This is a genomic window from Marisediminitalea sp. (assembly GCF_984433645.1).
In genome coordinates, this window is sequence record NZ_CFIDRX010000006.1 from 1 (window position 1) to 57,671 (window position 57,671).

Annotated in this window: 52 protein-coding genes (1 of these 52 running past the window's edge); 23 read left to right on the forward strand and 29 right to left on the reverse strand. The window is 51.5% G+C overall.

Going from position 1 to position 57,671, the window contains the following annotated elements; translation table 11 throughout:
* From AC4MRN_RS01710 to recG, 5 genes are all read right to left on the reverse strand, one after another.
* The coding region (locus tag AC4MRN_RS01710) for a BaiN/RdsA family NAD(P)/FAD-dependent oxidoreductase (RefSeq protein ID WP_491202322.1) at positions 1–860 on the reverse strand (860 nt) is incomplete at its 3' end.
* 62 nt (positions 861–922) lie between these two features.
* Complete coding sequence (locus AC4MRN_RS01715) at positions 923–2,521, reverse strand: carboxylesterase/lipase family protein (RefSeq protein WP_491202323.1); 1,599 nt, start codon at positions 2,519–2,521, stop codon at positions 923–925.
* A gap of 233 nt (positions 2,522–2,754) precedes the next feature.
* Positions 2,755–3,228: a peroxiredoxin gene (locus tag AC4MRN_RS01720; protein ID WP_073324167.1), complete on the reverse strand. Its 474-nt coding sequence runs from the start codon at positions 3,226–3,228 to the stop codon at positions 2,755–2,757.
* An 81-nt stretch (positions 3,229–3,309) separates the two neighbouring features.
* Positions 3,310–4,074 (reverse strand): class I SAM-dependent methyltransferase, encoded by a 765-nt coding sequence (locus AC4MRN_RS01725; protein WP_491202324.1) that lies wholly within the window; start codon positions 4,072–4,074, stop codon positions 3,310–3,312.
* Positions 4,067–6,148, reverse strand: a complete 2,082-nt coding sequence (gene recG / locus AC4MRN_RS01730; protein WP_491202325.1) for an ATP-dependent DNA helicase RecG — start codon at positions 6,146–6,148, stop codon at positions 4,067–4,069. Before recG ends, AC4MRN_RS01725 begins: the two co-directional genes overlap by 8 nt.
* Before the next feature lie 225 nt (positions 6,149–6,373).
* Between recG and AC4MRN_RS01735 the strand changes: the two genes are divergently transcribed.
* Together AC4MRN_RS01735 and AC4MRN_RS01740 are read left to right on the forward strand one after the other, a co-directional pair.
* Positions 6,374–6,952, forward strand: a complete 579-nt coding sequence (locus AC4MRN_RS01735; protein WP_491202326.1) for a hypothetical protein — start codon at positions 6,374–6,376, stop codon at positions 6,950–6,952.
* A gap of 57 nt (positions 6,953–7,009) precedes the next feature.
* Entirely contained in the window at positions 7,010–7,627 is a 618-nt protein-coding gene (locus AC4MRN_RS01740; RefSeq protein WP_491202327.1) for an FMN-binding negative transcriptional regulator, read from the forward strand.
* Between the two features lie 29 nt (positions 7,628–7,656).
* Here the strand turns inward: AC4MRN_RS01740 and AC4MRN_RS01745 are convergent, their stop codons facing one another.
* From AC4MRN_RS01745 to gmk, 6 genes are all read right to left on the reverse strand, one after another.
* Positions 7,657–8,283, reverse strand: a complete 627-nt coding sequence (locus AC4MRN_RS01745) for a peroxiredoxin-like family protein (RefSeq protein WP_155013355.1) — start codon at positions 8,281–8,283, stop codon at positions 7,657–7,659.
* 93 nt (positions 8,284–8,376) lie between these two features.
* On the reverse strand, positions 8,377–9,081 hold the full coding sequence (gene trmH, locus AC4MRN_RS01750; RefSeq protein WP_255053070.1) for a tRNA (guanosine(18)-2'-O)-methyltransferase TrmH: 705 nt from the start codon (positions 9,079–9,081) through the stop codon (positions 8,377–8,379).
* A gap of 3 nt (positions 9,082–9,084) precedes the next feature.
* Positions 9,085–9,471 (reverse strand): RidA family protein, encoded by a 387-nt coding sequence (locus tag AC4MRN_RS01755; protein ID WP_073324161.1) that lies wholly within the window; start codon positions 9,469–9,471, stop codon positions 9,085–9,087.
* A 23-nt stretch (positions 9,472–9,494) separates the two neighbouring features.
* A complete protein-coding gene (gene spoT, locus AC4MRN_RS01760; protein WP_370239977.1) occupies positions 9,495–11,600 on the reverse strand; it encodes a bifunctional GTP diphosphokinase/guanosine-3',5'-bis pyrophosphate 3'-pyrophosphohydrolase in 2,106 nt (701 codons plus the stop codon).
* Between the two features lie 135 nt (positions 11,601–11,735).
* Positions 11,736–12,008 carry a DNA-directed RNA polymerase subunit omega gene (rpoZ, locus tag AC4MRN_RS01765; protein WP_073324159.1) on the reverse strand — a complete coding sequence of 91 codons (273 nt, stop codon included), beginning with the start codon at positions 12,006–12,008 and terminating at the stop codon, positions 11,736–11,738.
* A 90-nt stretch (positions 12,009–12,098) separates the two neighbouring features.
* Positions 12,099–12,734 carry a guanylate kinase gene (gmk, locus tag AC4MRN_RS01770; protein ID WP_073324158.1) on the reverse strand — a complete coding sequence of 212 codons (636 nt, stop codon included), beginning with the start codon at positions 12,732–12,734 and terminating at the stop codon, positions 12,099–12,101.
* 215 nt (positions 12,735–12,949) lie between these two features.
* On the opposite strand from gmk, the gene AC4MRN_RS01775 reads away from it, so the two are divergent.
* The 5 genes from AC4MRN_RS01775 (at position 12,950) to AC4MRN_RS01795 (ending at position 17,755) form a co-directional block, all read left to right on the forward strand.
* Positions 12,950–13,618 (forward strand): alpha/beta hydrolase, encoded by a 669-nt coding sequence (locus AC4MRN_RS01775; RefSeq protein ID WP_491202328.1) that lies wholly within the window; start codon positions 12,950–12,952, stop codon positions 13,616–13,618.
* Positions 13,619–13,723: 105 nt separating this feature from the next.
* Positions 13,724–14,671 (forward strand): hydroxymethylbilane synthase, encoded by a 948-nt coding sequence (hemC, locus tag AC4MRN_RS01780; protein WP_155013350.1) that lies wholly within the window; start codon positions 13,724–13,726, stop codon positions 14,669–14,671.
* 13 nt (positions 14,672–14,684) lie between these two features.
* The gene (locus AC4MRN_RS01785) at positions 14,685–15,410 is read left to right on the forward strand and encodes a uroporphyrinogen-III synthase (RefSeq protein ID WP_491202329.1); all 726 of its coding nucleotides are present in this window, start codon (positions 14,685–14,687) and stop codon (positions 15,408–15,410) included.
* Positions 15,411–15,413: 3 nt separating this feature from the next.
* The gene (locus AC4MRN_RS01790; protein ID WP_491202330.1) at positions 15,414–16,583 is read left to right on the forward strand and encodes a uroporphyrinogen-III C-methyltransferase; all 1,170 of its coding nucleotides are present in this window, start codon (positions 15,414–15,416) and stop codon (positions 16,581–16,583) included.
* Positions 16,580–17,755 (forward strand): heme biosynthesis HemY N-terminal domain-containing protein, encoded by a 1,176-nt coding sequence (locus tag AC4MRN_RS01795; RefSeq protein ID WP_491202331.1) that lies wholly within the window; start codon positions 16,580–16,582, stop codon positions 17,753–17,755. Before AC4MRN_RS01790 ends, AC4MRN_RS01795 begins: the two co-directional genes overlap by 4 nt.
* 72 nt (positions 17,756–17,827) lie before the next feature.
* Here AC4MRN_RS01795 and feoB read toward each other — a convergent pair whose 3' ends face one another.
* From feoB to AC4MRN_RS01825, 6 genes are all read right to left on the reverse strand, one after another.
* On the reverse strand, positions 17,828–19,660 hold the full coding sequence (feoB, locus tag AC4MRN_RS01800; protein WP_491202332.1) for a ferrous iron transporter B: 1,833 nt from the start codon (positions 19,658–19,660) through the stop codon (positions 17,828–17,830).
* A 27-nt stretch (positions 19,661–19,687) separates the two neighbouring features.
* Positions 19,688–19,960: a FeoA family protein gene (locus AC4MRN_RS01805; protein WP_084526615.1), complete on the reverse strand. Its 273-nt coding sequence runs from the start codon at positions 19,958–19,960 to the stop codon at positions 19,688–19,690.
* Positions 19,961–20,150: 190 nt separating this feature from the next.
* Entirely contained in the window at positions 20,151–21,173 is a 1,023-nt protein-coding gene (locus AC4MRN_RS01810) for an ABC transporter ATP-binding protein (protein WP_491202333.1), read from the reverse strand.
* A 5-nt stretch (positions 21,174–21,178) separates the two neighbouring features.
* Positions 21,179–22,693 carry an ABC transporter permease gene (locus AC4MRN_RS01815; protein ID WP_491202334.1) on the reverse strand — a complete coding sequence of 505 codons (1,515 nt, stop codon included), beginning with the start codon at positions 22,691–22,693 and terminating at the stop codon, positions 21,179–21,181.
* On the reverse strand, positions 22,690–23,730 hold the full coding sequence (locus tag AC4MRN_RS01820) for an extracellular solute-binding protein (protein ID WP_487966784.1): 1,041 nt from the start codon (positions 23,728–23,730) through the stop codon (positions 22,690–22,692). The genes AC4MRN_RS01815 and AC4MRN_RS01820 overlap by 4 nt, the downstream gene beginning before the upstream one ends.
* 8 nt (positions 23,731–23,738) lie before the next feature.
* On the reverse strand, positions 23,739–24,536 hold the full coding sequence (locus AC4MRN_RS01825) for a hypothetical protein (protein WP_491055694.1): 798 nt from the start codon (positions 24,534–24,536) through the stop codon (positions 23,739–23,741).
* 135 nt (positions 24,537–24,671) lie between these two features.
* Here AC4MRN_RS01825 and AC4MRN_RS01830 point away from each other — a divergent pair, with 135 nt between their 5' ends.
* On the forward strand, positions 24,672–25,040 hold the full coding sequence (locus AC4MRN_RS01830) for a VOC family protein (RefSeq protein WP_255053873.1): 369 nt from the start codon (positions 24,672–24,674) through the stop codon (positions 25,038–25,040).
* A 78-nt stretch (positions 25,041–25,118) separates the two neighbouring features.
* On the opposite strand, the gene AC4MRN_RS01835 is transcribed toward AC4MRN_RS01830, so the two are convergent.
* The 5 genes from AC4MRN_RS01835 to AC4MRN_RS01855 all read right to left on the reverse strand — a co-directional run bounded on the left by AC4MRN_RS01835 (position 25,119) and on the right by AC4MRN_RS01855 (position 33,129).
* Positions 25,119–28,202, reverse strand: a complete 3,084-nt coding sequence (locus AC4MRN_RS01835) for a TonB-dependent receptor (RefSeq protein ID WP_491202335.1) — start codon at positions 28,200–28,202, stop codon at positions 25,119–25,121.
* 512 nt (positions 28,203–28,714) lie between these two features.
* The gene (locus AC4MRN_RS01840) at positions 28,715–30,091 is read right to left on the reverse strand and encodes an alkaline phosphatase PhoX (protein WP_073324145.1); all 1,377 of its coding nucleotides are present in this window, start codon (positions 30,089–30,091) and stop codon (positions 28,715–28,717) included.
* A gap of 137 nt (positions 30,092–30,228) precedes the next feature.
* Positions 30,229–31,167, reverse strand: coding sequence for a YcjF family protein (locus tag AC4MRN_RS01845; protein WP_073324144.1), 939 nt, complete (start codon positions 31,165–31,167; stop codon positions 30,229–30,231).
* Positions 31,168–31,169: 2 nt separating this feature from the next.
* The gene (locus AC4MRN_RS01850; protein WP_073324143.1) at positions 31,170–32,549 is read right to left on the reverse strand and encodes a YcjX family protein; all 1,380 of its coding nucleotides are present in this window, start codon (positions 32,547–32,549) and stop codon (positions 31,170–31,172) included.
* A gap of 94 nt (positions 32,550–32,643) precedes the next feature.
* A complete protein-coding gene (locus AC4MRN_RS01855) occupies positions 32,644–33,129 on the reverse strand; it encodes a DUF6491 family protein (RefSeq protein ID WP_073324142.1) in 486 nt (161 codons plus the stop codon).
* A 130-nt stretch (positions 33,130–33,259) separates the two neighbouring features.
* Here AC4MRN_RS01855 and AC4MRN_RS01860 point away from each other — a divergent pair, with 130 nt between their 5' ends.
* Positions 33,260–34,486, forward strand: coding sequence for a threonine/serine exporter family protein (locus AC4MRN_RS01860; RefSeq protein WP_073324141.1), 1,227 nt, complete (start codon positions 33,260–33,262; stop codon positions 34,484–34,486).
* A 31-nt stretch (positions 34,487–34,517) separates the two neighbouring features.
* Here the strand turns inward: AC4MRN_RS01860 and AC4MRN_RS01865 are convergent, their stop codons facing one another.
* From AC4MRN_RS01865 to AC4MRN_RS01885, 5 genes are all read right to left on the reverse strand, one after another.
* On the reverse strand, positions 34,518–35,258 hold the full coding sequence (locus AC4MRN_RS01865) for a CPBP family intramembrane glutamic endopeptidase (protein ID WP_073324140.1): 741 nt from the start codon (positions 35,256–35,258) through the stop codon (positions 34,518–34,520).
* Positions 35,259–35,534: 276 nt separating this feature from the next.
* On the reverse strand, positions 35,535–37,313 hold the full coding sequence (locus AC4MRN_RS01870; RefSeq protein ID WP_491202336.1) for a DUF885 domain-containing protein: 1,779 nt from the start codon (positions 37,311–37,313) through the stop codon (positions 35,535–35,537).
* A 131-nt stretch (positions 37,314–37,444) separates the two neighbouring features.
* Positions 37,445–38,560 carry a hypothetical protein gene (locus AC4MRN_RS01875; RefSeq protein WP_370239987.1) on the reverse strand — a complete coding sequence of 372 codons (1,116 nt, stop codon included), beginning with the start codon at positions 38,558–38,560 and terminating at the stop codon, positions 37,445–37,447.
* Positions 38,561–38,646: 86 nt separating this feature from the next.
* Complete coding sequence (locus tag AC4MRN_RS01880; protein ID WP_491202337.1) at positions 38,647–41,349, reverse strand: cation-translocating P-type ATPase; 2,703 nt, start codon at positions 41,347–41,349, stop codon at positions 38,647–38,649.
* A 166-nt stretch (positions 41,350–41,515) separates the two neighbouring features.
* Positions 41,516–42,073 carry a recombinase family protein gene (locus AC4MRN_RS01885; protein WP_073324137.1) on the reverse strand — a complete coding sequence of 186 codons (558 nt, stop codon included), beginning with the start codon at positions 42,071–42,073 and terminating at the stop codon, positions 41,516–41,518.
* Between the two features lie 210 nt (positions 42,074–42,283).
* Here AC4MRN_RS01885 and AC4MRN_RS01890 point away from each other — a divergent pair, with 210 nt between their 5' ends.
* On the forward strand, positions 42,284–42,979 hold the full coding sequence (locus AC4MRN_RS01890) for a response regulator transcription factor (protein ID WP_155013334.1): 696 nt from the start codon (positions 42,284–42,286) through the stop codon (positions 42,977–42,979).
* The gene (locus tag AC4MRN_RS01895) at positions 42,969–44,186 is read left to right on the forward strand and encodes a sensor histidine kinase (RefSeq protein ID WP_491202338.1); all 1,218 of its coding nucleotides are present in this window, start codon (positions 42,969–42,971) and stop codon (positions 44,184–44,186) included. The genes AC4MRN_RS01890 and AC4MRN_RS01895 overlap by 11 nt, the downstream gene beginning before the upstream one ends.
* Here the strand turns inward: AC4MRN_RS01895 and AC4MRN_RS01900 are convergent.
* Positions 44,138–44,848, reverse strand: coding sequence for a hypothetical protein (locus AC4MRN_RS01900; protein WP_491202339.1), 711 nt, complete (start codon positions 44,846–44,848; stop codon positions 44,138–44,140). The genes AC4MRN_RS01895 and AC4MRN_RS01900 overlap by 49 nt on opposite strands.
* Before the next feature lie 100 nt (positions 44,849–44,948).
* Here AC4MRN_RS01900 and AC4MRN_RS01905 point away from each other — a divergent pair, with 100 nt between their 5' ends.
* The gene (locus tag AC4MRN_RS01905; protein WP_491202340.1) at positions 44,949–45,662 is read left to right on the forward strand and encodes a hypothetical protein; all 714 of its coding nucleotides are present in this window, start codon (positions 44,949–44,951) and stop codon (positions 45,660–45,662) included.
* Between the two features lie 58 nt (positions 45,663–45,720).
* On the opposite strand, the gene AC4MRN_RS01910 is transcribed toward AC4MRN_RS01905, so the two are convergent.
* Positions 45,721–47,037: a family 1 glycosylhydrolase gene (locus tag AC4MRN_RS01910; RefSeq protein WP_491202341.1), complete on the reverse strand. Its 1,317-nt coding sequence runs from the start codon at positions 47,035–47,037 to the stop codon at positions 45,721–45,723.
* Positions 47,038–47,160: 123 nt separating this feature from the next.
* On the opposite strand from AC4MRN_RS01910, the gene AC4MRN_RS01915 reads away from it, so the two are divergent.
* The 11 genes from AC4MRN_RS01915 to AC4MRN_RS01965 all read left to right on the forward strand — a co-directional run.
* Positions 47,161–48,060 (forward strand): LysR family transcriptional regulator, encoded by a 900-nt coding sequence (locus AC4MRN_RS01915; protein ID WP_370167214.1) that lies wholly within the window; start codon positions 47,161–47,163, stop codon positions 48,058–48,060.
* A gap of 94 nt (positions 48,061–48,154) precedes the next feature.
* A complete protein-coding gene (locus AC4MRN_RS01920) occupies positions 48,155–49,396 on the forward strand; it encodes an amidohydrolase family protein (protein ID WP_155013328.1) in 1,242 nt (413 codons plus the stop codon).
* 11 nt (positions 49,397–49,407) lie between these two features.
* Positions 49,408–50,985 (forward strand): bifunctional 3-(3-hydroxy-phenyl)propionate/3-hydroxycinnamic acid hydroxylase MhpA, encoded by a 1,578-nt coding sequence (mhpA, locus tag AC4MRN_RS01925; RefSeq protein WP_491202342.1) that lies wholly within the window; start codon positions 49,408–49,410, stop codon positions 50,983–50,985.
* Positions 50,982–51,407, forward strand: coding sequence for a GlcG/HbpS family heme-binding protein (locus tag AC4MRN_RS01930; RefSeq protein ID WP_073324128.1), 426 nt, complete (start codon positions 50,982–50,984; stop codon positions 51,405–51,407). Before mhpA ends, AC4MRN_RS01930 begins: the two co-directional genes overlap by 4 nt.
* 2 nt (positions 51,408–51,409) lie before the next feature.
* Positions 51,410–52,312: a VOC family protein gene (locus AC4MRN_RS01935; RefSeq protein WP_491202343.1), complete on the forward strand. Its 903-nt coding sequence runs from the start codon at positions 51,410–51,412 to the stop codon at positions 52,310–52,312.
* A gap of 20 nt (positions 52,313–52,332) precedes the next feature.
* A complete protein-coding gene (locus tag AC4MRN_RS01940) occupies positions 52,333–53,157 on the forward strand; it encodes a fumarylacetoacetate hydrolase family protein (RefSeq protein ID WP_491055711.1) in 825 nt (274 codons plus the stop codon).
* A gap of 4 nt (positions 53,158–53,161) precedes the next feature.
* Positions 53,162–54,058, forward strand: a complete 897-nt coding sequence (locus AC4MRN_RS01945) for an alpha/beta hydrolase (RefSeq protein ID WP_491202344.1) — start codon at positions 53,162–53,164, stop codon at positions 54,056–54,058.
* A gap of 123 nt (positions 54,059–54,181) precedes the next feature.
* On the forward strand, positions 54,182–54,655 hold the full coding sequence (locus AC4MRN_RS01950; RefSeq protein ID WP_491055713.1) for a hypothetical protein: 474 nt from the start codon (positions 54,182–54,184) through the stop codon (positions 54,653–54,655).
* Positions 54,656–54,765: 110 nt separating this feature from the next.
* Positions 54,766–55,704, forward strand: coding sequence for a DUF4350 domain-containing protein (locus AC4MRN_RS01955; RefSeq protein WP_491055714.1), 939 nt, complete (start codon positions 54,766–54,768; stop codon positions 55,702–55,704).
* Positions 55,705–55,942: 238 nt separating this feature from the next.
* On the forward strand, positions 55,943–57,082 hold the full coding sequence (locus AC4MRN_RS01960; RefSeq protein ID WP_491202345.1) for a hypothetical protein: 1,140 nt from the start codon (positions 55,943–55,945) through the stop codon (positions 57,080–57,082).
* Positions 57,083–57,483: 401 nt separating this feature from the next.
* Positions 57,484–57,671 carry the 5' portion of a hypothetical protein gene (locus tag AC4MRN_RS01965; protein WP_491202345.1) on the forward strand. The gene runs 952 nt beyond the window's last position, so 188 of the gene's 1,140 nt are visible here — the first part of the coding sequence; the start codon lies at positions 57,484–57,486; its stop codon lies beyond the right edge, outside the window.

Below are 57,671 nucleotides of genomic sequence, written 5' to 3' on the forward strand. Positions count from 1 at the left end.
GGGTAGTGTTTGGCCAGCCAGGTTGTTAATAAAGAATCAGGGTTCTTTAATTGTGACTCCGATAAATCCTCGTTCACGTCTAAACTTGGCGCTGCATTCAAATGCAAGGTATCGCCCGGATGCCAATAGCTGGATATCTGCAGCATTGCAGGGCCGCTCAACCCCCGATGGGTAAATAAGGTAGCCTCTTTAAATGTGGTGTCGTTGCAGCTGGCGTAGGTATCTATAGCGATGCCGCTTAACTGAGCAAGCAGTGTTTTCTCCTGCTCGTGCAGGGTAAAAGGCACCAATCCGGCACGGGTGGGCAACACGTTTAAACCGAACTGTTCAGCAATTTGATAGCCGAATGGTGTTGCGCCCAGCTTGGGTAGACTCAGGCCGCCTGTTGCTATTACCAGCGACTCACACTGGTAATCACCTTGTGACGTGGCTAGCGCAAATCCCTCATCGGTTTTTGTTACGCCGCCAATTTCGCATCGCGTGGTAATGGTTACGCCAGATTTGCTGCATTCTTTCATCAGCATATCTACGATGTCCGACGCGGAGTTGTCGCAGAACAGCTGGCCTAAAGTCTTTTCGTGATAGGGAATGCCGTATTCGGCCACCAGTCCGATGAAGTCCCACTGGGTATAGCGGCTCAACGCAGACTTACAGAAATGCGGGTTTTCGCACAGATAGTTTTCGGCACTGGCGTACATGTTGGTGAAGTTACAGCGACCGCCGCCAGACATCAGAATTTTACGGCCAATCTTTTTGGCGTGATCCAGTACCAGTACCTTCCGGCCCCGTTTACCCGCCTCTGCCGCACAGAATAAGCCTGCTGCACCGGCGCCAATCACTACCACGTCGAACTGTTTCACTACACGCTCCTCTTTCAAGGAGCGTAGTATAAGTCAGTTCAGGTAAATTAGGTATGCCTCCGCTATCGGCTTGCTGCCTTAGCCACCACATCCAGACGCGCTTTCCATGGGTCGACAGCATGACTGCCCTCACCGGCCCGATTAAAGTCCATCATGTTAGACGTGGCCGGGTCAAACGCTTCCCAGGTTGCGAGCCCTTCGCCATTCGGGTTACCGGTTTTGGCGAAGTTTGCTACGTACTGATGGATCATAGCCGACGTCTCGGCGTCTTTTGGCGTTAACGCAGCGCCGTATTTCGCATCCACCGTTTTGAAGAAAAACGGAATATCCGATGCATGTGCCGCACCGGGTTCGTTACTCAGTGAGTCCGCCACATACCCGAATCGGTAATAGTAGGCTTGCTGGCCTGATTGGGTCATTTGTGTTGCAACAAATCTTGCCGGTTCCTGCATCATCCGATCCTGACCGGCCATGTAGCCCACTAGCTGCAGCGGTGCATCACCGGTTGGATCGTAAGCGGCTTCTGCGGCCTCAGCAAACTCGCCGTAAGAAGCAAACAAACTGGCTTTGTCAGGAAAAGCATTAAAACCAATATCCAAGCTGGTTGCACCAACCATGACATCAACGTCGGCTACCGTGTCATTCTCCAGTGCAGACTGAATGCTACCGGTGATTAGCTCACCGTCCTGCACCGGTCCGCCTACATAGGTAGTCTTGCCGCCTGCTGGCGGTGCAAACATGGTTGCCAGGTTATAACCGTCAACCACACTCTCACCACTTAACTCGCGCAGCGCTGCCAGTGCCTCAGCACCAGATGCACTGATCCCTTTGGCCTCGGCAAAGTTCTCACCAATTGCCTCAGCCGATTGCTCTCCCGCTTCTGCTTTACTGAGCACTCGGCGCTGGGTAAGCGAGCGACCGCCGCCCGACATAATAACGGCGCGTTGAAACAGCCCATTGGCCGGTGCGGTTTGCATCATGGTTAGAACAGAATCTCCACCAGCTGACTCACCGATAATTGTGACTTGCGACGGGTCACCGCCAAATGCAGCGATGTTGTTTTTTACCCAGTGCAGTGCGGTTACCTGGTCCATTACCGCAAAGTTAGCCGTCGGCTCATTGTTCGCTTTCGCTTCTTCAGTGAGTGCAGGGTGCGCAAAGAAGCCAAAACGTCCCAAACGGTAATTAAAGCTCACAAAAATGACGCCGCTCTCGGCGAAGTGTTCGCCATTGTAGACTGCAGGTGACGCGCCGCCATTCACATAACCGCCGCCGTAAAACCACACTAAGACCGGCGTATTTTCATTGGCATCAGCGGGTTTCCAAACGTTAACGTAGAGACAGTCTTCTGCGGGTGTTTTGCCTAATGGCGCGGCGTCGCTGGGAAACGGAAGCTGCATGCAGTCATTGCCATAGTCGTTGGCGTCCAGTACGCCTTCCCAGGGCTGCACAGCCTGAGGGGCCCGCCAACGCAAGTCACCAACCGGCGGCGCTGCAAACGGAATGCCTTTGAATGCGATAACGTTATTGTTTTTTACGCCTTGTACGACACCGCCCGTTACGGCTACCTGGGTGGGATCGGTGCTTTCGCCACACCCCGTTAGAGACAGTGCCATGACACACCCCAACACGAGTTTTCGCCCTGATACCTTAAGCTTCATACTGATTCCTTTTTTATGGCAACGTTTTTTATTTGTTATGTGAGTTAACTTTTTAAACTGACACAATTTTGCGCAAAACGGAATACACAAAACGCTTAAGATAAATTGCAATTTAGCGGCACGGCGCTAATCAGGTAGAGCGTTGCCTGTTTAAAGCAAGCACAGGAATTGGAAATGGTGAAACAGGAAGGGAATGCTAAGAAGACTGATGCCTTCTTAGCAACGGCAGACTATTACAGGTTTTTCAGCATGGTTTCGGCATCGCTCACTTCAAAGCGGCCTGGATCTTCTACGAAAATCTTAACAACTTCGCCATCTTCCACCAGCATAGAGTAACGAACAGAACGGGTACCACCAAAATCACTGGTGTTCATGTCCATGCCAATACTTTTGGTAAAGAACCCGTTGCCATCAGCCAGCATCATAATTTCTTCTGCGTTCGAGGCTTTACCCCAGGCATCCATTACGTAGGCGTCATTCACGCTCAGGCACACAATAGTGTCCACGCCTTTGGCTTTAATTTTATCGGCCAATGCAACGTAGCCAGGCAGATGAGCCTGTGAACAAGTTGGTGTAAATGCACCCGGAACGGCAAACACAACAACGCGTTTATCGCCAAAAATTTCGTTAGTGCGCGGATCGGTCATTTTGCCATCTTTGATATAGCCAAACGATACTTCAGGTAAGGTACTACCAACTTCTAACATGCTCGTCTCCCAAGTGTAAAAGTGTATAACGCGGCGCGTTCTTAACCGCTTTAGATTGTTTTAAATACTATAACAGCATAGTTAAACATTGATATATACATCAAATCGATGTTTTTTGCTGCTGATTGCCATGGAAGGTTTAGTTTGCGCCAAAAACGGCGCACTGTTCGGGCGCTTAACAACAACACGTTTTAAAGCAATAGCTTGCGCGGCAGGTAGTAACGCATCGGCATCAGCATCCGGGCCCAGCAAAGCCTGAAATACACGCATTTCTTTTTTTACCAAGGCGGACTTTTTCTTATGCGGAAACATGGGGTCCAGATAAACGGCATCCACGCTACCAGCCGGCTGAGTTTGCATGTAGTCGGCACTATTAGCGTGCACCAGACTAAAACGGGATGCTAATTCGGGCTCTTGCAGTGCCAGCCTGCGCAAACCATCCGCCAACAATGCATACACAACCGGTGAGCGCTCAACCATAGTAACCTGTGCACCCAGTGCTGCTAATACAAATGCATCGCGACCTAGCCCCGGCGTGGCATCCACAACCGACATATGGTTGCCTTGTTTTAATCCAATGGCTTTTGCGATGGGCTCTTTGTTGCCTCCGCCATGGGCCCGTCGGTACTGACTCTGGCCGGATAAAAAATCTACTTTCACGCCCTGACTTTTCGCGTCGCTGGCGTCGTTTAACACCAGGCAGTCGTCCACAATGTGCAACTGTAAAATTGCGTCGCTTTCCGCGGCTATTGCCAGGCCAGCTTGCTGTGCAATATCAAGCACAGCTTGTTGAGCGGCGGTGGGCGCAATTTGATTGTCGAAAATAACGGGCACCGAATCAGGCATGACCATATTGCTCCTTGTGACCAATCCAGCGGTTAATGATGGCCTGAGCATGGGATGGATACTCCTGCCAGAGCTTTACTGCAATATGCTGTACCTGTGGAATGAGCTGCGCGTCACGCACTAAGTCGGCAATTTTAAGTTCAGCCATACCGGTCTGGCGGGTGCCCATCAACTCGCCTGGCCCACGAATTTCTAAGTCTCGCTGAGCGATATAAAAACCGTCATTAGACTCGCGTAGCACCGCCAAACGCTTGGTCGCGGTTTTCGACAGCGGGCTTTGATACATCAGCACGCAGTGGCTCTCGACAGCGCCCCGCCCAACACGGCCGCGCAGCTGGTGTAGCTGGGCTAACCCGAGGCGTTCAGGGTTTTCGATGATCATAAGGCTGGCATTGGGCACGTCCACACCAACTTCAATTACCGTGGTGGCTACCAGCAAATCCAGTTCACCGGCTTTAAACGCATCCATTACCGCCAGTTTTTCAGCGGCTTTTAAACGGCCATGAACCAAACCCACATTTAAGTCGGGCAGGGCGGTTTTGAGTATTACAGCTGTGTCTTCCGCTGCCTGACACTGCAGCACTTCGGATTCGTCAATCAATGTACACACCCAATACGCCTGACGGCCCTGCTCGCCACAAGCTTCGCGCACCCGTTCAATTACATCACCACGTCGGGTATCGGGCAGAGCCACGGTTTTCACAGGCGTACGCCCCGGCGGTAATTCATCAATCACCGAGGTATCCAAATCAGCGTAGGCAGTCATAGCCAGTGTGCGGGGGATGGGGGTGGCGGTCATAATTAACTGATGCGGGAAGCGCCCTTGGGCTTCGCCTTTTTCACGCAGCGCCAGTCGCTGATGCACACCAAAACGGTGCTGTTCATCAACAATCACCAGCGCTAGTTGACTGTAAGTTACCTGCTCCTGAAAAATCGCATGGGTTCCCACCAGCATTTGAATGGTGCCATTAGCGAGGTTTTCCAGTACCTGCTCACGGGCCTTGCCTTTTAGCTTACCGGCCAGCCAGCCTACCTGAATCCCTAATGGCTCCAGCCACTGGCTGAAGTTGTTAGCATGTTGCTCTGCCAACAGCTCCGTAGGCGCCATCAACGCAACCTGATACCCCGCCCCAATTGCTGACAACGCAGCCAGCGCGGCTACCAGGGTTTTACCTGAGCCTACATCGCCCTGCACCAGACGCATCATTGGTCGTGGCTGCCGCATATCCTGCTGAATATCAGCGACCACGCGCTGCTGAGCGCCGGTAGGTGAAAAGGGCAAATTCCCCAGCAGCTTATCAATTAAACCGTTGTCTACCTCGATGGCGATACCCGGCTGCGCATCGCTTTGCTGCCTGATTTTCAGCACGCTTAAATGCTGAGCCAGCAGCTCTTCCAGAATTAAACGCATTTGCGCCGGATGCTTACCGTCTTCCAACTGCTCTACGGCTACGCTGGGTGGCGGACGATGAACCAGCTTTAACGCATCAGCCAGACTCACCTGCTGGCTGTACATGCCGTCGGGTAACAAGTCATTCAGTGCGCCTTTATCCAGCATGGCTAGCGCCTGTTCGGTAAGGTTGCGCAGGGTAAGTTGTTTAACACCTTCGGTGGTGGGATACACCGGAGTCAGGGTTTCTTCCAGTTCTTCGGTATCGGCCTCAATGAGTTTGAATTCGGGGTGCATCATTTCCAGCCCCCACTTACCCGTGCGAATCTCACCGAAACAACGCAGTTCATTGCCCGGAGTCATCATATTGCGTTGCAGTGTGCCGAAGTGAAAAAAGCGCAGGGTAATGGTGCCGGTGCCGTCACTGAGTTTCACCACCAGCATGCGCTTTTTACCGTACTGAATATCTGCCGACATCACCTCACCCAAAATGCTGACGTGGGTAAACGGCCGGCAGTCACCAATGGCGTAGATGCGCGTGCGATCTTCGTAGCGGGATGGCAAATGAAACAGCACATCCTGCACGGTGTTTAAGCCTATTTTCGCGAGTTTTTCTGCGACTTTTGCGCCCACGCCTTTAAGTTGTGTAATAGGTAGCGTGGCAAGCGACTCTTCCGCTCGCATAATAATGAATATTCCTTCCTGTATTTATACACAGCAGTGTAATTCAAGCCTTGGAGCATTGCGAGCCTGAATGCGCGGTTAAGCCACCCCATACAACGCCAAGCTACTCATCACCTCTTTATGGCAATCACCAGGGAGGAGATAAAACCTACTAAAGTACCCTTTCGATAACGCCGCAAACACCTATAGTTTTTAAAACGAATAAAAGAACATGTTGTTGTGCTCATGTACCAGATTTCACGATTCACACTAACAGCCTGTATTTGCCTGCTGCTATTGGCCTGTGTAACTACCGCCGAACAACCTACAGGCCCACTTGCCGGTAAAAAATCCATTGTATTGATGGGCAACAAAGGGGAACAGCTGGCCATCGGCACAGTTTTATTTACGCCGACTGATAACAGCGACAGGGTCAGTTACACCATCGATATCGACTACGCGCTTTTTACCGATTACTTTCTGTCGATGAAAGAAATGAAGTGTCTGGAAGGGCCAGAGCTATGGTGTCATCTGCGTTACCCTTACGAGCAACCCCGTACAGTGACCGCCACTGACCTAAGCTGGTTGTCACACGACTTGTTGTTTATGTTTAAAAAGAAAGGCGAATTCGGCGCAAACTTCTGGAATGGTATTTACTACGAATTCGACGTGCGCGATGACGCAATTTACGGCAAGGCACAGGCTGTTAACCTGAATCTGTTAGCAGCGCCACCGGATGATTTAGCTATCCCGCCATTTAATGCGTTTGAACGCAGCGAAACCGAGTCAGCCCCGCGATTCCTGCCATTTGTAGAAATTCGTTAGTACCGCCACGCAATTTATGGTCAACTGTGGTTTTCGTGTTGGCTTTTGAGAATTGGTATGTTTGTCCCCGCTCCCTTTGCATTTAAAGAGAAAACTGAACAGCTTGCGTTTATCGATGAATACGCCTTTGCCGTGCTGGTAAGCCAGAATCTGCAGGCGACGCATATTCCTTTGCTTGCTAGGCAAGACGGCGACGAGCTGGTTCTGGAAGGACACGTGGCACGTGGGAACCCGCATTGGAAAAAACTGGATAATACCGAATCGCTAGCGGTCTTTGCCGGGCCACACGCGTATATTTCGCCTGGCTGGTACGCAAGTTCGCCCAATGTTCCCACCTGGAACTATGTTGCTGTGCACGCCAAGGGGCAATTGAACGCACTGGACGATGCTGCCACCCTGGAGGTCGTTGACCGCATCATGGACAAGTTCGAGCCTGACATGGCACGTCCTGCATCTGGCAGTGCACAAGCCGACTACCAACAAAAATTACTCAAGGGTATTGTGGGCATTCAACTGCGCGTTACCTCTCTGGAAGGGGTCAGGAAGTTGGGTCAGCACAAGTCAGTTGCCGACAAAGCCGGCGTCTACAATGGCCTGGTCAATACCGGCAGACACGATGCCCTTGACCTGATTGATTACATGCAACGCCACCAGATTGCATGCCCGGAGGACTAGTCGGGCACGCTGGCCCGACTCGATAGCGATTATTTCGCCAGTACTTTTGCGACGTTTAAAATTAGCTCTGCCGAAGGGCGCACTTTAAAGTCCGGGTTTACATAGCTGAATTCCACCTGACCTTTCTGATTCACGATAAAGACACCAGGTGCTGGCAATACCGCTTTGCCGTCAGCGTCTTTAGCCAGATTAATGTTATTGGCGGCGTATCGCATCTGCGTGACCTTGTCGACGTGAAAGCCCAATCCAAACTCGCGAATAGCGTTCAGGTCGGTATCCGACAACTGCGTTACTTTCATTTCTGTTTTCAGTGCCTGCTTTTGCAGGTTTTCTGGTGTTTCCGGCGAGATAGCCAGAATTTGAAAACCGAGGTCGATAATATCCTGCTCAACGGTTTGCAGTTCAGCAAACTGGCGATTGCAATACGGGCACCAGCCACCGCGATAAAACAGGATCACCGTTGGCTTTTGCATCGTCAGTGCAGCCAGACTTACTGGTGAACCGTCGGCCAGCTTTACCGTAACATTGGGAATGGTCATGCCATTAAGTAATGGACGAACAGCGGATGCTTCTGGTGCAATCTCGCGCGGTTGTGCCATGGAAAGTGGTGCAACAAGAACACTTACAAACAGTGCTAATACTAAAATAGAACGCATAGGGTTTCTCACAGTCATTCAGGAATAAAAAAAGACCTGCTAAGCGGTCTTTTTCTTTCCTGTATTACTGCGTTTAGCGCAAAAAAACGGGATTTATGCGTTGAGTGACGCCAATGCGCGGGTAGATAACTGCATTTGCTGCCACCAACTGTCGTCAGCAGCGATTTGCCCCTGTTCGTCAATGGGCGGGTATGGGATGCCTTTGCGCTTACACACCTTAGTGAGAACCGGGTAGCCCCCCTCGAACAGCATACGCTGACACTCTTCCTCTGAAAGATGCTGCACATCATACATACCGGCTATCTGGCGCTGTCGTTGTGCTTCATACAGCACCAGTGCGGCTGCTACCGATACATTGAGCGACTGCACCATGCCTACCATGGGGATTACGATATCCTGATCGCACATAGCGATGGCTTCGTCAGTCACACCGTACTTCTCCTGCCCAAACAAAATAGCCGTGGGCTTGGTGTAATCGATGTCGCGAAAATCTACCGCTTTGTCGGATAAGTGAGTAACCAGCACCTGCATATTTTGTGCTTTAAGCGCACCAATGGCGTCGGTCACATTTTCATGTGTATCCACGTTTACCCATTGCTGACTGCCCATTGCTGTGCCGGAGCGCACGCGGTACTGGTTTTCCCACACCGCGTGTACCTTGTGAATACCAATGGCATCACAGGTGCGTACCACAGCCGACACGTTGTGCGGCTTGTGGACGTTCTCCAGACATACTGTCAAATCCGTCTGACGTTTGGCCAGCATCTCTCGAATACGCTGGTAACGTTCAGGGGTCATGACTTACTCCGGCAGTTCCATCACGCCGTCGATCTCGATCAGCGCGTCTTTGGGCAGCGCTTTAATACCAATCGCAGCACGAGCCGGGTAGGGCTTGGTAAAGTACTTCGCCATGATTTCATTCACGGTAGCAAAGTTACCCAGATCCAGTAAGTAAATATTTACTTTCACCAAATCGTTAGTAGTACCACCAGCCGCTTCACACACTGCTTTGATGTTTTCGAACACCTGAGTGGCTTGTTCTGCAAAATCATCAGATACCAGCTGCATGGTTTCCGGTACCAAAGGGATCTGACCCGACAAATACACTGTCGTGCCGGCTTTCACAGCCTGACTGTAAGTACCAATCGCTGCAGGCGCGTTATCGGTTTGAATGATTGACTTAGACATAATGAGTCCTGTGGGTAATAAAGTTATTGATGACGCGACTGGCTGTGTCGCGACACTTTTTGTACTTCGGGCATGGTGCGAATTTTACGCATGACATTGGCCAAATGCACCCGATTATAAGTGGTCAGCTCAATGTCCACGAAGTAAACATTGCTCTCTTTTTCTTCTGTTTGCAGGCCAATAATATTGGAATCGCAGGAGGCGATATTATTAGTCAGGTTCGCCAGCGTGCCCTGGTGATTATACAGTTCAATGCGCAGCGAGGCTTTAAATTCACCCTGTGGCTCTTCGTCCCATTGCATGCGCAATACGCGCTGCGGCTCTTCTTTCGCCAGCTTGCGAATATTCGGACAGCCGTTTTGGTGAATGGTCATGCCTTTACCCGGGCTCAGTACCGATACGATTTCGTCGTCCGGAATAGGATGACAACAACGGGCATACGTCACCAACAAGCCTTCGGTGCCGCGAATGGCCACATTGCCTTTCTTCTCGATATCTTCGCTTTCGCCCAGTAAACGGCGCGCAACAATGGCGCTAAGCTCGTTACCCAGCCCAATGTCTACCAGCAAATCATCAAACGTTTCATGTTTGGTTTCTGCCACCACGCGGTCAATGTCGGCCTGAGCAATGTCGTCCAGCTTCACCGCGCCCAATGCATGGCGCAACAAGCGGTTACCCATGTTAATGGCTTCCTGGGACTGTTGCTTTTTAAGGTACTGACGAATGCGGGTACGCGCTCGGGCACTCACCACAAAGTTCAGCCAGTTCGCATTCGGCTTCGCTTTGGGCGACGTAATAATTTCTACCGTCTGGCCATTTTCCAACGGCTTGCTCAGGCTGAAGTTGCGACGCTCAACCCGCACACCTACGCAGGTATTACCGATATCGGAGTGCACCGCATAGGCGAAGTCCACCGCCGTTGCGCCCGCCGGTAACTCAATGATTCTGCCATCCGGTGTGAATACGTAAATTTCATCCGGGAATAAATCGGTTTTTACGCTTTCAATAAATTCAAATGACGAGCTGGCGCTTTGCTGTAATTCCAGCAGCGACTGCATCCATTTGCGTGCGCGCAGCTGTGCAGTCGTGCCGTCGCCAGACTCTTTATACAGCCAGTGCGCTGCGACGCCTTTGTCGGCCATTTGGTCCATGGCTACGGTACGAATTTGTACTTCAACCGGAATACCGTGCGGACCCACTAACGACGTGTGCAATGACTGGTAACCGTTAGTGCGCGGTATCGCAATGTAATCTTTAAAACGGGTTTCAATTGGCTTGTACAACCCGTGCATCGCGCCCAGCGAGCGATAACAATCGTCTACTGAATGCACCACAATACGAAACGCGTAGATGTCCATGACTTCATTAAACATCTTTTCTTTGTTTTTCATTTTGCGGTAAATGGAATACAGGTGCTTTTCGCGCCCCAGTACGGTGGCGTCGATTTTGTATTCCGCTAAACGGGTAGACAATTCCTGACGAATATTTTCGATAATTTCTTTGCGATTGCCCCGGGCCTGTTTAACGGCAGACTTTAATGCGCGGTGGCGCATGGGGTACATCGCCTGAAAGCCGAGGTCTTCCAGTTCGTTTTTAATATCGTGAATACCCAGGCGGTGTGCGATAGGCGAGTAGATTTCCAGCGTTTCCAGTGCAATGCGGCGGCGCTTGTCCGGGCGTAAGGAACCCAGTGTACGCATGTTGTGCGTGCGGTCGGCCAGCTTGATCAGGATTACCCGAATATCCTGCACCATGGCCATCATCATCTTACGGAAGTTTTCAGCCTGGGCTTCTTGTTTGCTGCTAAACGCAATTTTGTCCAGCTTACTCACCCCTTCCACCAGATCTGCAACGGTATCGCCAAAGGCGTCCGCTAAATCTTCCTGGCTGTAATGGGTGTCTTCGATAACGTCGTGCAGCAGGGCAGCCATGAGGGTTTCATGGTCCATGTGCATATCGGCCAGAATACTGGCAACGGCGACCGGGTGCGTGATATAGGGATCGCCACTGGAGCGCATCTGCCCATCGTGCGCTTCGTGAGCCAATACAAACGAGTCCTGTACGAGTTTCACTCGTTCAGGCGGCAAGTATTCGGCGATTTTTTGCTTTAACCCTTCAAACAGATACACGTTTGTTACGCATTTCCAATAATATCAAGCGTTAAGAATACGGTGAAATGAGCTTCTTTCCAACGAAAAACGCCAGTGTTTCTTCAACAAGAATCACTGGCGCTGTCAAAAAGTGCTTCCAGAGGCCGATCTGGCTTACTGGTCAGACAGAATATTTGCTACTGAAGCAAACTCTACGTGGTCCTGACTTTGTTGGTCACGCAGCTCATCCTGTTCGATGGTTTCTGCTGTTACCAGACCTTCTTCGATTTCGCGCAATGCAGTAACGGTAGGTTTGTCGTTACTAACATCAACCATAGGCTCTTTGCCTTCTGTGGCGATTTGGCGAGCACGACGCGCAGCAACCAGCACCAGGTCAAAACGGTTACCAACTTTATCTACTGCATCTTCGACTGTAACGCGAGCCATGTATATCTCCGAACTGAACAATACTATTACTAAAAATGGCCGCGTAGTATACAACAACACGGCGTAAAAAGGGTAGTACTAAATTTGTGCTTAGGCCAATAACGCCTTGACCAGCGCATCGTGCCGTAGCTGCTGTTTATGCGTTCTGAGTCGCTGTGCCTGCACAATGTTGTTTAATTCGGCCAGCGTGGTATCAAAATCGTCGTTGATCAGCACGTAATCGAACTCATTATAGTGCGACATTTCAGACACCGCCTCCGCCATGCGTTTGGCAATCACACTCTCGTCATCCTGACCACGGCCTTCAAGGCGTTGGCGCAGCGTCTCAACAGACGGTGGCAAAATAAATACGCCGCAGGTGTCGGGCATCAGCTTTTTAACCTGGCGCGCGCCCTGCCAGTCGATATCCAGAAACACATCGATACCCTGATGCAGGGTTTCCTCAATGGTAATCCGCGAGGTGCCATAGTAATTACCGAACACTTCGGCGTACTCAAAAAACGCGTTTTGCGCAATCAACGCTTCAAATTCAGCGTGCGACACAAAATGATAGTGCTCACCATTCACTTCGCCCGGACGCGGCTTACGGGTAGTATGTGATACCGACACCTGCAGCGGATTCGCGCCCGTTGGCGGCGTTTTCGCCAGCAACGCTTTAATCAAGCTCGATTTGCCCGCACCCGACGGCGCCGCCAAAATAAACAAGTTGCCCAGTAATGTACTCATAACACCTAATATTTATCGCAAAGGGAAGTAAAACCCAGAGTGTAGCACAGCCCAACACAGTGATTCACAAGCTTTGTTACAAATTACCGTTTCACGCGGGTATTGTAGACAAAGTTGGCGATTGCTCACCTTCAGTCTAGATGATAGGTTTGCATAGCAATATTCCAGAATAATAATTCCGGCGTGAAAACAACAAAACCAAGGACATTGTTACAATGAGTCAGCCGCTACCTTTTGTCGACATTAATCCCGCTACTGAAGTAAAAGCGACCGTGATTTGGTTGCATGGCCTCGGAGACTCAGGCCATGGATTCGCGCCAATTGTACCTGAATTAAGACTGCCAGAGTCGCTTGCCATTCGCTTTGTATTTCCCCATGCACCGGAGCGCCCGGTTACCATTAACGGCGGCATGAAAATGCGTGCCTGGTATGACATTAAGTCCATGGATTTCGACAAACGCGCCGATTTAGGTGGAGTCAAAGAATCCGCCGCACTGGTTGAACAACTCATTGAGGATGAAATTGCCAAAGGCGTGCCCGCTAACCGCATTATTCTGGCAGGTTTTTCTCAGGGCGGCGTTATTGCCCTGCACCTGGGTACACGCTACAGCAAAACCCTGGCAGGCATTCTGGCGTTATCGACCTACATGTGCGAACCCGGCCTGTTGGCAGAAGAAGCGCACGACGCCAACAAACAAACGCCGATCCAGTTCGGACACGGCACCCACGATGACGTAGTGCCTGTCGCCATGGGGCAAGCCGCCTACCAAACACTGAAAGACGCGGGGTATCAAGCCAAATGGAAGACCTACGCCATGCAACACAATGTGTGTATGGACGAAATAAATGACATCAGCGCGTGGATTCAGGCACGCCTGACTTAGTCGTGCTCAGATAGAGGCAGATCAAGCTAATTTCGTCGCGCGTTCAGGCAATTTCAGTTACACTGTGATGATTGAAATAGTTTCTGAAATACAAGAATTTTCCCTATGGCGAATAACGCAGTGAAGCCTCAACGCACCATCAGAATTGCCACGCGTAAAAGCGCACTGGCAATGTGGCAAGCCGAGTACGTGCAAGCCCAGCTCTTGCACCATCACCCCCATGTTGATGTTGAATTAGTCCCCATGTCCACGCAGGGTGACCGCATTCTGGATACCCCTTTGGCAAAAATTGGCGGCAAAGGCCTGTTCATTAAAGAACTGGAAGTGGCCATGCTGGAAGGGCGTGCCGATATCGCCGTGCACTCCATGAAAGACGTACCGGTCGACTTTCCTGACGGCTTTGGTTTGCATGCCATTTGCCCACGCGAAAATCCCTTCGATGCGTTTGTGTCGAACCGCTACGACTCACTGCAAGCGCTACCTGAGGGCGCGGTAGTGGGCACCAGCAGCCTGCGTCGTCAATGCCAGTTAAGACACCACCGTCCGGATTTGGTCATCAAGGATTTACGCGGCAATGTGAATACCCGCCTGGCAAAACTCGACGCCAATGAATATGACGCCATTATTTTAGCCTGTGCCGGACTTATTCGTCTGGGCATGGAAGATCGCATCACGCAACCTATCGCACACACAGACTCGCTGCCCGCCGTTGGGCAAGGCGCAGTGGGCATCGAATGTCGCAATGACGATAGCGAGTTAATCGAATTACTTGCCGCCTTAAACCATGCAGACACCGCCAGTCGCGTTACCGCAGAACGTGCGATGAATGCGCGCCTGGAAGGCGGCTGTCAGGTACCTATCGGCAGCTACGCTACGCTTCAGGATGACACCATCCACCTTACCGGGCTGGTAGGCACCGCCGATGGCGCAACCATTTTGTACGCCAATGCCCAGGGACATCGCGACAATGCTGAGCAAATTGGTATTGAAGTAGCAGAGTCATTGCTGGCGCAGGGCGCGGGCGATATTCTGGCTGCACTTCACAACGACTAACGAGTCACTTGTCGTGTATTTAGTTACCCGACCTGAGCCAAAGCAGGCAGCAAGTGCAAACGCATTTGCCCAGGCCGGACTCAATGCGTCTGTTGTTGCCTTACAGCGTATACAGCATGATCCCCATGCTGCGGTGAACGTGACGGAGTGGGTAAACCAACACAGCGACGGCATATTGATCGTAACGAGCACCGCAGCGGTAGACGCATTACGTAGTGCAGGTGAACACACCAATATACAGCTTCCCGCATCCCTATACGTGGTCGCAGTAGGCAAAAGTACAGCAAAGGCACTTGGCGTATTTACCAACGCGGTGATAACGCCTGAACAGGAAAATTCAGACGGCGTATTGTCATTACCACGCTTGCGTGATTGCGCCGACCAGCGCATTTTGCTATTAAAAGGCAAGGGTGGTCGGACCCGTATTCAGGACGAGCTGTTATCTCGCGGTGCCCGGCTGACTATTTTTGATGTTTACGAACGTAAACCACTGGCAGCACCGGTGCTCAGTCAGCCAATTGACTGGGAAGCCATAAGCGGCATTGTTGCAACCAGTGGCGAACAGGCTCAGTGCCTGATTAACGAATATAAAGCGCAACCGTTAAGTCAGTTTCGATGGCTAACGGTAAGCGAAAGAATTGCAGAGCAATTGCGTCAGCAGGGCATACAACAGGTAGGTATCTGTCCGCAGGCCAACGACCCGTCGCTCATTGCATGGATAAAGGACAACTGGGAGTAACCTATGGCTGATAATCAGCAACCACAAGACAATGCCAAAGCCAGCATGCCTAAAACCATCGAGGCCAGGGCGTCCGGCAAGACCGAGCCAACGGCGAATGCCAAACCGGCCGGGAAAGCATCGTCGGGCAATGGGTTGTTGTGGTTTTTCGTGCTGCTTAACCTGATTTTGCTGGCAGCTGCGGCTTATGGTGGTTACTGGTTCATCAATGAACGTACCGTCACCCAAACCAAGCTGGACGCGCTGCAGACATCGGTCTCTCAAACCCTTACCGAACAGCGCAGCCGCGTTGCCGCTGACAGCAACATCATTAAAACAGACCTGACCAAACAGGAAGCCACCGACAAAGCCCTGGCAGAAAACCAGCAGGCCATGGAAGCCAAAGTCAATGAACTGGCCATGGCATTAGAGGCGGCGGAAGCGCAGTTGCAAGAAATGAACGGTCGCCGCCCAACAGACTGGTTAGTTGCAGAAGCCGACTACTTGGTACGTATGGCTGGCCGCAAGATGTGGCTGGAGCAGGACGTGCGCACAGCCATCATGTTACTGGGCAATGCCGACAAGCGCTTACAATCTTTGTCAGATTCTTCTGTGCTGCCAGTAAGAGCGCTGATTGCCCAGGACATTCAGGCACTGCAACAGGTTAATCCTACATCTCAAGTCTCGGTTGCGCTGGCATTGGACGGTATGTTCAAACAGATTAATAAATTGCCACTCGATGCGCCGGAAGAAAACTACTCGGCACCAGAGACAGCAGTAACCGACTCTGCCGCTGACTGGAAGCAAAACCTGCTTAATGTCTGGCATTCACTGGTCGACGATTTCATTAGCGTTGATTTTCGCGATGAACCCGTTGAGCCACTGATGACAGCCAAGCAAAAATGGCTGGCCCAGGAACAGCTGAAACTGGCGCTACAACAGGCGCAAGCCGCAGCGCTGGCCAGTGAACAAGCGCTCTTTGTGGCCTCCCTCGAACAGGCCATGGCTATCCTCAGCGATAACTTTTTAACCGACAGCCCGGAAGTTGCTGGTTTTGAGACCGCGCTGAACCATTTAAAAGCCACGGATATCAGTAAAGCCATTCCAACTGAACTGAGCTCACAAGCGGCGCTGGAAGCCCTGTTAGACAGCCGCGTAAAACGCGTGTTCGGTGAAGGAGTCAGCGCCTTATGAAAAAGCTGATATTCAAGCTGCTGTTCATTGTTGTCGTTCTGATTGCACTGATAGCCGCCCCGGCGATGGTAGACAATAAAGGCTACGTGCTGATTTCCATGGGCAACCTGGTTGTAGAAACCAGTGTGGTTGCCCTTGGCATTATGTTGCTGGGTGCCATTGTGATATGGATGCTGGCAAGCATGCTGTTTGGCAGAGTTATTCGCTTTACCCGTTTTTCGGGCAGCTGGTTTGGCGGTCGTGCAGAGCGCAAAAAACAGCGTGCGTTTTACCGCAGTATTCAGGCATTGGCAGAAGGTGAGTGGGATGCCGCCACCAAAGCCGCAGAGATCGCTGAGCAAGGCGAGTTTGAGGGAGTAAACTATCTGGTTTCCGCTCAGGCTGCTGTCGCCCGGGGCAGGCAGGACACTGCTACGCGCAAGCTTAACGAGGCCGCTGAGTACCCGTCGTCTGCGCTGGCAGCACGTGTGACGCTGGCCCGTATGGCACTGGCTGCGCATCAGCCCAAAGAGGCACTGGCCGAACTGGACAAACTGGACGACAAACAAAAAGCAACCCGCCCGGCTATTACGCTGCGAGTACAAGCCTTGGCTGAGAGCAACCAGTGGGCCACACTGGAAAGCGAGCTCGACGGCTACAAGAAGGTGCTTGGCGAGCAGTACACCGTGTGGTCCAAACAAATTGCTAAAGGCCGTTTGGCCGAAGTAGCCAGCAAACAAGGTGCTATCCAGTTAAAAACCTTCTGGGAGTCACTGCCGCGAAAACAGCGCAACGATGTGGGCTACCAGGCTGCCTATGCCGAACAATTGCTTGCTCAGGGTATGCATCAGGAAGCCCAGAGCGTATTACTTGGCTGGCAAAAACGCGGGCCGCAAGCCGCCTTTCTGCCATTGCTTAAACAACTGGCACTGCCTAATCCGGCCCCCACTATTCAGGCATTGGAGAAGTGGATTAAGGCCGATGAGGAAAACGCCGAGCTTTACCGTATTCTGGGTCAGGTAGCCTATCGCGCTAACGACCTGGCACTGGCCAATAAGGCACTACAGAAGGCCATGAAGCTTCAGCCTACACAGGAAGGCTTATTGTTGCTGGCGGAAATTAACGAAAAGGCTCGCGATCACGAATCAGCGCTGGCTTATTACAAGCAAAGCATTGCTCTGAAAAGCAAGTAATCCTGCTGTATAAGAAAGGGCGCTGTTTAGCGCCCTTTGTCTTAGGTTTTCTGTGCAAGGTGAGGCAAACCGTCAGGCAAAAACAAACCCCAAGCACTGATTCACCGCCACGGCAATCACGTAAGCCAATAAGCCGTAAGCCACATAAAGCCCCCACGCCAATTTGCTACTGCCACTTTCACCTTTCAGCATAGCCACGGTTGCCACGCACTGCAGCGCAACCACATAGAACAAAACCAGACCCAAACCCGCCTCTGGGGTTAGCCCTTCAGCTTGAACGCGCTCGGCCAGACCAGCGACGTCTTCATCCGCACCTTCCATACCGAACAAGGTACCCAACGCTCCCACAAACACTTCACGGGCCAGAAACGACATCAGAATCGCCACACCGTAACGCCAGTCCAGCCCCATGGGGGCAAAGACAGGTTCGATGTAATGACCAATCTGACCTAACCAGGAGTCTTCAAGAGACGCGTTCAACGGGAAATAGCCCAATACCCAAATACCCACCGACACCACAAAAATAATCGGTCCGGCGCGGCGAATAAATTGCAATCCACTGTTTAACACGCGTTGAAACAGCGGCTTCCAGTGCGGAAGCCGATAGCTGGGTAACTCCAGAATAAACGGCATATCGGTCTTTTCCAGATCGCGCGGTAAGAAGCGATTTAACACCTGACTGATCACTAACGCCATGATGATCCCAAAGAAGTACAGCCCGAAAAATGCTGCGCCTTGTAGATTAAACACGCCCATAAACGTGCCATCGGCAGGGACGAGTACCGCAATCAGCAGCGCATACACGGGTAAGCGCGCTGAGCAGGACATCAGAGGGATCGTGAGCATGGTGATCAGGCGCTTGTGGGGCGACTCGATAGTTCGCGCCGCCATAATGGCTGGAATAGCACAGGCATGACCCGACAGATACGGAATAAAACTGCGGCCTGATAACCCAAAGAAGCTCAGAGGACGGTGGCACATTAATGCTGCGCGCGCCAAATATCCCGAATCTTCCAGTAGCCCGATAATGAGCGTTAGCACCATAATTTGCGGCACAAACACCAGAAACGATCCGACTCCACCAAACAGGGCGTCATTCACAAAATCGTGGAAAATCCCTGTCTGGGTCAGGCTACCAACACCACTGGCAGCTTGTTCAATAAAGCCTTCGACCCCGTCCATTAAAGGCGCAGCGAGGGTAAAAATACTCTGGAACAGCACGAACATGACGGCGATAAAAATCAGCCCGCCAGTCCAGTTATTCAACATAAAGCTGTCGATGCGGTTCTGGTTCTTCAGCACTATGTCATGCTGAATACCAAACTCACTGGCCAGCGCCTGACTGCGTGCGGCAACATCGGAATAGTCCAAAGCAGGTTGTTGCTTGTTGTCATGCACGTTCGGCCAGTCGGCCATAGACAACAGCGCGTGTTTAAATTCGTGTAAGCCGTCCAGTGAACGGGCCGACAACGGCATAACCGGGCTACCCAATGCGTTCGACAGCCCTTCAGAATCAATTTTTTCACCGACGCGTTTTACTTCATCTATAAAATTCAGCGCAAACATCACAGGCTTGCCCTGCGCGGCTGCCAACTGTTTTACCTGTAAGCCCAGGATCAGGCTTTGTGCTAATCGCGTCGCGTCCAGTACCACCAGCACAACGCGGGTATCTTCATCGGCCAGCGAGCGTTTTATTTCCTCAACGGCTATGACTTCATCGCGCGTCAGGCCATTCAATGAATAGGCGCCGGGTAAATCCACCAGCTCGAACTTGTCGAACTTACCTCGCGTGACCTCCACGGTAATCCCCGGGTAATTCGCGACCTTTTGTCGTAATCCGGTAAGTTGGTTGAACAACAAGCTTTTACCACAGTTGGGTTTGCCGACCATTAATATGCGTTGCATAACGACTACTGTTCCTGAATGTGCGGGTTAAGGCTGAAGAGAAATATGAATGCGGCTAGCCAGATCCTGTTCTATAGCGAACACACTGCCACTGAGCTGCAGGACCATTGGGCCACCTAGCGGGCCGCGACGCACACACTGCACGATGCGCCCGTCAGCAAGACCCATTTCTGCAAGTCTCGCAGTGATTTGCTCACCTAAACCGGTATCAATTCGGGTAACCACCGCCGACTGTGATTTACCCAACCCCCAGAGCGTCAGTGTCTGATTTGCATTGTGCTGGTTCAATACATTTGTCACTTATGGTTTTTAACAGGGGGAGTAGTGTACGACACACGGCTGAGCTTATCAGTAAAGTGGTCTTATTTTTTGCGGCGTTGTGCTTATTTGCGTGATTTTAGACAAGCGTTGATACAACACAGCCTACCGGGACACCTGCAATTAAGCAGAAGCCTGCAGGTTGTTCGCTGCAGGCACGCTGATTTTGTAGTTAACTATTAGATTCGGCGGGGAATACGGCAGGCGACTCGTTTGCGTTGAACGCAACCTGGACGTTATCTCCGGGTTTGAACACTACTTCGTGGTTGGCGCGCAACTTAATACTCTCGCCAGAATGCAGGGTAATGCCAAACAACCGCGTTTCGCCTTCATACCGGCTGTAATCAACTGTGCCATTCGGCTTGTCACCTGACTCAACAAACAACACATCGTCGGGCCTGACCAGGATCTGCACTTCACCGTCTGACAAAGACTCCGCACGCTTGTTGATAACACCAAGCGCAGAGTTGATACCGTCGGGCTGAACCTGACCGCGCAAGAAGGTCGCTTCACCCAGAAAGCGCGCTACAAACGGGTTGCTGGGCGCGCTGAAACAGCGTTCAGGGGTATCGAGCTGTTGCAAAATGCCGTCTTTCAATACGCCAACCCGGTCGCCCACCGACAAAGCTTCACTTTGGTCATGGGTTACCCAGATTGCAGGCACCTTTGCCCGCTTTAACGCATCGCGAATATCCCAGCGCAAACTGTCTTTTAACGCCGCGTCCAAATTTGACAGGGGTTCATCCAGCAACACCACCGACGGTTGGTGCGCCAGTGTTCTTGCCAGCGCAACACGCTGCTTTTGACCACCCGACAAGTTGCCGGGTTTAACGTGGCGTTTGTCGTTCAGGCCCAGTAATTCAAGCCACTGATCCGCCAGGGTGCTGTCTTTTACCCTGAAACACACATTCTGTTCTACTGTCAGGTGCGGAAACAAAGCAAAGTCCTGAAACACCATACCCAGATTGCGCTTTTCTGGCGGAATGTGCTTTTGAGGGGTACTGCGCCAATTTGTGAATGCAACTTCACCTGCGCTTTGCGGGACCAAACCCGCAACACACTGCAATATAGTGGTTTTACCGCAGCCAGTCGGACCGACTAACATCAGGATCTCATCGCTGCTGAGCGTAAAGCTGATGTCGTTAATTATGCGCTTGTCGCCATAGTGGACCGAGAGGTTATTCACTTGCAGCATTGCGGTTACTTTTCCTTATCTCCAACGATGTCGGCATGACGTTCGCCAGACAACATGATAATCAAGCCCAGGCCGGACAGCAAAATTAATAGAAGTCCGGGTACGGCTGCTCTGCCAAAATAGCCTGCTTCATATACACGCCACAAATAGGTAGCCAGTGTTTCAAAACCGGTCGGCCCTAGCATCAGGGTGGCGGGCAATTCGCGCATGGCTTCCAGAAAGACCAACGCAGCCCCGGCCACGATGCCTCGGGTGGTCAGCGGAACGCTAACACGCCAAAACGCCTCAAAGTTACTGGCACCCAGCACTTTTGCCGCTTTGGTTAAGCTGCCATCGAGGCTTTCTGCCGTTGCCCGAACTGTACCCACCGCCAGTGGCAGGAAACGCAGTACATAAGCGAGCACCAGTAAGCCCAGACTTTGGTATAAAAACGGGAGCTTCAATCCCAGGTAAACTAACGCCGTGCCCATGACGATGCCTGGCACACCAAAGCCTAAAAAGGTAACACGCTCCATGATTCGCCCGGCTCGCCCGGCAAGTGCCGCATAAGCAACAGGAAGCGCCAGCACCACAGCAGCAATGGCCGCCAGCATAGAAGCGTAGGCAGAGTTCCACGCAAAGGACAAGTCGAAACCAGAGACACCTTCGCGAAGCAGCCACACAACAAAGATGCCTAGTGGTAACACAATGGACAGCAGAATAACCGGCAGGAAAAGCACGAGTACAGCACCGACGGTTGTTTTGCTAAGCCATATCGAGAGGGGTTTGCCCGGCCGCTCTTTGTGCGCTTTTACCCGTGCTTCCAGAAACAAGACCAGTCCCACCAACACCATAAGCTGTAAAGACAACATTGCCGCCTGACTTAAGCCAAACGCGTTGTATTCCACAAAGATAACCCGGGTAAAGGTATCGAAGCCCATGATGGCCGGCGTACCAAAATCAGATAGAGCATACAGCACAGCAAGCAGGGCACCTGCAGCAATGCTGTTAACGACCCTCGGCAACACCAGACGCCAAAGGCAGGTCATTACCGGCAAGCCAAGGGTGCGCGCCGCATTGATCATGCTTGTATCTACGCTAAGCAAGGCCGAGCGTGTTGTCATGAGAACAAAAGGGTAGGTGTACAGAGACATAACCAGCGCAGCACCGGTAAGCCCTTCCAGGGCCGGAAATGACACCCCGAACAAGGTTTCAAGTTCACCGCCCTGACCAAATGAAAAGTACATCGTAAACGCACCGAGATAACTGGGTAACGCCAGCGGAGCCGAGAACAACACCAGCCAGAAACGCTTGAATGGCACATTCACGAAAGCCAGTAAAACGGCTAGCGGCACACCGATGAGCACAGCGCCCATACCGGTGAGCACCATTAACAACAGCGTGTTAATTAATACCTGAATATTGTGACTGTCAAACCAGGGCCCGCCATCGGCAGCAAGCTCTACCAGCACTGCAAAAGGTAACAGTGCAAATACGGCAATTAACAGAGCAATGGGATACGATGCGGGCAGTTTTCTCACAACAACCCAATACTGCGCATCATGTTGATGGTAGGCCGTAAGTCAGCCAGCTTTCTGAGATCGAGTTCCGGCGGATTTAACGTAGACAAATCCTGTAATCCCGGTGGCGATGCTACGTCACTGACCAGCGGAATCTCATATGCTTCGCTTGCCAGGTACGACTGTACTTCCTTCGTTAGCAGGTACCGGATAAAGTTGACCGGCAACTCACCGTCACTCAGTGCCACTATACCCGAGGCATTCACCAGACAACCCGCATCGTTATTGGTGTAGGCTAGCGATACTGAGGCATCTGGCTTACCGGCTTTCAAACGCAGCGTGTAGTAATGATTCGCAAAGCCAATATCCACTTCGCCGCGTTCAACGCCCATGACCACACCCAGTTCACCTGCGTATTTCTTGGCTTTGCCGTTAATCGCTTTCAACCAGTCTTTGGTTACCTTGTCGCCTTCGAGTAAACGCATTGCAGTAACAAAAGACTGGAACGACGCATAAGCCGGTGCCCAGCCAATTTTCACATCACTGTCTGCCAGTGCGAGTATACTGTCTGGGATCTCAGCAGCGGTCAGCCTGTCGGTATTGTAAGGCAAGGTGCGGATACGACCAGTTACCGGCGACCATAAGGGATACTGAAATCCCGGGCTGAGTTGCTGGATCAGATCCTGAGGAAGTGGCTTAGCCAGCCCGGCGTCGGTTACGACACCAATAGAACCAGTATCCACCGCCCAGAATAAATCCGCGCGCTTTACACCTGCTTTAGCTTCAGCAATCAGTGTATTTGCCAGCGCTGCTGTTGCGCCACGACGAATATTCAGCTTAAAACCCGGATTGCGGTCCTGAATGGCCTGCAACACATTTTCGTACAAACCGCCTTCGCCACGCCCTAAATACAGCGTGAGTTCGCCGGTTAATTTTGGTAATTGATCAACAGAGATTGAATTGGCAGCGTTTGCGATTCGCGCAAACCCACTTAAACCAAAACCGCTACCGATAATACCGGTAGCGGCCATACCACGTATAAACGCTCTACGCTGCATGCGAGTCCTTAAAATACACTTTTGCGGCTTTCTTCCGCTTTCACCAGTAAGCTTCTGGCTTTATCGAGTTTCACCTGCATGGTTTCTACCACTGCACGAACGTTGTCAACGCTGGTGTCTTTGCTAATGGCCTGAGGCAGAGTCACGTTAAAATCTTTTTCCAGATCTTCCACTAATTCCGCATCCAGTTCAATGAGCGCACCTTCAATGCCTTCAAAGCGTTGCAGGTAGGTATCGTGAACCAACGTTGTTGCAACTTCGGTTAACTTCTCTGCATATTTTGCCACAACGCGATGCAGTTTCTTTTTGATATCATCGATGACTTCAGGGCCCGTCGTTGGCTCTTGTTCCGTCGTCATGACTTTCGGTACCAGGCCTTTTTGCTGATACTGTGCAGCCAGTTTTACGGCACCCAGACCTTGCCACAGCGCTTGTTTCAGCTTCAGCAATTCAGCTTCAACCACCGCCGCTTTTTCGCCGTTGTCGATGGCAACCTTAACGCCGTAAATACCCTGCCAAATGGTGGCATAAACCGGAACGTACTGGGTTTCGATAGCCGAGTGAAAATCAACTTCTTCCCAGAATTCGATCAGTTGATCAGAATCCGCCTTACCCTTTTTACTGTATTCGTTTACTACGCCACTGAATTTGTCTGACAGCCAGGTGACTTCTTCAGCATATTCGGTCAGGTGCGCACTGAGGTTATTCACGTGCTCACTGATTTCGCCATTTGCATTGGCTTTCATGCTTATTGTCGCACTGAATACGGCGAGTAAAACTACGACTTTCTTACTAATTTTGTTCATTGATATATCCCAGGATGTCCATACTGTGAAAATGATACTTATTATCATTTAACAAGTAAAGATTGAACTCTATGCCCAGTAGATAGTATTACTGGGTCCTATAATACGATTCAGCCATGAATTTAAGGAACTTATATGATTGCCTACACCATTTTTGGAACCAATGATTTACCCCGCGCAGCTGCTTTTTACGACGAATTACTGGCCGTAATGGGTGCTCAGCGCGCCATTGATGCGCCACGCATGATTGCCTGGGGAAATAACCCGGGAGCCCCCATGTTCGCAGTGGCAACGCCTTACGACGAGCAACCGGCAACAGTAGGCAATGGCAGTATGGTGGCACTGGCCGCCGCAAATTCACAGCAAGTCGATGCGTTATACGCAAAAGCGATGGAATTAGGTGCAAAAGACGAGGGTGCACCCGGCCCACGCATGGATGTTTACTACTGTGCGTACTTCCGGGATCTGGACGGCAACAAAATTAATTGTTTTTGTATGGCCTGATTTTCAATAGCGGACATAAAAAAGCCACCCCAAAATGAGGTGGCTAAACCATCGTGAGTCAACGAGGTTGTACGGAGCTTAGAATTTAATACCCACCGCCAGTTGCACGCGACGCGGGTTGTAGTATTGACGTGGAGTCCCAAACAGATCCGAAGTCACATACGGGTTATAAGAATACCCGGTTTGTTTATCGAATACGTTGAAGATATCTGCACGGAATCTTGCGGTATAGCCTTCCATGAACTCCCAGTTTTGGGTGTAGTTCAGGTCAACCTGCCAGTGACTTGCACCGCGGCGGCTTCCCGCAGGCTCTGCAAAACGGCTGGTACCAGACGAGTATCCATAAGGCGTGCCATCCCAGGCAGTCCATGCTTCACCCGACTGGAACACGAAGTACGCACCAAATACGCCTTCCCAATCAGCCGTGTAAGTACTGATAACTTTCACTTTATGAGGCTTGTCGCCAATCATGTTACCGTATCGATTATCCCAAACCATGCGGCCACGGCCATCACCGTAATAAGATGAACCGATGAAGGTGTTAGCGTCGTTACCTGCGGTAGTATTGTCCTGGTCGAAGTTACCGTAGTAGTGGCTCCACACATAAGAGGCATTTACATACCACTTATCGTTTTGGTACTCACCCTCAATACTCCATTCCCAATACTTGGTCTGGCCGCCATCTACTTCTGCAATAACATAAGATGAACCACCGACAGCGTCGGAGCCGTCACCAATCACGCCATAGCGCCAATCGTTCAGGTCAGGAATGTACAGGCCTTTCGCCGCAATGTTGTCAGGCACACCACCAAAGTCTCCGTAGTCGCCATACAAACGCGCATCGTTAGGCATATCTTCCCAGAAATGACTTGCGTAGCGATAACGCAGATGTGAACGTACGAACAATTCGTTGGTCACCATTTTGGTGGTACCCAAGGTAATCTCATCAATACGACGAGGCTTCATATTGTCGGCGAAAAACTTACCAGAAGAACCCGGCGCACCGCCTGCATCAATAAAGTCACCGTTTTCATCGAAGCGAACCAACAAGGTACGTTGCGTATTACGATCCCAGGACGCCGCCCGTGCCAATGAACTCGCATTGGGATTGTAGCTGGCGTAATTCGCAAATACCGTTGCAGCTTCTTCATATTCCCAGATCACACCCAGACGCGGCTGAATCATGTCTTTCCAACCAGTTTTATACATTTCGTATTTTTCGCCTGGCGCAAGCTCATAGCCTGACGGATTAGCGCTGTTTTTACGCAAACCCTGGCCAAAATACGTATCCTGACTGATCACAACACCGATGTTATAGGTAAAATCACCGTGTTCAATTTCGTCGTTAACCTCCAGATCAATCGACTCAGCAAACGATCGAATAGATGAAACCGCTGAGCCATTCTGAACAAAACTCATTTGTTCAATGGAGGCTTCGTAGTAGACATTGGATAGGTCGGTGTCACCACCATCTGCCCCCAATCCACCAACATAGCTGATTCGTCCCCAACCATTCGACAGACGTGACAGATCCTCTTCCAGTTCAGACCAACGCGCACCGAAGTGCAGGAAGTGAGTCATGTTGTCAGTGTAGATTTCGGTATCGTAGCCCAGTTGGAAGGATTCACGGGCAAAATCCTGATTGTTGATTGTCGGATAGGCACCAATACCGCCACCGCCACTCAGCTCGCCATCGTCGCCAATGAAGCCAAATTGTGCAATAAGCGGCGCAGCCGTTGCATTAAATGCATCAATAGCCGCCATTTCTTCTGCCGTTGCACCATCTGGGTAATCTCGCAAGCTCGGCACACCGAAATAGCCCATTTGATCGATATTGTTTACGTCCAGAGAATCACCCAGCGCAGGTGTGAAGCCTAACAATACGTCAGGTCTGGAACTGCTGTCTTCCGAGTATTTCGCATATTTGAAGGTCAGACTGGATGCATCACCCAGCAACCAGGAACCATCTACAGAAGTAATTCTAAGCTTGCTGTCGCTACCTACTGAGACGTCATCGGTTTCAAATTCACCAATCGAGGAACCTCTTGTACTGCGGTCAGAGATGCGCTGACTGACGTTCAGCAAGATGTCATCAGTCGGTGCCCAGGTGAGCTTGCCGTAATATTCATCGCGAACACTTTTGTAAGGTTTAGCCGGGCCGTAAGCCGTCACCTTGTCTTCACCCGTTACTTCAGGACGGAAATAAGACGCATAGAAGAATAATTGGTCTTCTATAATTGGACCGCTAACAGACGCCGTCACCCAGCTGCGATCTATGTCACTGATTTCACCACCGACCGGTGTCGAAGTAAAACCGGCGTTTTGCAGACGGTATTCCAGACTACCGTGAAATTCATTGGTACCGGATTTCGTTGCTGAGTTCACACTGAAACCACCGGCGCGGTTAAAGCCAATGGCCTTCGCACCACCGCGGTCAACAGAGACATAAGCAATGTCGTGGGTAGCCGGTTCTGAAGACAGATTACCAAACATAGGCAATGACAAGTCAACGCCATCCAAGGCATAGCTGTTATCCACGCCCGAACCACCAGCAGAGGGGCCAAGTACGCCGTTCTCACTGTATTCCACACCCGGCAGAATTTTCAGCATATCCCGGAAAGACTGACCAATGGGCAGGTTGGCAATTACATCTTCACCAAAGGAATTTGTCAGCGCCGAATCACCTTCTGTCACAATTACACTGCCATACACGGCAATACGTTCTGTTTGAGCTTGCTCGAATGCCAGATTCACCACCGATGCTTGTTCCAACAACACCGTAGTATTGGTCTTGCGAACCGAGCCATCAGCAAAGGTAAACGTAATTTCGTAATTACCGGGGATCAGATAAGGCAATGAAAACGTGCCGTCCGCGCGGGTCGTTGCCGAGCGCGGTTTTGGCATTACGTCACTGGTTGCTACAACCTGCACACCGCTTACGGCGACATCACCACCTGGTGCGGTTACGGTACCTTTGATACTACCCGTGATTTGCTGTGCTTGCGCTGGAGCGCAAATGCCAGCAGCAACGGCACCCGCAAACATTATGGCGGCGGTTGAGGTTGAGCGATTTTGCCAGGATTGACGAACCGCCCGGCGAATGGAATGCGCTAGATAGCGCCCCGCTGAACGCGTCTTGATCGACGTGAGTTCCTTTTTCATGTGTGAGACCCCTGTAACTGTTTTTGTAGTACGGCTTACACCGCTTATGCTCAACTTTTAACCTACAGTTACCCCAAAGGTCAAGAATAATTTTTTCTTAATTTTATTTTTTTAAGAAATATTTTATCTCAAATTATTTCAATTTATGACTATGAAAATGGAATTATTCCAAACCAATACAAAAGTTTAAGTTTTCGTTGATTCCGATGAATGGCGCCAAATAAAGAAAGCTGCCAACAAAAAAACCTAAAACACTGTTAAGTATAAATTATTTGACATCACAACCAATGAAACAACATATAACTATTTTCCATAACAGCCCGACGTTTTATGCAGCCGCCTGGCGTATTATTACAAAATAATTTTTATTCGAAAAAGAATACGGAATAAAAATTATTCACATGAATAATAATTATTCTGGTTATTCAGGAGGAAAAACACAGTGCTATTTGGGATTAAATCAATCCAAATAGCACAGGTTTATAGCGGAAGGGTTCAGCAAAGTACCAGGGTTAACTCAAATGCTTCCAAGGGCCCCTGATCGCCAACGTCTGAGCGGGCGAATAGACATTGACAAACAAGGTAGAGCCATCCGGAGAAAAGCACGCACCGGCCAGTTCAGTCTGTACCGCTAGCTGTGCGAATGGATAGACTTCGCCGTCTGGCGTGATCCCACGCAGGTGATTATCCACCACTGCCGTGTACTGGTCTTCACACACAATCAAATGCCCGTTCGGTGCCACGGTCAGGTTGTCTCCGAAATTAAACACTTGCGCGTCACTGCTCTCAACGAAGAGTTGCAGGCGTCCGGGCTGGTCGTGTTCGCTTGGTGTGCCTTCGTAAGGTGAAGGCTGATAGCGCATAACCTGGCCGAGCTTTTTATTCCCGCCGTTGGTACAGCAGAAGTAAAATTCACCCTGCCCCCAGTGCACACCCTCGCCGCGTGCGAATAGCGCTGCGCCAGACTGATAGCCCTGCTTGCGCAAGTCATCCTCTGCACTATCCGGATTTTCGATATCGACCCATTCACAATCGACCCACGACGATACTGGCATTTCCTGCTTCTGCCAGTTACGAGTATCGAATTTGGGGTAGCCTTTCACGGCCAGGGCCTGCAGTTGACCGCCCGCATGCAAGTTGCCGTACTCATTCGGCACCAGTCGGTATAACAAACTGTCACCGCGATCTTCGGTTAAATAAACAATCCCTGTGTCAGGGTCGACACACACAGCCTCGTGGTTAAAGCGCCCCAGCGCCTTAATAGGTTTCGGCTCCACCAGCCCTTCTGCATTGCCAGCTACTTCAAATACGTAACCGTGGTATTGGCTATTCGTCGAAGACGGTTTATCTACGCTCTCTTCACAGGTTAGCCAACTGCCCCAGGGGGTAATACCGCCAGAGCAATTGCGAATCGTGCCGGTTAAACTCAGGTATTCTTTTACCTTCTTGCCGGTTTTGGTATTCACGACAATGGTAGAGGTCCCTCCCGGCAGGGCTTCGCCCTTGTCGTTGCTGTCATAAGCTTTGGGTGTTTTCAGCGGTGATGGCTGTCCCGGGCCAAACTCGGCGACATGCTTTGGTTGCAACTCGTGATTTCGAACTAACGCCACGTGCTCATCGTCCAGAGCAATGCAGCCCATGCCGTCTGCGCGGTCCGGTACGCGATTACCGTCGTTCATGAGTTCGCCAAACGAAGAGAGCACATCGTAGGTGAATCCCTTGGGCAAAGACAGTATGCCTTTGGGGTCGTCGATTAGCGGGCCATAGCCCGTCGTAGTTTTGGTCGCCATAGGCTCAGCCCAGGCTTTGGGATGTCGAAAAAGCCCACCGGTCACACCTGCTGCTGCAAGCGTACCAAGGGCTACAGTAAACTGTCGTCTTGTTATCATGGTTTTTCTCTTTTTATTATCCTTGTCCCTTGCGGGGCGCCTGCCTGTTCGTTTAATGACGCATATACGGACACTATGAGTTCATCATGGCGGCGAGGTTCCTTATCACAATAGCCGATACGATTAATGTGTCAGTTTTACCGATAGTCTCCCAGTTTTTTATCTTCACTGGGGTCGTCCAGTAATTTCACCAGCGCTTTACCTAATCGCACGTTCAGTGCACTGGCAGCCACAGCCTCAGCGGAATTCTCCACCAGCTTGGCAGCCAGAGAGCCACTCAACTGATTCGTCATTTCATCGGTGGCCAAATCAAACAAGCTTTGCGCAGCAAGATTTTGTGCCAGTATCTTCATCAACTTCCAGTTCCCGGTCGTTGCCGGTCGCAGCCCGTAAACCTGAGAGACGCGCTTAATCGTGCGCACGCTGATCCACAACAGTAACAAGGTCTGAATCAGGTGATTCGGGCTAATAAACGCCATGCTGCCACTGGCCATTGCCTCTTTTTTAATGACCTCGTTCGCCTTTTTCCGAACCGGCACTACCACGTACTGCTGATACAAATTGAGTAAGTCGTCAACGGAATGGTCGGCCTGCCGCATAGATTTAAACCGGCGATAGCAGCGCTCGGCATAGCTGCCCGCGCTGAAATACGCGGCATAGTTATCGAGCTGTTTTATAACCTGTTCGGGTTGGCTCAGTCCAACCAGCTCCGCTTTTACCGGGCGCTTTTCCAGAAAGGTGTTAACCCGTCGATAGCCGCGGTATTCACTGCCCGTTAACCAACACAGACTACCCACGAAAGCACTTAGTAACACCGCCAGTATTGATGTAGAAACAGGGGCAGTCGCAAAATGGGTATCAATAAAGGCAATCGCCTCAAAAACACTGAATCCGACAAAACAAGCGGCCCCAGACAGTAGCACCCACCACTTGGCCGACAACCCGGTTTGCTGCGCATGCGCCGGTTGCCAGTCGTCCTGCTCTTGTTTTACCGGCATGGCGTGGTCCGGTCGCTGGGTCTTGATCTCAGTTTGCTGAATCTTCGCCCGGTAGGGAGAGTCGTCGGTGGTCTTCATGGCTACTTCTCCAATAAGAATTGCAATAAACGGTCGAGCCCCTTGCCATTGAGCATACGCGCCAGATAATCAGGGGGTACCGCAGCCGGTAACACCGGGTAATGTTCGTCTTCGGGCATGGATTTTAAGTCAGGCGGCAGCGCTTCAAATTCAGCTTCCATGTAACGCCCTTCGTCATTCATATAGCGCAGGGCGTTGTCGTGACTGCCTTCATCGGTAGCCTGAATGGCCGATACCAGAAAATGCTCAAACTGAACTTCGCCGTCTTTAAATCGGGCCGTTGCACCGCGGGTCACGTCTTTTAATAATGACAATAAAGCGTCACGTTGCCCAACAGGCACCAGGTCCGCCTTGGTTGCCACAAAGGCCACTTTGGCAATGCCTTGCTGCTGCAGCACGTGGCGCTTAAACCAGTTTTCGTTGCCATACACAAAGGTGTCGGCCAAATGGCTAAGGGTTTCGCGCAGCTGATAAAGGTGGCTGCGACTGTGATTCAAGCCTTCAAACAAGTCCACCAGAATGATTTGCTTATCAGTCTGGCGAAAGGTGTCTTTCTTTAACTTTTCGAGCCATTGGTGTTTAAATGCCTCGAAATGTTGCGTAAAACATTGGGTCCACGGGCTCGCCACATCACTACTGATACGTGAAGGCAGCGGTGTAAAGCCCTGTTGGGTGAAATCAAAACCAGAACCAGGAATCAAAAAGCTGCCTGGCTGCAGCATGGAAATTCCCTTCGACTTGGCTTCCTGCAAATAACGTCGATAGGCATTCACCAGTTGCTGAACGTTTCCTGGGGTAGGCGGCTGCTCAAAGTCAAAGGCATTCACACAGTCATGCCAGCTTTTTGCATACCGCTGCTGAGGCGCATTCATTTGTTGCGCCCACGCCGAATCTGACCACTGCGTGTAGGTTTTGCCCAGCATAGGCAAATCACTCAGCCACTCTCCCGGATAGTCAATAAACTCAAACACCACATCGGTATAGGGCAACAGGTATCTTTTTAGTTGGTGCGCCTGACGCAGACGCACTATCAGTTTAAACCCGGCCACCGACTCCGTGGCAGGCGGCCACTGCCCTGCCGCAAGATCTTCAATGTGTTGCTCAACCGGAAACATGGGCAGGTCGTTCAGCGGCTCCAGCCACATTTGGTCAACCAGCTCCATGGGCAAGTAACGCAGTAACGGCAAGCACTGGTACTGTTCTTCGCTGCGGTATTTCAGCACGGTCATCAGGCTGGTAAACAGCATGGACTTGCCGCTGCGACTCAATCCGGTGATGGTAAAGCGATGCTCTGATTGCAAGAACCAGCGCTGCCATTGGTTGGCACCCAGCGTCCTGGCCTGTTTGGCCGGGGTGAGAATGGCGTCGATTAATTTACGCATAGCGGTTCAGCAGTGAGCCCATTGTTAACAAGAATACTGCTAACATGGGCTGTTACTGCATTAACTTCAAGGGTTTGCCACAATTTGTTACAGCTTATTCTGCGGCAGGTTCCGGCGTTTCGCTGTCGGAGGCGTGTTCTTCCTTCAGCTTCAGTTCGGTTATTTCGGCTTTAATGTTGTTTCTGAGCGCGTCATGCTGCGCCTTGGTCAACGGGTATATTTTGTTAATAAAACACTTAAATGGCAGTGAGTCCGGCACATACACATAGTCCAATCCTTCACTCAGGGTGTTGCCAAAACGCCTGTGTAGCACCAGCCCCATGGAAAAGCTCAGCTCGGAACAGCGCGGCGCCAGCTTAATCAGATAGTGGCGCATGGGCGCACTGCGAAAAATCACATACTCGTCATTTAACTCACCGTAGCTGTCCAGCGTGAAGGCAGACACCGAATGTCGGTTCTCAATTTGCTCAGAAGCGATAAAATCTTCAATTAAAGTCCCCATGGCCTCATCACTGAGTCGCGTTGTTGTACAGGCAGACAACAGCAATATGCTGAAAGCCACTAACAGCGATTTTTTCATACTCCCTCCGGTAGTCTTAGCTGACGTTATAAGGTTTTAGGCGCTTATTTACGGTAAAGGTTCCGCTCTATTGCCCACCATGGTAATTTAGCCCCTCGTCAGCCAGTCTATCTTAAAGCAGAGTTAACCGTTGGATACCAAAGAATTTATTCAAATCCGCCGTTTCATATTGAAACTGGGAAAAATGCTGCACAAATACGGTACTCCAGCGTTTCGCCTTGAAGCCTATCTGAATGAGGTAGCGCGCTACTTAGGCGTACATGCCTCATTTATTTCAACACCCACATCCCTGTCGGTGGTTATCTGGAGCGACCGTCACGAAGACGAATACAGTCATGCGGCACGACTTGATCCTGGCGAGCTGGATTTAAATTCTCTGTCCCGCACCGATGAGCTTGCCAATCAGTTGCTCACCGGCCAGCTGACCCTGTCAGAAGCCGACAAGCAGCTCAGCGAAATCGATGCCATGCCGAGCCCCTATGGCAAGTGGGTTACCGGCTTTTCTTACGGTATCTCAACCGGTGCGTTCTCCTTGTTGATGGGCGGCAGCTGGTCTGAAATGTACTGGTCGGCCATTCTGGGTCTGGTGGTGTATTTTTGGGTGCTGTGGTCTGAACGCTCCAAGCGCGTTGCGCTGATGATGGAGCCTGTGGCGGCCTATTTCGTCGCCTTTTTGGCCTGTGCGTTTAGCCGGCATTTCGACCCGGGGATGAATATTCCGCTAACCATATTATCCTCGGTTATCATCTTTGTGCCCGGCCTCGCGCTTACCATGGGCCTAGCCGAATTGTCGTCGCGTAACATGGTATCGGGCACGGCCCGGGTCATGGACGCATTAATGCAGTTATTTAAATTGTATTTTGGTGCTTACCTGGGGGTGGCGACCGGCTTTAGTGTGTTTGGCGAAAACACCTATAACCCTGCCGCCTCACTGCCCTACTGGTCGACCTGGCTGGCGGTCATTGTGCTGTGTTTTGGCCTGGTGGCAATATTTAAAACCCGTCCCAAACACATTCCATGGGCGCTGGCTTCTGCCCTGCTGGCCTACAGCAGCACAGCCCTGGCGTCTGACTATCTGCCTCAAAGCATAGGTAGTTTCGTAGGCGCATTCTCGCTGGGTATTCTGGCGAATGCCTTTACCCGCATCGCTAATCAGCCAGCCACCATTGTCGCCATGCACGGCCTGATTGTTCTGGTACCAGGCTCGAAAACCTACATTGGCCTGAATTCGTTTATTTCCGGGCAGGACTTTGTGAATGTCGATCATTTGGGCCAGGACGTATTTTTGATTTTTATGTCACTGGTGGCGGGTCTGATTTTTGCGAATGTGGTATTCCCAACCAAGAAAGCCCTGTAGCGCCAGGATGTGCACATACGCCAGCTGCTCGTTACATGAGCGCTGGCAGCACGTGTAATACCACATCAACACTAAAATGCGCCGTAATGGCAGATAACAAACCATAACGCCAGTAACACCAGCCGTATAGCACCGCAACCGCGACATTCCCGCCAATGGTAGCCCATACCGCAAATGAGGTATTAGCACCGTACGCAACTACGCTGGGGATATGCGCCAGACCAAATCCGAATCCAACCACCAGAATAATAATGATCGGTATTGTGTGGGTGTCCAGCGCAGAGTGGCGCATTTTGCTTGCGATATATAACAGCAGGGTCATCAAGCCAAAACGGAACCAAATCTCTTCGCCTACCGCCGCGCCGACGCTAACCAGTAGTCCGCCCACCGGGCCTCGAAATCCATACGCGGGCAACTCTGCGGGTAAGCTATCAGCCAGCAACCAACGTAATGCAAGCATACAGAATCCCAATGGAATTGCCGCTATTACCGCGAATCGCAAACCGCCGCCGATACGACCCTCTTCAAGGGTTTTACGGTTAATGAGCCCAAGCCCGACTTTACGGCCTAACGTCAGGCCAATGAACAAGGCCGGTAATGTGAGTACCGACAGAAAAAGCAGACCCGGCAAAACCGTTGGCAAAAACGGTTCATTGTTAGCAAGCTTCTGAAACGCAATGTTGCTCATTTGAGTCACAACCGTTAGCGCAAACAACGCCAGCAACTGATGCCAAATCGGTGCGGGGCTGTCGTCTCGTATTAACTGGTTCATAGTCCGTATGCTTTTACCATTCAGAGGAGTCAATCAACGTTAACGGCACATTCCAACGACTACAATGCCCAATGTGTAAGCAAAGGTGTGTCTGACTTATTTAGGTGTTATCCGAGGGCTATTAAGGCAGTAAGCTGCCTGAATGGAACTGCACATTAAACAGAATAAACCGATGACGCTGAATGTATTTAGCAAGTCGATAGAAGTGGTAGCTTATGTCGCAGATCTTTGCCATGAGTGGGCTACATCAGCCCACCCGGTCAATGTGAACAAGCCTTAAAGACTGCTATATGGCGAAGGACCGCCTTCAGCAATAAAGCGCTCAATGCGGGCTTCCAACACTGACAACGGCACAGAACCGAGTTGCAGCACAGTATCGTGGAAAGCGCGAATATCGAATTTGCTTCCAAGCGCTTTCTCAGCCTTGGCTCGCAGCGCCTCAATTTTCATTTGTCCCAAATAGTAAGACAGTGCCTGTCCTGGCCAGGCAATGTAGCGGTCCACTTCGGTGGTCACTTCATGCACTGACAGCGCCGTATTATTCTTCATAAAATCCTGCGCCTGCTTGCGGCTCCAGCCTTTGGCGTGAATCCCCGTATCCACCACCAGTCGCGCAGCCCGCCACATTTGATAGCTCAGCATGCCGAAGATTTCGTAAGGCGTATGGTACATGCCCATTTCTTCACCCAGTTTTTCAGAGTAAAGCGCCCAGCCTTCACCGTAAGCTGAGATATAAGTGTTGCGTCGGAACGCCGGTATGTCTTCATTCTCTGCTGCCAGCGGCATCTGGAATGCATGACCAGGCGCTGATTCGTGTAGGGTCAGCGCAGGCAGCGAATACAACGGGCGCGATGGCAAATCATAGGTATTGACCAGATACATACCCGGACCACCGCGACCGGCAGTGTAATAGGGAGCGATATCGTCGGGTACCGGAATAATGGCGAACCGGCTGCGCGGCAAGCGACCGAACCAGTTTTTGGCTACTGCATCAAATTCCTTCGCGGTCCAGGCTGCACGGTCCAGCAGTGCCTGTGGTGTGGAGACATAGAATTGCGGGTCAGTGCGAAGAAACGTCAGAAAGGCCGACAAATCCCCGTCGAATTCGACTTCTCGCATTATGTCGTGCATACGGGCTTTTATTTTTCGCACTTCGCCCAGGCCAATCTCATGAATCTCTTCTGGCGACAGGGTTAACGTAGTGTATTTGAAAATTTGCGACTGATAAAAATCGCGTCCGTTGGGCAATGAGAAGGCATCCAGCTCAGTCACTGCTCCCGGAATATACGTGTCGGCAAGGAAAGTAAGCAGTTGCTGATAAGCCGGGATAACCGATGACCGAATCACCTTTTCAGCCTCTGCCGACAGGGTTTGTTTTAGTTCATCAGAGAACTTCGCCGGAAACGCGGAAAACGGCTTAAAGTAGATGGTATCTCTGGGTGCCGCATTCGCAACAGAAGCGGCTGTCGCATCCCGGCCTACCAGCGCAATTGCCGGTGGCGTAAAGCCTCGGGCCAGACCCGCTCGCATATTCGCGATCTGTTCTTCAAAGTAACGCGGCATATCGGCCAGCCACAACAGGTAGTTTTCGTAATCCTGCTGACTGAGAAACTGCCCTTTTGGCATGTAGGTCAAATCGCCCCAGAAAGAGGTATCGCCGGTCAGCGGCTTTTCATAGAGTTTGAATTTCTGGTCGTTGATCAGGCTTTGAATCTGAAATTTAAATACCCGGTAGTTGATTTGGTTTTCGTCGGTCAGATCGTTCAGCGAAATCCCATCGAGCTTGCTTAGCACCGACTCCCAGTAGGCTAACCGTTCAGCTTGAGCTTGTGCATGCACGGTGGGTAGCTTCACCGGTATGCGACTCACGTCGGCATTTTCATCTACCGCATATTGCAGCTGTCGTTTTTGCCACTCTTCCTTGTAGAGCGATTCAAATGCCTGGTCTGCTTCGCTGGCCAGGGCGTGGTGGGTAAAAAGAAGTCCCGCCAATAGTGTGAGGTGTACGAATCCCTGTCGCATACGACCCAGTTGCCGGGTAAACATAGTCTGCATGAGGCTACCTTTCTGTCTTATTGTTTATTTATCGTTTTTGTTAGTTTTGTTTGTATAGCACAGGGCCTGGTTACACTGTCAACCCGCTATCGGCAGACACGTTGCCGCGCAAGACAGGCTAACGCTTTGCGCTAGCTGTCGGCGATCAGGTCGTGCAGGGACTGTATCGATGGCAACTGGTGTTCCGGTTGGTAGAACAGCCGGTTCAGACGTCCAAGGAAATTCACTTTGCGATTAGGGTCCTGGCTTTTAACCCGGTGCTCACTGCTGGTTTGCAGGAACTCCCACGGCCGCAGATTCAACCGCTGAATATCCTCTGGCGTGGCGCCATGCGCTTCAATAGTACTGAGGATACGCTCGGTCTTACTTTCCATAATCGGAATGATGTCATTGGCATACAGAGTATTGAGCGGCTCACCAATCGCTTCCAGCGTGTGGTTAATAGCAGCCCACAGGGTGTCATGATCGAAATGCGCGCCAATCGGGGCATAGTAGCCCATGATCTCCCACTCCAGTTCGGCGTTACTGACGGCGATAGAACTGTCTGCCTCTGGCGAAAACGACAAATCGGGGCGTGCACCAATGTTATAGGCGTCTACCGACATGCCGACACACAACAGCAAATCCCCCATTGCCGCTGGTGGCCGGAATAACGCTTCAAACGCAGCGCGTTTCACCCCCATCCAACCGTGAATTAACGCCGGTTGCTGAGCAAAGTGACGGACATCGTCCGGCAAGTCCTCACCGTATTGATTCACCAGCAACGGAGCTGGATCTTCCTCTAGTAATTCTTCGGGCACCCAGACTTCATACTCCTGGCGGTTATCGGCCTTGCCCCGGCTTTTAATGCCAAACGACAAATTCACCGGACGGCAGATACTGCGATCTTCGTCGACCCGGTGGAAGTACTCTGAACGCAGTCGTTTGATGAAAGGCGCGTCTTTACCGGCCAGTGCTGCCGTGGGGTAGCGATAACCACAGTCGCTGTGCGGCACAATGGAAAATCCGTCAATGGCACGAACTAGTTTTGACTTCACACCCCGCAACAGGTCGGTCGTGGGCAAAATAATACTGCGCTCAGGTTCAATGGTGAGCCGTTCGCCCGTGCTGCTAATGAATTTCGGGGTTTTGTGAAATTCGTAGTTTGTCAGTCCCAGTTCACCCACTGCGCGGTCACGCAAGCGGGCAATTTCCAGGAACAGTGCTTTGTGATCGCGAATATGCCTGAGTAATGGACGTTGCGTCATACTGCCTGTCACCTATCCGTTTGTTCTTTTAAACTCGCCTCAGGCTAGTCTGCCAGATAAACAGCCGGATTGTCTCTAGGCGGCGGTCACTTTTTTACCTTCGCATACACGTTGAGTCTGATCACTTTTTCCATTTCGAGCACGATCAACATTACGATACCCGTTAACACAATCAGTAAGTTGTCGGTGATATCTGGCGCGCGAGTGCCAAACACCGTTTGCAATACAGGAATGTAGCAAATAGCCAGTTGAGCAATGACCACAAACCCAACCGCCGACCATACGACCTTGGTTCCTCGGATACCCGACAAACTAATGGACCTGCGGTGCATGGTACGAATGAAAAACAGGTAGAAGATTTCGAGTCCCACCAGCATGTTCATTGCCTGAGTGCGCGCGTATTCCACTTCATGTCCGGCCTCAATGGCGTACTGATAAATACTGAACACCGCCAGGAAAAACAGACTGCCAACCAGCATAATCTGCCACACCAGCGCGGGCTGAATCAGTGCCTGCCCTCGCGGACGCGGTGGTTTTTTCATGGTGTCCTTGTCGGTGGGTTCAAACGCTAACGCCATACCCAATGTGACCGCTGTGATCATATTGACCCACAAAATCTGCACCGGCGTGATGGGGTACGGCAAGCCAGCCAGCATGGCAACAATAATTGTCAGTGCTTCACCGGCGTTGGTAGGCAGCGTCCAGCTCACGACTTTTTTGATATTGGCGTAAACCGTTCTGCCCTGTTCAACTGCCGCCGCAATAGAGGCAAAGTTATCGTCGGCCAGCACCACTTCCGCCGCTTCCTTGGCCGCCTCACTGCCCTTCAGGCCCATTGCAACACCGGCATCAGCCCGTTTCAGCGAAGGCGCGTCGTTCACACCGTCACCGGTCATGGATACGGTTAACCCAAGAGATTGTAGTGCCATCACCAGACGCAACTTGTGCTCTGGCGTAGTGCGGGCGAAGATATCCGTGGTTTGCACGGCCTGTTGCAGCTCATCGTCAGACAGCGCATCCAGTTGCGTGCCGGTTAATACACTGCCGTGCGCCAGCCCGAGTTGCTTGCCTATAGCCTGCGCGGTTACAGCGTGGTCACCGGTGATCATCTTGACCTGAATCCGCGCGGCACGACAGGTTTTCACCGCCTCAATCGCCTCCTGCCGGGGCGGGTCAATTAACCCCACCAAACCCAGTAAGCACAGTCCGTTATCGACATCTTGCGCCGCCAGCACAGTATGCTCTGCCGACACTTGTTTACCGGCCAGGGCCAGTACGCGCTGCCCTTGTCTGGCCAACGCCTCAGCTTTGTCCAGCCAGGCCTCAGGTACTATATCACTGTGGCTGCCATCGTCGCTGAGCACCGACCCACAGCGTTTGAGGATCACCTCCGGCGCGCCTTTTACAAGCACTAACCCGGTGCCATTGTGGTTGTGATTCAACGTTGCCATAAACTGCCTGGCAGAATCAAAAGGCAAGACATCAGTACGCGGCCAGTCGTGACGAAAATCACCGCCATCCGGCATCGTTACCTTTCCCGCAAAAGACAGCAAGGCCGCTTCCATGGGATCGCCCTCTATGCCCCACTGGCCTGATTTAGAGTGTATTTCCGCGTCGTTGCACAAGGCACTTAACCGGGCCATATCGCGCAGTACCGGATGCTGTTGTGGCGCCGCAGGTTCACCGTCTAACAGGATGTCACCAACCGGCGCATACCCTTCACCATCAACATCAAAATGCGCACCTTGGGTAACCGCGCTGACCACCATCATTTCATTGCGGGTAAAAGTGCCGGTTTTGTCTGAGCAAATAACCGACACAGAGCCCAGTGTTTCAATAGCAGGTAACACCCGTACAATCGCATTGCGTTTTGCCATCGACTGCACACCTACTGCCAGGGTAATGGTCAGTACGGCAGGTAAACCCTCAGGAATAGCAGCGACCGACAAGCCCACCACTGCCAGGAACAACTCGGTAAAAGGTTGTTCCAGAATCCAGGTCCCCACCAGTAACAACACCACAGCAATGGCCAGAATAATGCCGGTGATCCACTTTGCCAGCACATCCATTTGTTCCACTAGCGGCGTTGTCAGCTTTTGCACATCCGACAGCAAACCGCCAATACGGCCGATTTCGGTAGTAGCGCCGGTGGCAATGACCACACCCATGCCCTGCCCGGCGGTTACACTGGTGCCGCTGAATGCGAGGCATTCCCGGTCCCCCAGTCCGGCGTCTTCCGACACCGCTTTGGTGTGTTTTTCAACCGGTAACGACTCGCCCGTTAGCAGGCTTTCCTGAATGGCCAGCCCATGGCTGCGCAGCAGGCGCAAATCTGCGGGCACTTTGTCACCCGCTTCCAGCAACACGATGTCACCCGGTACCAGACTGTCGCCTTCCAGAGTGCGGCGCTTGCCGTTTCGAATTACCGCGGCCTTCAGTGCCAGCATGTTGCGAATGGAGTCCATGGCCTTTTCCGCTTTGCCCTCCTGAATCACACCAATAATGGCGTTAACAATGACCACGCCAAAGATGACAAACGTGTCTATCCAGTGCTGCAGTAATGCCGTCAGGACACCGGCTACAATAAGTACAATAACCAGCAGATTGGCGAATTGTTTGATAAACCGGGTGAACGTGCCGGGTTGCGGGGCCTGGGGCAGTTTATTGGGTCCGTACTGCTGCAGACGTGCTGAGACTTCGTCGTCGGTTAAGCCCGATGAACGCGACGACAATGCCTGCAGGACCTCGTCGCCGGATTGTGCATGATATGACGCATTGGTTTTACTCATTACAGTGCTCCCGGGGAAGGTGCATAAAAAGTAAGTGGTAAAATGCAAAGCAGAAAAACGAAAAGCCTTCCCTGAGTACTACGCTATCAGGCCCGCACGAGCCGGGCACTGATTTACATCAAAAGGAAGCCAACACAACCCGCAACGCAGGCTGCTGTGCCATTGGTTAGGACTCTTTCTGCCTGGCCATCGCCAGATACTTGTAGAGTGTGGATTCACCAATGTTAAGTGTGGATGCAACGTCTTTTTTCTTCATGCCCTTGGCAATTAACGACTGGGCTTTTTTAACCAGCTTCGCCGGTATCGCCTTGCGGCCTTTGTATTTGCCTGCCGCCCGGGCCTTGGCAATACCAATGGCCTGGCGGTCTTTTAGCAGGTCGCGGTCCATTTGTGCCGCACATTCAATCAATGTGAACACACTGAGCGTAGGGTTGCACAGCGACTCGAGGTTATCGACCACCAGCAACACACCACGGGCTTTCAGGTCCATTGCCACCCTGGCAGCCTGAATAATACTTCGCCCCAGGCGCGATACGTCTTTTATGATTAGCCGGTCACCTTGTCGCAACCGCTTCAACAAGCGGTCCAGCTTGGGTTTAGCTCCCGGGTCTGCATTAGGTTCTCGCACCATGATGTCGTAGGGGTATACCCTGGCCAGTCGCTCAGCCTGCTGCTCAACATCCTGCTTTTCTGTGCTACTTCCAATATAAAGATAGGTCGTCACGGCGAATTCTGAATACCTGAAACACTACTTAAAAGCGTAGAATACCCTTTTATAAATACAAGGTCAGAGACCACTTTGTGCGCGCTTTTTTATATCGCTCGCAACCGCTTCACCCTAATTTCACCCTAACTCGCTTACACTTTTCACCTTGTTCACTATGCCGAGGTTTGATAGCGTCAGCCAGGCAGGGACCACGTAAGGGCAAACAGCATGAATAAGTCGATAAGCGTATTGTTGGTAGAGGATAATCTGGCCATTGCCAAACAGGTTGTGGGCTTTCTGGAAGGGCTGAAGTGGCAGGTTGATTTTGCCGCCACCGGCCAGCAAGGTATCGATCTCGCTCTGTCACAACAGGTCGACGTGATCATTCTCGACTTAAATCTGCCTGACATGGATGGTCTGGATGTGTGTCAGCACATAAAACAACACGCTACCCGGGTGACTCCCGTGCTCATGCTTACTGCCCGCGATGCCTTTACCGACAAGGCAAAAGGCTTTGGTCAAGGCGCCGACGACTACCTCACCAAGCCGTTTGATTTTCGCGAACTGGCACTGCGGGTCGAAGCCCTGGCGAGGCGTCCACAGTTACACACCAACACCCAGGTGAGCGAAGGACACCTTACTCTGGATACGCGTGCCAAAACCGTACAGTGGCAACAGCAGCCGGTAACGGTAACCGGCGTGGGTTTTAGTATTCTGCACAAGTTGCTGATGGAGTACCCTTACCCGGTCAGCCGCAGCGACCTTATCACCCATATCTGGGGCGATGAGCCGCCGGAAAGTAACGCCCTGAAATCGCACATGTACAGCCTGCGAAAAGCCCTCGAAAAAGCCAGCGGCCAGCCGCTACTCGCCACCATTAGCAATATCGGCTACAAATTAACAGGGCTCGACCATGAAGCTTAGTGGTATTCAGGCGCAGTTGTTTATTGCGTTTGGCAGCCTGGTGCTGGTGATCAATCTGTTCTATACCCGCCTGAGCGTATTGTTTGTAGACGTTACCGAAGACATTGTGGCGTCGCACCTGCTGGATCAGGAAATACAGCGCTTGGAGCAACACTGGCTCAGCCAGAAAACCGTTACAGCGCTGTCTTCCTCGGCGTTTTCATTAAGTGAGATTCCCAGCGATAAAAACTGGGGGCCGGCTGCTATCGACAACAACATGATGGTGAGCCGACAAGCCGACGATGCCGCGTATTTCAAAGCCTTTGTTACCGACGGATTACCTGCCGGTGGAGTACGCATGCAAGCCTCCGCACTGACTCCGTTGTCCAGTTTTACCGACGTGTTCAGCGTCTTTTTATTCAGCGCCTCTGCAGCAGCTATGATACTGGCTATTTTAAGTACCTGGTTTCTGGCATCCCGGCTGGCTAAACCGCTGCAAGCACTGGCCGAGTCAGTGAAAACCCAGGCACCCGACGCACCTTGCACCATTGCCGGTACTGAACGCCAGGATGAAATCGGCACCCTGGCCACCACGTTTACCACTACCTACTCGGCGTTGCAGGACGCCTGGCAGCGGGAGCGTGATTTTACGCACGACGTCAGTCATGAGCTGCGTACGCCTATTACACTGTTAAAAAATACCCTGGCTATTCATCCTGAAACCGTTGCCAATGATACCGAGCGCCAGTTGTTAGAACAGGCGACTAACACCCTGCAACAAACCGTGGAAGTGCTGCTGGCGCTGGCCAGAAAAGAAAACCTGCAATTCAGTGCGGTCGCTGTCATGCCGGTGCTCGAACGGGTTTTGTTAGCCATTCACCATGTCCACCCGGAGCTCATATTCGAAGCCGAGTTGAAAGTCGATGACAATGCAAAGGTAATAGGTAACGCCTATCTGATAACTTTGCTGTGTCAGAACCTGGTAAACAACGGGGTGTATCACGGCGGTGGCAAAGGCATGACCATTAGCCTGGCAGACGGCCAATGGGTATTTGAAAACCCCCTCGCCGATGCCCAGGACCGCCCCTACTACCAAGGCTTGGGGCACGGCCAGTATCTGGTTAAGCGGATTGCCAATGTGATGCAGTGGGATATCGATTTTCAGCAGACCGAAACGTGCTATCGGGTGGTGTTAACCCCGCGCATGGCCGATGACGAGGCGGTATAAGCAGAGTGACTCTGTAACTTACCTCGCAACAACAAGCTGCCAAGCCAGCAGAACCAGACAATTTGCAGTAAGCCAAATAGCAGTCCGGCGATGGCGAGTGCCGGTACCAGGGTCAGAGCGCCAATCGCGCCTACCATCATACCAAAACGCACGACCATTTTAGGCGCCATGTTATAGCGCTGCATGCTCATATTCACCATGAGCATCCAAATGCCGCCGACCCATTCGACGCCGTCGCCAAGCCCCATCTGAATGGCAAAAATAGCCGGCCAGATTCGCTCGACCTGCTCAGCCGGTTGTATGATTAAGTATTGAATTGTGAGCACAGCAATCAGACCACTGGCAAACACATAGGCCGCCCACATATAACCCAGTAAAGCGCCCAGTAGCTGAAAATGCCCGGATTGCTGATATGCGGGCTGATACAGACTGCGGTTAAGCACCAACAGCGCGATGCCGAACAGCACAAAAATAATCAGGTACCACAACTGGATCAACCTACTGTGTCCCAGAATGGCGTTCAGGCGTTCATCGGCATCAGTATTGATATCCGGCATTACCGCCAGGATCATCACCAACCCCACCACATAGCACAACGCGCACACAAAGGCTGCCAGTCCACCGGCGCGTTGACGCGTTAAGGGTATGGATGAATTCACCATGACGTACCGTATTCCTTTATCTTCTTGTCGCTATTTCACCCCCGCTTTACCGCAGCGGTTGCAAACTGATTTCAACGTATCACTTAAAAAGGAACATCACATGAAGAAATCAGTATTGAGCTGTTGTTTATTCCTGCTTGTGCCCGGCGCAATGGCAGAACAGGTTTACAGCGATCCTAACCCGGTCACTCGTTCATTGGTATTACAGCATGAAGAGGCCGTAGTTACTGCGGGTGCAGGCTATGGTGAGTCGCACAATGGTGAGAGTATCACAACGCCGCTGTTGGCGTTTGCTTATGGTGTAACAGATGATGTCACCATTGGCCCACTGGGTGTGCGCTATCGGTTTACCGCGTTTGACAGCGGTAATCAGCCCAACCTGGAACTGGTGGCAGAAGGCGGCCTAATGGGCTTCTACGAGTCTGAAGAATTTGGCGATAGCTTTGCTGTTGGCTCGGGATTCGCCGGCAAGTACCGCCTCTCTTCTCAGTTCGCCTTCACCTTTGGCGCGCATTACGTGTCATGGATAGAAGACGAACGCGACAATCGCAGCGAAGTGCGCGCCAATGGCGGTATGTTGTACCAGGTGCATCCGAAACTCACATTGTTTGCTCAGGCAGAGTACCGTGAGTTGAAAGACTTTGCTCAGGACAATGCGGTAAATGCATCGGTTGGCGGTATCTGGAACGTATCACGCCGATCTGAAGTGACGTTTGCGGTTAATTATGATGATTTCGAACCGGCCAAAGACGGCTATGAAGATGACTCACTGGCGGAGTGCTTGATGGGACTCAGCTATACCTATCGTTATTAAGCTGACAAACCCAAAGGGCGCAGCGACGGGGAAAGGGCACTTTTCCCCGCCGCTACTTTTATACGCGGTTTCGTTTCACAATGGCCGCATATTCATGAGCGCTCGGCTTAGCCTTGCGCTCAAAGGTCTTGCGATCGACGGTGTGCAAGCCAAAGTGCTCGTCATAGCCGCTGATCCATTCGTAATTGTCCAGCAGCGTCCAGTGAATATACCCTTTCACCGGCACACCACCTTCGATAGTGTGTTGCAGGTTGCGCAGAGACTCGCGAATAAACCAGGCTCGCTGGTTGTCGTCTTCCGTGCCAATACCGTGCTCTGTTACCACAATCGGCTTTTTGGTTTTGTCGTAGGTGTACTGCACACAATTTGCCAGCGACGTGGGTTCTACCCAATGGCCTGAGTGATTGAGCTGCGCCGTCGCAGGAATGGGTAATTTGCCATCAGGTCCCCACTCGACGCGTTCGTAGTTTTGCACCCCGATAAAATCGGTTTCATCAACCGCTAACCAGGCGCCGTAATTATAGTCGCGCATTTTGTCGCGCATGGCGTCACCGCCTTTGGACTGGTCATCCAGCATTGCCAAAGTAAAGCCGACATCCAGATTACTGCGCTGCGCCTTAATAGCCTCACGGGCCAGCTTATGACCTATTAGCAATTGCTCATTGATGGTGTCCAGGTCGCCTAATCGCGCCGAATTCAAGCCACAAAAATACTCGCTGTTTACCGCTTTCGCGGCGGCTGTCAGCATCTTGTCCTGCATGTCCCAAACAAAATCAGGCACACCCAGCACTTTTAATAACCGCAACAGGTTCGGCTCATTGAACGTGACCGCATAGCCAATGCCATCGGCCAGTTGCGCTGCGACTTTGGAACAGTAATCGGCAAACAATGCCGGTGCCTGCTTGTTCGTCCAGCCCCCTTGAGCGGCAAACCATACCGGACTGGCAAAGTGGTTAAAGCTGACCAGTGGAATGAGATTGCGCTTGTGACAGCCTTCGATAATGCGTTTGTAATGGTCGATCATGGCCTGGGAATACAGACCGGGTTCTGGCTGAATACGCGCCCATTCAATGGAAAAGCGATATGCGCTGAATCCCAGCGCCTTACACAAGTCGAGGTCCTGTTCCCACAACATAAAGCTGTTACAGGCGTCACCGGACGGCTCCTTGAATAAGGTAGGCTTTACATGTTCCAGCAACCAAATGTCTGAGTTGACATTGTTACCCTCAACCTGGTGACCGGCACTGGCCGCTCCCCAGAAAAAGTTGTCCGGAAACGGCTTCCCGGCTTCACTTGCCGAACTACCGCTTTTTGCGAACAACGGTGCACTCACCGTTGCAGAGGCCATGGCCAGAAATTGACGTCGATTAATCATACTGCGCTCGAATTCATTACTTTTTTATAGCGTGATTGTAAAAATATCGTGAATAACGTGACAAATAAAATAATAATTTTTATTGTTAATATAGTTTCAGACTATACAAAGAGAATTCAGGTAATGAGAATCGACCCCCGCACCCTACGTTTATTCTTAGCTGTTTGCCGCGAAGGCACCATTAGCGGAGCGGCTCGCGCCGAGCACCTCTCGCAGCCTTCCGTGTCGGTTGCCATTAATCAGTTGGAGCGGGTGCTGCAAACCACGCTGTTTACCCGTAACCGCCAGGGCATTGAGTTAACCCAGGCGGGAATTGCGCTAGAAATGAAAGCCCGCGCGGTGGAAAGCCTGTTACACAGCGCCCAGGAAGAAATTCAGCTGCTCGCCGAAGACATTGGCGGGCCATTAACCATTGGCGGCACGCCCGGGGCACTGTCTACCACCATGGGCCGCTTTATTGGCGGCTTTTCCGCTGAACATCCACGTTTCAAGCTGCGCATTCTCGAACGCCCCGACGCCGTTGTGCAAAACATGTTGCGCAGCTATGAGATAGATTTAGCCATCGTAACGTCGGGTATGCGTGAGTCGAACGAAGAGTTTCGGGAGCAACCCGTGCTCAGCGATCCGTTTTCGGTCATAGTTGGGCCGGGTAATGAGCACCTGGGGGACGCCGTTCAGCTGAGCGACCTCACCGATATGCACTGGGTACTTCCCGACGCGGTAGGCGGCTTTCGCAAACAAATCGATGCCTTGTTCATAAACAGTGACGCCCGACTCCCCGCCAATGTCATTTTGTCTGACTCCATTTTGTCGACCAAAGCCATTGTTAAGCACAGCCAGTACATCACCATTCTGCCCAATGAACTGGTGAGTACCGAAATCCATGCCGGGTCGCTGCGCGCAGTGCGCATAGAAGGGATCAACTTCCAGCGAAAAGTCGGCTTATTGTGGATGGCAGAACGACAGCTACCGCCTATCGCTCAGGCGTTCGTCGATTTTGTGGTCAGTCATACCAATCCATAGTTTTTACCTATACTTAACAAAAAAATAAATATTTGATCAAATATATCCTGCGGCCAAAAATAGCGATAGCCCAGACGTAAACAGGGACAATCTCATGCGAACTATCATAAAAAATGCCCGTATTTTCGACGGTACCGGCCGCAAACCTTTTCCCGGCTCAGTCGCGGTTGAAGGCAACCGTATCACCGATGTCAGTGAATCCGACATCACTGCAGCCAGTGGCGACCGCATTATCAATGCCGATGGCCGGGTGCTTATGCCTGGCCTGGTGGAAGCTCACGCTCACCTGACCTGGCCGACCTCGGTAGAAAAATTTGTACCGGGTATGTACTTACCGCCAGAAGAGCTGGCACTGACAGCTGCGCGCAATGCCCGCATTCTGCTGGATCACGGTTTTACCAGTGCCTATTCCGCTGGAGCGCTCAGCAAGAAGCTCGAAATTAGCCTGAACGAACATTTAACCACCGGCGGTTTGCCGGGTCCGCGTCTTATTCCTTCCTCTGTTGAACGCGAGCCGCCCAATGATTCAGAACTGGATCCGGGGCAAGCCGACAAGCACGAGCACGGTCCAGAGGGCGTAAAAGCCTTTGTGAAAGAATGTGCAGACATAGGCGCGAAAGCCGTTAAATTCCTGATATCCGGCGAAAACGCATTAAAACCGGGCGCATCTCACGAGTTGCTTTACTCGGAAGAAGAAATTCTCGCCGCAGGCGAACAAGCCAAAGCCAGTGATGTCTGGTTAACCGGTCACGCACACGCGGCAGAAGCCGTTAAGTTAGGTGTTCGCGCCGGATTCCGCGTGCTGTATCACTGCACCTATGCAGATGACGAAGCTATCGACATGCTGCTCGCCAATAAAGACAACATGTTTGTTGCACCTACCATCGGTATTGTTCAGGCCACGCTGGATGCGACTCCGCCGCCGCACATGGACATGACATACATGAAGGAAGACGCCGCAGATGTAATGGCCCATCAGATTAAACTGGTGGCAAAACTCAAAGCCGGTGGCATGAAACTGCTACCCGGTGGCGACTACGGCTTCCCATTCAACCCGAATGGCCGCAATGCCCGGGATTTGGAATTGTGGGTTCAGCACTTCAACTACACACCAGAGGAAGTACTGCACGCAGCAACCCAACTTGGTGGTGAAATCATGGGCATGGGTGACGAGCTGGGACTGGTTAAAACTGGTTATCTGGCAGACCTGCTGCTGATTGATGGCGATCCTACTGAAGACGTCACCATCCTGCAGAACAAAGCGAATATCAGCCTGATTATGAAAGACGGCGACGCTTACAAACTGCCGCTGTCACTGCTGACTACCGCCGCTTAGGAGCCACACATATGTATGATATTGCAATTATCGGCTGCGGGCCGGTAGGGGCACTTGCGGCCAATTTTCTGGGTAAGCAAGGCTGGAAAGTGCTGGTTGTCGAGCGCGAAGCGAACCCCTATCCACTGCCCAGAGCGGTGCATTTAGATCACGAAATGGTCCGACTGTTCCAGAACATCGACCTGCATCACACCATTCTGCCAGACATGCGCGACACCGAAGGCCACCTTCATGTTGGGGCCGACCACGGCGTACTGCGCTACATGGGAACGTCGGGTAAACCGCGTCCGTTTGGCTGGTCTAACGATTATTTTTTCTATCAGCCTGAGCTGGAAGATCACCTGCGCAATGCCCTTTCGCGTTTCGAAAATGTCGACGTAAATCTGGGTACCGAACTGATTGATCTGCACAGCACTCAGTCCAGCGTAACGCTGACCCTCGTATGTGACGGTAACAAATACACAGCGGGCGCTAAGTATGTCATTGCCTGTGATGGCGCGCGCAGTCAGGTGCGCAAAGCACTGGGTGTCAAACTGGACGACCTGCAGTTTGAAGAACCCTGGCTCGTGGTTGACGCAGAAGTGGATGGGCCGGTTACGTTTCCGCCTATCGCGAACTTGCCGGATGACTGTGACATTCAACAGCTGTCGGTAATGATGTGTAACCCCAACCGTCCGGCTACCGTAGTGCCCGGCCGGGGCAACCACCGCCGCTGGGAGCTTATGCTCAAACCCGGCGAAGACGATGATGCCATGATGGAGCCAGACAACGTAGCCGCTTTGCTGAAACCCTGGTTGCAGGATGTGCCACACAAGATTGTGCGCGCTGCGACGTACCGATTCCACGGCCTGGTTGCCGAACAATGGCGGGTGGGTAATGTCTTTCTGGCTGGCGATGCCGCGCACCAGACCCCACCGTTTTTCGGTCAGGGCATGTGCCACGGCTTCCGCGATGCAGTAAACCTCAGTTGGAAGCTGGATCTGGTATTAAAAGGCCTGTCCCCTGACAGCCTGCTGGATACTTATCAAACTGAACGCGACCCCCATGTGCGTGCGGTCATCAATGCCGCTGTCGATGCCGGCCGCTATATTTGTATGCTCGACCCGGAACAAGCCGCCCAGCGCGATGCCATGATCCGCGAAAAAGTGAAACGCAACGAGCTGCCAACCACGGCTGCCGATTTGATTCCCCCAGTGCGCAATGGCTTAGTTGCCAGTGGCACGACCAAAGCCGGTGCACGATTCATTCAGCCTTGGGTGGAACTGGATGGCGAGCGCAAACTGCTGGATGACGTCACCGACGGACAATGGCGATTATTGGTAAACAGCCAGCGTTTGTCGAAGAGCAATCAGACACTACTGTCTGCCTTACAACAACAAATCGATATTCAGGCCACCCTGCTAACCGACCTGGAATGCGATGCGCTGTCGACCTGGCTGGCAGATGCCGATGCGCAAGCCGTATTGCTGCGTCCCGACCACTATGTGTTTGGCACCGCCACTGAATCATCACTGGGAGAATTACTGAACACGCTGGCCAACCAGCTGTTTTCTTCCTCTCCGTTAACGTCACAGGAAGCCGCGCAATGACTCTGACCCTACAACAAGCAGAATGCGTAGCAAACGCGACGCTGGCCTATGCCAGCGAAAACAATGTAAAGCCACTTGCCGTGGCGGTACTGGATGCGGGCGGCCATGCCGTGGTGTTTAAACGCCAGGACGGCGCCAGCCTGTATCGCGGCGATATTGCAAACGCGAAGGCCAAAGGCGCTCTCGGCATGGGCTTTAACACCCGGGGCATTGCCGAAAAAGCCAAAAACAACCCGGTATTCTTCAACAGCCTGACCGCCATACCCGGTATTGAAATCGCCTTATCACCGGGCGGCAATTTAATCAAAGCGCCCGACGGCACACTGCTCGGTGCCATTGGCATCAGCGGTGACACCGGTGATGTTGACGAACAATGCGCAATAGCAGGTATCGCAGCGCTGCAATTTAGCGAGGACAAATAATCATGCGATTACGCAGTATTGAACTAGTACTCCCGAAAGCCGCCGGTGCTGCGGACTTTCTGGTCAATGTATGGCATACCAAGCTAGCGGCCAGTCCGGCCGACGCACGTACGGATGCCAAAGCAAATACCCATTACATTCGCGGTTCGGGTAGCTTCCCGTATCTGGTTGCACTTGAAGAAGGCGAGGAGTCATTCGTTCGCAGTGTGACCTTTGTGTGCGAGCAAGCCGACATCGACCGTATTGAACAAAACGCTCGCGCCAAAGCGCTCAATGTAACCCCTGAGACCTCAGCCGACTTAGGCGGCGGTCACGGGATCATCGTAGAGATGCCAGAGGGCGAACTATTTCGGTTCTTAACCGGCAGTGAAGAAGTGGCCCCCATCGACGATCCGGATTTGCCGGTCAAGCTCACCCACGTTGTGTGCAACGCCGTCGATGCAGAACAATCCGGCTTAGCGGTAGAAGAGATCCTGAATTTCACCGTATCTGACCGCACCAAAGGCATGGTGTTTGTGCGTTGTAACGCGTCGCACCACAGCACCGCATTCGCACGCGCAGGATTCAATTCACTCAATCATATCGCGTTTGAAATGGCTGATATGGACGCCGTTATGCGTGGCGTTGGCCGACTGCGTGATTACGAATATGCCCCAGCCTGGGGACCCGGTCGCCACGGGCCCGGCGACAATGTATTTGCCTATTTTATTGCGCCGTTTGGCGCGGTTGTTGAGTTTTCAACGGCGGTTGAAATTGTGCCCGACGATTATCAAGCCGGTGCACCAGAAGACTGGACCTGGCCTGAAAACCGAATCGACCAATGGGGTATGTCTGACAAAGATTTCGCCGGCCTGAAGGACGCTGAAGCCAACTTCAAATTTAAACGCACCTGGCAGCCAGCCTGAACAGTAAGTGAGCAGAGATAATGAAATACGTAAGTTTTACCCTTAGCGATGGCAGTGCCGGATTTGGCCGCCTGCACGGTGACACCATTGAAGTACTGAGCAGCCACGCTGCTGACTTAAAAGCCGCCATTGATGCGGGCACACTGGCAACGCTTGGCAGCGAAGAGCAACTGGCTCTAGACAGCGTAACGCTGGCGCCCGTCATCCCAAATCCGGGCAAAGTATTTTGTGTGGGCCACAACTACGAAACCCACCGCCAGGAAACCGGCCGCGCCGCAACGGAATACCCGTCTATTTTTGTGCGCTTTGCCGATTCGTTAGGCGCACACAATCAGCCAATCGTCATGCCGAAAGTATCAACCGACCTCGATTACGAGGGCGAACTGGCGGTTATTATTGGCAAAGGCGGACGCTATATCAGCGAAGAAGACGCCATGTCACATATAGCGGGTTACGCCTGTTTTAACGATGCCTCTGTGCGCGACTGGCAATGGCATAGCCGTCAGTTTACGCCCGGTAAAAACTTCCCAACCACCGGCCCATTCGGCCCGTTCATGGTAACACCGGACGAAGCCGGCGATCTTTCCGAAGTGAACGTCACCACCAAACTGAACGATCAAATCGTTCAGCAACAGCCTATTGGTGATATGATTTTCCCTATCGCCACGGTTATTGCCTACATCTCCAGCTTTACCCCGCTGAAGCCCGGCGATGTGATTGCCAGCGGCACGCCAGGTGGTGTTGGTGCGAAACGCACTCCTCCACTGTGGATGAAACCAGGCGATACCGTAACCGTAGAGATTGGCCCTATGGGCACGCTTAGCAACACTATTGTGGCGGAGTAATACCATGAAACAGTCTGAGTCAGCGCGTAAGGGCATCGCCGCATTAGGCACCGAAATGGGGCCGGCCATGATGGAAGGTATGCTTGCCTTATTTGCAGAAGAGCAAACCACCCTGGTTGCCCGCCAACCAGCCCTCGCCACTGACATTGCTTACGGTGAACACCCGCGGCACAGACTGGACATTTACGGTCCAACCGCTTTGCACACTGACCTTGCCGCGCGTAAAACCTCGTCGCTCCCGGTGCTGGTTTTTGTGCATGGCGGTGGCTTCCTGAAAGGTGACAAAGGCGATACCACCCGCTGGTACAACGCCTGCGTGGGTCGCATGGCCGCCGAACAGGGCATGCTGGGCGTCGTAATTAACTATCGGTTGGCACCTGAACATACCTGGCCTGCCGGTGCAGACGATCTAGCCGCTGCGGTAACCTGGCTTAAGCAGCACATTGCTGAGTACGGCGGTAACCCCGATGCGTTGTTTTTAATGGGCACCTCAGCAGGCGCAAATCACGTTGCGACCTACCATCAGCAATACAACGCACAACATGCGGTTAAAGGCCTGCTGTTGCTGTCTGGTCTTTACGGTGCCACACCACTGGATGACCGGGACACGCTCTACTACGGCGACCACAGTTTATATGATTCCCGTATGGCCTTACCCAGTATAAGTAAGTGCCCACTACCGCTATTTATAGCTTGTAGCGAATACGATCCTCCACGCTTCCAACAGGAGTGGCTGGGCCTGGTGCATCAGCGATTCACCCACAATCAACGCCTTGACCGAGCACTGGTCTTGTCGGGACATAATCACTATTCCATTGCCGGCCATCTCGGTACCAGTGACACACGCCTGGCCGATGAAATCGTGGACTTTATCAACGACATTCTCAAACCCAACGGCTAAACCACGCCGCTGAACACTGTTTGTAAGGCTATCGAAAACCGTTATAGCAGGTATGCATAATTTCCGGTGTTGCTGTGCTATCTGCTCGCTTACTGTTAACAAAATAATTACATGGAGCAAGCTATGAACTCACCTACCCTACAAAGCTACGTGCGCACGGAAACCCTGATCGGTGCAGCAATTAATGCCCTATTCAGCGTGCTATTTGTGTTTTTGATTTTTTCCGGCCAATCACAAATAGCCATGACTGGCGAAGGCGGCCTGTTGATTGACTCAATTCCACAGGGACTCGCCATTGGCCTGATGGGCGCATTTTTCCCTTCATTTCTGACTCGCAAGCGCATTAAGGGCGGTCAGGTCAGCGTGGAAGCATCCGAACACGCTGCTTCTAAATTGCCAGCACATCCTTTTGTGCGGGCGTTATTGTTCGCCGTTGCCGGTGCAATTGCCTCTCTACTTTTGTTTGTGTTGCTATCAGCCTTGATTGGCAGCGTATCATTCACCCAGGCGCTGGCGTTAAAAACAGTGTGGGGAGCATTATTAGGCGGCGTAGTGTCATACATTGCGTTGCAATTCGCCTTGCGGGATTACGCCTAATAGCTTGAGCTACTGCAGGGGTCTGGCGGCTCCAAGCGTAGGCGCATTCAAAGCCTTCGACCAATTGTGGTATGGTGTCGCCAACTAAGCCTGTTTTTTCCCATCATTTTATGACCCAACTGTTCCGTTATATTTTGCTGTCACTGCTATTCCTTACCGCTTGTACTGACAGCCCGCAGCAGGCCGACCCAAATTTCACGCCACAATTTCGTATCCAGACATATCAACCAACCAATAGCCCGGTAGTATTGGTCGACGAGGCGCATCATAACTTTCTGACCATAAATGGCCGCTTCGCCCCATTTAAACAGGTCTTGCTGAGTGACGGCTTTACTGTGAAAGCCAACACAACGCCCTTCACCGGTACCCAATTAGCGAAAGCGGATATTCTGGTGATTGCTAACGCACTGGACAGAGACCGAGCCGACTGGCAGCCGCCTTACGAATTAGCGTTGACACAACAGGAAGTTGAACAGGTCGTATTGTGGGTAAAGAACGGTGGAGCCCTGCTACTGATAGCAGATCACGCACCTTTCCCAGCAGTCATAGATAACCTAGCAAAGGCATTTGGTGTTGTTTTCACTAACGGCCATGTGAGTGCCTATACCTTTAAACGCAGCACTCATAGCCTTGCCGTTCACGCCATCACGACGGGGCGTTCCGATGAAGACAAGACCACTGAAACCCCGATATTCATGCAGCCTGTGCCTGACGCCTCGATCACGCAGATCAAAACCTTCGGCGGATCTGCGTTTCAGCCACCAGAACAGGCGACGTCGTTGCTAACACTGGGCACAGGGACGGTTTCTCACGAACCGACTATCCCTTTTCAGATTTCTGCTGACTCAAGAACGATATCAACCAGTGGCTGGAGTCAGGGAGCGGTTCTTGAATATGGCAAAGGCCGCGTTGCAGTGTTTGCCGAAGGCATGATGTTCTCATCACAGTTGGATACTAAAACCGGGCAAACTTATGGTTTACATTCACCGGGCGCAAAGCAAAACGAACAGTTTATGTTGAATGTGATGCATTGGTTGGCTGGCGATTAGTTCGCAAGGTTACTAGTAGTTGTAGTTGTAGTTGTAGTTGTAGTTGAAAAAATTACACCTATATTTAAAACCAAGTCGCCGGCTTGCAAACTTGTGGGCCTATATTCGTTTTGTTAGGTTAGATCAGACTGCGTATTCGTTTTCTCAAGCTAAGTTTGGTCTTGGAACCTCAGCGAGGAAGTGATTACAGCATTTATGGATATCTGGTAGTCAAAAAAGGATTTATAAAGGAATTACCATGAACAGGAAAAGCTTATTCTTTGGGCTAGTCGCGATTACTTTCACTCAACCAGTCCTCGCAGCACTTACTGAGTCTTACATTTGTAGTTCATGCGATTACAACGATGCCAAGGAAGCGGTAAAACAATTTTATGAAACACCTAATTGTTCCTGGAATAATGGTGGTGGTTTTTCCCATGACATGACGTTCAGTTGCAATACATCGGCAAAAGATGTCATTGTTGCCAATCCGGTTACTCAAACAGCGTATAAATTTAATGTCACTGCGACTAATGCCAATAGCGACAGTGAAGCGCTATCTATTACTGCGACGGATGCGTCACTGACGTCAATTGAAATCGATTCCCTCGAAACGTTTTACCATATACACGCTGAATTTTTAAAAGCAGCCAATACCGTTGTTTATGCAAATAATTTCTATTCTGCATCAAGCCTTAAAGCTGGTAGTGCGTCATCATCTGCGCCTGGTATAAATGAGTCCAACCTATCACCACTCAGCTCAAATCAGCAGGGTGGAGATTGTTCTAATCACCCATCTGATTACATGACCGGACCGGGAGCTCAAAGGCGTATTCATAGAGAGATGAGAGAACAAATTGCCAGTAAAATTGGCAATGCTGACTGGGCGGATTTTAATGAAGATTATGATTTTACAGGCTTAGGCTTTAGCGTCAGTAAAGATGGTGGCGGAGTCAACCTGGGTTGGTCCATCGAAAAGCAGGGAGTTTATGCCATAAAATACTATGGTGTAGACAATGTCTTATCTTTCAACGTCAGATATAAAGGAGAGTATAAAGAAAATGGTGAAAGAAACCTTTTACTAGACTTTAGTTTAGAAAGAGGCGCATCTTTAGTCGATGGCATACCATATGCGACGTTTTCAAGTGGTAACTTCGCAGATTTGGTGGACGTACTAGTCTCTTCTTGTTTGTTAGAAAACTTGGCAGGTATGGCCGATAGTATCGAAATTAACCTGGGTGATGGTGGTGGCTGGATTCCCAAAGAACGCTATGATGCTCAGTATCCCGGGACAACCCTGCCACGTGGTGGTAGTTGCGCTATTAGGTATAAGACTTGTTGGTCGAGTCAAGGAGAGCAGCAGTGCACTTCTAATGTCGCATACACAGGTGGTTGTTAATTAAAGAATATCACTGATATCACGGCCATCGCTTAAAGAAGCTTTTCATTCATATTTCTTTAAGCGATGCCTGCTTTTACTTCTAGATGAATGCTTTTTCTTTATTGATACCCAAGAATGAGTAACGAAACCTTACTGAGCTGCCCCCCTTTCTAAGCCTATGCATTAGCTGGCTGGCGGCATTTCAAGGTTACTAGAAGTTGCAGTTGAAAAAATTACACCTATATTTAAAACCAAGTCGCCGGCTTGCAAACTTGTGGGCCTATATTCGTTTTGTTAGGTTAGATCAGACTGCGTATTCGTTTTCTCAAGCTAAGTTTGGTCTTGGAACCTCAGCGAGGAAGTGATTACAGCATTTATGGATATCTGGTAGTCAAAAAAGGATTTATAAAGGAATTACCATGAACAGGAAAAGCTTATTCTTTGGGCTAGTCGCGATTACTTTCACTCAACCAGTCCTCGCAGCACTTACTGAGTCTTACATTTGTAGTTCATGCGATTACAACGATGCCAAGGAAGCGGTAAAACAATTTTATGAAACACCTAATTGTTCCTGGAATAATGGTGGTGGTTTTTCCCATGACATGAC

Excerpts from the sequence above, each read along its gene's own strand:
- AC4MRN_RS01715 (WP_491202323.1), bottom strand. The coding sequence starts at position 2,521 with ATGAAGCTTAAGGTATCAGGGCGAAAACTCGTGTTGGGGTGTGTCATG.
- AC4MRN_RS01720 (WP_073324167.1), bottom strand. The coding sequence starts at position 3,228 with ATGTTAGAAGTTGGTAGTACCTTACCTGAAGTATCGTTTGGCTATATC.
- AC4MRN_RS01725 (WP_491202324.1), bottom strand. The coding sequence starts at position 4,074 with ATGCCTGATTCGGTGCCCGTTATTTTCGACAATCAAATTGCGCCCACC.
- recG (WP_491202325.1), bottom strand. The coding sequence starts at position 6,148 with ATGCGAGCGGAAGAGTCGCTTGCCACGCTACCTATTACACAACTTAAA.
- AC4MRN_RS01735 (WP_491202326.1), top strand. The coding sequence starts at position 6,374 with ATGTACCAGATTTCACGATTCACACTAACAGCCTGTATTTGCCTGCTG.
- AC4MRN_RS01740 (WP_491202327.1), top strand. The coding sequence starts at position 7,010 with ATGTTTGTCCCCGCTCCCTTTGCATTTAAAGAGAAAACTGAACAGCTT.
- AC4MRN_RS01745 (WP_155013355.1), bottom strand. The coding sequence starts at position 8,283 with ATGCGTTCTATTTTAGTATTAGCACTGTTTGTAAGTGTTCTTGTTGCA.
- trmH (WP_255053070.1), bottom strand. The coding sequence starts at position 9,081 with ATGACCCCTGAACGTTACCAGCGTATTCGAGAGATGCTGGCCAAACGT.
- AC4MRN_RS01755 (WP_073324161.1), bottom strand. The coding sequence starts at position 9,471 with ATGTCTAAGTCAATCATTCAAACCGATAACGCGCCTGCAGCGATTGGT.
- rpoZ (WP_073324159.1), bottom strand. The coding sequence starts at position 12,008 with ATGGCTCGCGTTACAGTCGAAGATGCAGTAGATAAAGTTGGTAACCGT.
- gmk (WP_073324158.1), bottom strand. The coding sequence starts at position 12,734 with ATGAGTACATTACTGGGCAACTTGTTTATTTTGGCGGCGCCGTCGGGT.
- AC4MRN_RS01775 (WP_491202328.1), top strand. The coding sequence starts at position 12,950 with ATGAGTCAGCCGCTACCTTTTGTCGACATTAATCCCGCTACTGAAGTA.
- hemC (WP_155013350.1), top strand. The coding sequence starts at position 13,724 with ATGGCGAATAACGCAGTGAAGCCTCAACGCACCATCAGAATTGCCACG.
- AC4MRN_RS01790 (WP_491202330.1), top strand. The coding sequence starts at position 15,414 with ATGGCTGATAATCAGCAACCACAAGACAATGCCAAAGCCAGCATGCCT.
- AC4MRN_RS01795 (WP_491202331.1), top strand. The coding sequence starts at position 16,580 with ATGAAAAAGCTGATATTCAAGCTGCTGTTCATTGTTGTCGTTCTGATT.
- feoB (WP_491202332.1), bottom strand. The coding sequence starts at position 19,660 with ATGCAACGCATATTAATGGTCGGCAAACCCAACTGTGGTAAAAGCTTG.
- AC4MRN_RS01810 (WP_491202333.1), bottom strand. The coding sequence starts at position 21,173 with ATGCTGCAAGTGAATAACCTCTCGGTCCACTATGGCGACAAGCGCATA.
- AC4MRN_RS01820 (WP_487966784.1), bottom strand. The coding sequence starts at position 23,730 with ATGCAGCGTAGAGCGTTTATACGTGGTATGGCCGCTACCGGTATTATC.
- AC4MRN_RS01825 (WP_491055694.1), bottom strand. The coding sequence starts at position 24,536 with ATGAACAAAATTAGTAAGAAAGTCGTAGTTTTACTCGCCGTATTCAGT.
- AC4MRN_RS01830 (WP_255053873.1), top strand. The coding sequence starts at position 24,672 with ATGATTGCCTACACCATTTTTGGAACCAATGATTTACCCCGCGCAGCT.
- AC4MRN_RS01835 (WP_491202335.1), bottom strand. The coding sequence starts at position 28,202 with ATGAAAAAGGAACTCACGTCGATCAAGACGCGTTCAGCGGGGCGCTAT.
- AC4MRN_RS01840 (WP_073324145.1), bottom strand. The coding sequence starts at position 30,091 with ATGATAACAAGACGACAGTTTACTGTAGCCCTTGGTACGCTTGCAGCA.
- AC4MRN_RS01845 (WP_073324144.1), bottom strand. The coding sequence starts at position 31,167 with ATGAAGACCACCGACGACTCTCCCTACCGGGCGAAGATTCAGCAAACT.
- AC4MRN_RS01850 (WP_073324143.1), bottom strand. The coding sequence starts at position 32,549 with ATGCGTAAATTAATCGACGCCATTCTCACCCCGGCCAAACAGGCCAGG.
- AC4MRN_RS01855 (WP_073324142.1), bottom strand. The coding sequence starts at position 33,129 with ATGAAAAAATCGCTGTTAGTGGCTTTCAGCATATTGCTGTTGTCTGCC.
- AC4MRN_RS01865 (WP_073324140.1), bottom strand. The coding sequence starts at position 35,258 with ATGAACCAGTTAATACGAGACGACAGCCCCGCACCGATTTGGCATCAG.
- AC4MRN_RS01870 (WP_491202336.1), bottom strand. The coding sequence starts at position 37,313 with ATGCAGACTATGTTTACCCGGCAACTGGGTCGTATGCGACAGGGATTC.
- AC4MRN_RS01875 (WP_370239987.1), bottom strand. The coding sequence starts at position 38,560 with ATGACGCAACGTCCATTACTCAGGCATATTCGCGATCACAAAGCACTG.
- AC4MRN_RS01880 (WP_491202337.1), bottom strand. The coding sequence starts at position 41,349 with ATGAGTAAAACCAATGCGTCATATCATGCACAATCCGGCGACGAGGTC.
- AC4MRN_RS01890 (WP_155013334.1), top strand. The coding sequence starts at position 42,284 with ATGAATAAGTCGATAAGCGTATTGTTGGTAGAGGATAATCTGGCCATT.
- AC4MRN_RS01895 (WP_491202338.1), top strand. The coding sequence starts at position 42,969 with ATGAAGCTTAGTGGTATTCAGGCGCAGTTGTTTATTGCGTTTGGCAGC.
- AC4MRN_RS01900 (WP_491202339.1), bottom strand. The coding sequence starts at position 44,848 with ATGGTGAATTCATCCATACCCTTAACGCGTCAACGCGCCGGTGGACTG.
- AC4MRN_RS01905 (WP_491202340.1), top strand. The coding sequence starts at position 44,949 with ATGAAGAAATCAGTATTGAGCTGTTGTTTATTCCTGCTTGTGCCCGGC.
- AC4MRN_RS01910 (WP_491202341.1), bottom strand. The coding sequence starts at position 47,037 with ATGATTAATCGACGTCAATTTCTGGCCATGGCCTCTGCAACGGTGAGT.
- AC4MRN_RS01915 (WP_370167214.1), top strand. The coding sequence starts at position 47,161 with ATGAGAATCGACCCCCGCACCCTACGTTTATTCTTAGCTGTTTGCCGC.
- AC4MRN_RS01920 (WP_155013328.1), top strand. The coding sequence starts at position 48,155 with ATGCGAACTATCATAAAAAATGCCCGTATTTTCGACGGTACCGGCCGC.
- mhpA (WP_491202342.1), top strand. The coding sequence starts at position 49,408 with ATGTATGATATTGCAATTATCGGCTGCGGGCCGGTAGGGGCACTTGCG.
- AC4MRN_RS01930 (WP_073324128.1), top strand. The coding sequence starts at position 50,982 with ATGACTCTGACCCTACAACAAGCAGAATGCGTAGCAAACGCGACGCTG.
- AC4MRN_RS01935 (WP_491202343.1), top strand. The coding sequence starts at position 51,410 with ATGCGATTACGCAGTATTGAACTAGTACTCCCGAAAGCCGCCGGTGCT.
- AC4MRN_RS01940 (WP_491055711.1), top strand. The coding sequence starts at position 52,333 with ATGAAATACGTAAGTTTTACCCTTAGCGATGGCAGTGCCGGATTTGGC.
- AC4MRN_RS01945 (WP_491202344.1), top strand. The coding sequence starts at position 53,162 with ATGAAACAGTCTGAGTCAGCGCGTAAGGGCATCGCCGCATTAGGCACC.
- AC4MRN_RS01950 (WP_491055713.1), top strand. The coding sequence starts at position 54,182 with ATGAACTCACCTACCCTACAAAGCTACGTGCGCACGGAAACCCTGATC.
- AC4MRN_RS01955 (WP_491055714.1), top strand. The coding sequence starts at position 54,766 with ATGACCCAACTGTTCCGTTATATTTTGCTGTCACTGCTATTCCTTACC.
- AC4MRN_RS01960 (WP_491202345.1), top strand. The coding sequence starts at position 55,943 with ATGAACAGGAAAAGCTTATTCTTTGGGCTAGTCGCGATTACTTTCACT.